Below are 57,671 nucleotides of genomic sequence, written 5' to 3'. Positions count from 1 at the left end.
TTTTAACTTTAACGCTTCATGAGCATACTTAAAATCTTCATAACCAGTCATAAATATAATATATGTGTCAGGACTTTTGCTCTTTACTTGCTTCGCTAATTCCAAACCATCCATAAATGGCATATTAATATCTGAAATGACGATTTGCGGCTGTTCCTTCTCAATAAGTTCTATTGCCGTCTCCCCATCAGAAGCTTCCCCGGTAAGCTTAAAACCATATTCCTGCCATGGAATTGCAGTAGACAACCATTGCCTGATAATTCGATCATCATCAACGATTATTACTTTTTGCATATGATCCAGCCACTCCTTTTATCTTCGGTAGTCGTACTGTAATTGTCGTCCCTCTTCCTTCTTCGCTATCAATCATCAAGCCATATTCCGTACCAAAGTGGATCTTTATCCGGCCATCCACACTCTTTAAACCAATTCCCACTGTTCCTTTTTCTTCAGATAAATGCTCGCCAATCTCCTTTTTTATTTCTTTCAATCTAGCCTCACTAATTCCGATACCATTATCTTTAATCGTAAATATTATATGTTGATCATGCTCATATCCTTTTACAGTAATAACACCTTGCCCTCGCCGTTGTTTAACCCCATGATATATCGCATTTTCAATGAGTGGCTGTAATGTAAGCTTTATGATGTTATAAGGGAGAATACGTGGGTCCACATCCATTTCATACGTAAATTCATCTCCGTATCTCATTTCCTGAATATACAAATAATTTTTGATATGCTCTAGTTCTTCTTCAATACTAATAATTTCTCTGCCTCTACTAATACTGATGCGGAAAAAGTTGGATAGTGCACTAATCATTGTACTCGCATCACGTGTTTGTCCCATATCACATAAACCCTTGATTGAATAAAGCGTATTATAGAGAAAATGGGGATTAATTTGCGCATGCATGATCGCAAATTCCAGCTGCCTTTTTTCTTCTTGATCTAGTTTATTTTGAAGAAGGAGTACATGAATCCGGGTCATTAAATCTTTAAAACCTGATTGTAGTATTTCGAATTCCTTAGGAGCGGCAATTTCATAGCTCAAATCAAGGTTATTTTCATCAATGTTTTTCATTTGTTTAACAAGTTTTGTTAACGGCTTAGTAATATACATGACCAAAAAATTTGCCACAAAAACAGCAATTAAAATTAATAGGATAATGACGGCAATGGTCACGAATTTAATATAGTTTGCTTTGTTTAATAGTTCAGCTTCAGGCAACACTGCCGCTACTTTCCATTTATTAACGCCTATTGTTTCATAGATTACAATCATCTTATTGCCATCTTCATTTACAAAAGAGAATTGGCCTTTTTCATTTTCAATCTTATTCATATAAGAAAGAGTCGCATCATCCAATCGGTATTCCGCTGACACTGTCTTTGAATTGAGCGCACCATCTGAACTAATTAATGTTAAGTAGCCATTCTCTCCTATCAACGATTTATTGAAAACCCTTTCAAAAAAATCGTATCGTAAATTAAAAATCAGTATTCCATTTGCTTTAGAATTGGCATGCCCTATTAATTTAAATACAGATACTACATCTCTTTTATTATTGAAAATTTCATCCTTGTGAAGGTTCTGCCAATAGAAATTTTCTTTACTTCCCGCGAATCTGTCGTAATACGTTTCATATGAAAAGTGGCTATTCGCCTTAGGATAGATACTACGATACATAAGAAATTCTCCGCCGTGCATATCCACAACTAGTGATTCAATAACGGTATCATAATGAGATTGAATCACCTGTAACTCTTTATCCAATTCGATATAAAGCTTAGGTGTAATATTAGCTGGGTCTGTAGAGATTAGTTCGTATATATGGGGATTATTTGATAACGCTACCAATTGTTCAAACACATCGGAAAGGTTATCCTCTAGATACCCCTTTGTTTGAAAGACTGTATCATTAATATTTTTATAGGCATTTTCTTCAATTTGGGCTGCTGCAAGTAAATAAGAAATCCAACCAGTCAAAGTAATAAACAATATAATAATAGGAACAAACAAAGCATTAATGGTCGATTTAAACGAATAGAGAAAATGCTTGCGAATCAATGATATTACCTTCCTACCTATCATTTGCGAATACTCCTTAGAAAAAATATGGATACTTTATTTTATCATATAAGGTCATTTGAATTGGTTACAAATCAATTAATTTACAATTTGCTAGCTATGGCAATCCTATTAATACGAAAAAAGCTGACGGAAATAAATCCGAAAGCTTTTTAGTCAAGCCGCTGAAAGCAAAACCTGCTAAACGCCCTTCTTGTTTAAAATAATTTCCCTGAACCCGCTTTTAGATTAACAAGGATAGGAACTGTCATAGTCGGGTGTATGTTGGTGTACCGCTCAGGTTTCCAACCTACCTCTTCATTAAACTGGACTTCATTTGCTTGATTAAAGGCTTGAATTAAATCTACTCGTTGAGCAGACTTCTTTACTTGGACTATGGAACCATCTTCATAGATAGATGTCCCCTTCCAATATTTTAATATTTTTGAAGGGTCGATGGCAAAATCAAACTTAAAATAGTTATTCTGCACATACAGTTTTGATTCTTGACCAACCCCAATGGCGTAATCAAACCCGTAAGTTGCATTTTGTTGAAATTCATAGAAATTGTTGTAAACGTGAACTTCGCCAAACCGAACTCGTGGAAGTCTCTGTGTAAGGTTTTGATAATGGTTATGATGCAGAGTTACTTTTAACGTCTCACGATCTGAAATTCTACTATCGCTCGAACCAATAAGAGAAACCTTATCATGATCTTTAAAGATATTATACGAAACTGTTACATAATTAGACCCATTCGTTATATCGAGAAGACCATCATGTTTTTGATATAACCGACCAAAGTAGGTCCCGAATGACTTGTCTGTATTTTCGCCATCACTAAAGGTGTTATGGTCAATCCAGACATGATGGGTGCCGTTTATGATCGAGATATTATCATATTCTGAATTCCATTCTCCGTACTCACCATCTGTCGGATCCCATTGCGGAAAAAAATCAACAGGTGCTTCGAATTCAATATTTCGGATAATAATATTTTCTACATTGTTTAGCATCAGGCTGCCGCCTTTGATTTTTGCATCCTTACCAACACCAACGATTGTGGTATTCGAACCTATATTTATCACCATTTCATTTTTCTGTTTTTTTTGAGATCGCGCTCTTGCCTCTTCAAAGGGACCATACACTTCTTCACTGTATCCCCATACCATAGGATCATAAGCATTTAAATACCCTGAAAAGTCATAGGCAGGGTCCGCATAATATTCTGCGCCTACTGGTTGATTGTTCAAATCGACATTCAGTTCAATTTTACCTTTTACATAGATGATTTTAGACGTTGCATTTTTACCATTGGTGGCGTTATTTCCACCTAATGCTTGAATCAAATCTCGTTTAGTAGAAACCGTATATATCTGGTTTTTGTCAGCTTTCGCTCCTCCCGTTGTCCCTTCACCATATGAAGCCCAACCATCATTCTTTGATAAAACTTCATTCCCTAAACTTCTTGATGATGCTTCACTAGTAAAATCCCCGGAAAATATCAACGCTAGCATAAGAACAAAACCAACTACTTTTTTCATGTATTCACCTCTTATTTTCATTTTTTTGAAGTCAATTATCCATGATTCGCCAAATCATAAATCGCCATACTCGCAAGAACAAAGGCTCCTACACCGTGTAAATCATTTTCAGAGGTAGGTCTAGACACATAATAATCATATAAGCCAGCAGAGGTCCCAATACAAATCCCCTTCAGATCTAAAGTTGATTCATGGATCGTTACCATATGTTCTAGCAGACCTGCGTACCCTTTTTGGATAGATTCTTTGTACGATTCACTGACATATCCTGCTTTAATCGCTTTTGCAATTGTATAAAGAAACAAGCTAGAACAAGAAGACTCAAGCCAATTATCAGGTCTTTCCCCTTTATCAACAATTTGATACCATAAACCAGTTTGATTATCTTGGTATTTGATCAATGCTGGAATTAAATGTTGTATGGATGCAATCCATTCATTTTGGACAACTGGTTTCCCCTGCAAAATTTCCAATAAATCTATCAGAGCTGTTCCATACCAGCCTACTGATCTTCCCCAAAATTCTGGTGAACATCCCGTTTCAGAATCTGCCCATGGTTGCACCTTTTTCTCATCCCAAGCATGAAACAAGAGCCCTGTGTTTTCATCCATCATATGCTTCCTCATCAATTGTTCTTGATAAAATGTGGTATGGATCAGCTCAGGTTCATCGAAGAATTGACTATATAGCAGCGAAAATGGACCTGCCATAAAAAGCCCATCTAACCACATTTGATATGGATATTTGTCTTTATGCCAATATCCGCCTTCTGTTGTTTTATTTATAGTTAATAATAGATTCCTTAGTTTCTTGGCAGCAATCATATATTTCGGATCATTTGTTTCTTTATACAACGGAAAAAGAAGAATACCAGCTTGGATGGAATCTAATTCATCTCTGGCAAAATATAAATTTCCTTCTTCATCAATCAAGCTGTCTATATAACTTTTCATATACTCGTAGTATTCTTGCTTCCCTGTTGCTTCCCATACTCTGAGCAAACCATATAAGAATACCCCTTGGTGATAATGAAAAGAGTTAGCCGGAGGTAATACCTCTGGTTTATAGGCATTCATCACAGCCCGGCAAGCTTTTTCAGCCATTTCTAAAGGATTGCCAATTTTGTTTAACTCCATAATCGATTCAGAATAGTTCATTTGATCGTTCTCCCTTCCGTCCTTCTTTGAGGTTGTTTATTTTAGAATGATTTTGTTTTTATATACAAAAACCTGCATGGCGTTAAAACGCCACCATTTACCATGAAGGATCAATCATGTAGCACGCTACACTCCCCTAATCACAATGGTGGCGGTGCGAAGCCGAATTTCGGAGTACTTTCTATAATAAAAATAAGTATACCTGCTAGGTAGAGGGCTTTTTAGTACGCCGCGAAGCCCCGCTCCCATGTCCTTAAACAGGGTGTTAGAAATCCACACCCCGTTTTACCCTTTATTTCTTAAAATGCTCATTGTATTGTTTTTCTGATTTTTCCATAGCTTCTGCCCACTCATCAAGAAATTCTTTTACTGTGCTCTTCCCACTCATGACAGCCTGAGTTCCAGCATCAACTTGATTATCAAGAATTGTACGATAATCAGGTAAATAGAATGGTGGTTTATATAATACAGTGTTCGGATCATTATATACTTCAAAAGCTATTTGAATATGTGGCGATTCTTGTATCCATTGCTCATTTAATACATCTGAGTTCGTTGGGATTTGGCCTACTTGCTGATTCCAATAACTTTGGCTTTCTGCAGAGTTTAGGAAACTAGCAAATTCCCATGCTGCCTCTGGATTCTTTGTTGTTTTGAAGATTGAAATACCAATCGTATTTCCACCTTCGGCCACAGAGTTACCTTCTTCTGTTTTTGGCAGAGGAATCGCCTGGAATTGATCTGCCGCTAACGCTTCACTATGTTCACCAAATGAGCCAATATTATGTTGCACCATCGCAACAGCTCCTGTATCAAAACCTGCAATCATTTCTTTATATCCATTGGTGATATCGCTTTGTGGTGTGAAATTCTTATATAGCGCTAAGTATTTTTCAACAAATTCAACATGTTTAGGATCATTTATTGTACTTTTTCCGCTTTCATCGATGTAATCTTCTAAACCAGAATAAGCAAACATTAGACGCTGTAGTTGGAACGATCCACCAGCTCCGCCCCGGATTGTGTATCCATAGCGATTTTTGCTTTTATCCGTCATCTTTTCAGCAGCTGTGAAAAACTCTTCCCATATTTCTGGAACTTTCACACCTGCTTCTTTAAACCAATCAGGACGGACCCAAAGAATATCTAGGTTTTGTGTATACGGAATCCCATAAAGTTTATTATCTTGTACGATATCTTTATTAAATTTAACCGCTCCTTCATTGATTTTGTCTTTCAAATCAGATTTTTCTAGATAATCATCAAGCGGCAATAATGCTTCGCGAATTGAAAATTCAGGCAGCCAGCTCGTCTGTACAGATGCTAGATCTGGCATATCATCAGATGCGATGGCAGCATCCATTTTTTTCTTTGCTGAATCTTTCGGTAAGCCTACATATTCCACATCAATATTAGGGTGCTTATCTTCAAATCTCTTAATCAACTCTTCCCATATCGGAGTTCGTTGTGGTCCAGCATTCTCATCCCAAAAAGTAATGGTGACTGGTTCGTCTTTTGTCCCCTTCGGTGTTTTTGGTGCTGTTGCAGTTTCATCACTACAGCCAGCAAGGAAAAGAGTTGCTGCCATTGATATTGCCATAAACGATCTGCTTACATGTTTATACATCTTGTACCCCCCTCAAAATTGGTCATTCATTTTTACTCCTATTAACCTTTTACTGCTCCGCCCATTCCATTTACTAGATGCTTTTGGGCATAAGAGAAAAGAATAACAGCTGGAATTAAAGCGATGATACTTCCTGCTGCAAGTGCACCATAGTTGACGTTAAATTCGCCCATCATGTAACTTAAACCGACTGGTAAAGTAAATTTACTTTGTTGGTTCGTTAGCATTAAGGCAATTAGGAATTCATTCCATGTATAGATGAAAGTGAATACCGCAGTCGCTACAATACCAGGCAACAACAGCGGAAACACGACAAACCTAATTGCTTGCAGACGATTGCAGCCATCCATCATTGCCGCTTCTTCCAGCTCTCTCGGTACGTTTGAGATGAACCCATTCATCAACACCGTTGTAAATGGAATTTCGATTGCCGCATATGTAATGATGAGTGATAATGGGTTGCTTATTAAGCCTAGATTTTTAAAAATGACGAATAATGGGATGATCATCATCGATCTAGGAATGAATTGAGTACATAATAGCATCAATAAAAATGAACGCTTCCCTTTAAATTTATATCGACTCAAAGCATATCCAGATAAGGTAGATAATACCACGACAATTAAAACCGTACTTACTCCAACAATTAGGCTGTTCTTAAAATAGGTAGCAAACCCAACGTTATTCCAAGCCATCACAAAATTTTCAAGAGTAGGAGCAAGCGGTACATATTCTAAAGGTCGTTTTAAAATATCACCTTCTGATTTCAATGCGGTCATCAATGTCCAATAGATTGGAAATACTGTAAAGCTAATCATTAAAGTCAACGGAAGATAGAAAAATAGAATCTTATCTTTATTCTTTTTTGAATTCTGCATGTTAATCACCCTCCCTTTCAAATCGCGATGCTTTTAGATAGATGATGGCAAACAAAAACAGAATCCCAAACGTTACAACAGTTAAAGCAGAACCGTATCCAAAATTACTCCCATGTACAGCTTGTTCAGCAATATACATCGTTAACGTAGTCGTTGAGTGGGCAGGTCCTCCCCCAGTTAAGTTAAAGAGTAAGTCTACATTGTTAAACTCCCATATTGTTCGAAGCAGAGTAGTCAAAACAATCGTATTTTTTAGCTGTGGCAAGGTGATATGAATGTAGGACTTCCAGCGTCCGGCTCCATCCACTCTTGCTGCTTCATAAAGTTCTTCTGGAATGCTTTGTAAGGCAGCTAATAGAGTAATGGCAAAAAACGGAATGCCGCGCCATACCTCTGCAATAACAACACCTATAAATGCCGTCGTTGTATCAGAAAGCCATGCTTGAGGAGTACTGATAATCCCCATTCGCATTAACAAATCATTGATGACCCCCATATGTTCGTTATACATTAACGACCACATGACAGAAGCTAGGACACCTGAAATGGCCCAAGGTATGAAAGCCACAGCTCTTACAAATCCCCTAAACTTGAACGTTTGATTTAATAGGAGAGCTAATATCATTCCTAAAATGAGCTGTAAGCCTACCTGAGAAACGACCCATTTAAAACTATTAAACAAACTAGGTAAGAACAAATCATCTTCTGTAAAAATTCTTTTAAAATGATCCAACCCTGCAAACTTATTATAATAAGGAGCAGAAATATCATAGTATTGCAAACTGTAGTAAAACACCGTTCCGATCGGATAAAATAAAAAGGATACAATGATTAAAAATGAAGGTAAAATAAATAGATAAGGAATCCATTTTTCCATTTTTCTTTTCTTCATCTTCTTCGTTTTTGATGGATTTTTTACTGGAAGATCTACATCTCCTTGTACGTGCATTCTTTGTCATCCTCCTTTCCTCTTACATGTATTTTAAATGAAAACGCTTACTTTAATAAGTGAAAATTTTAAGGTAAATGTATAGATTTTTAAGAATTTTCCCATTTCAAACTGAAAGGTTCACTAACCATGAGCGTTTGCTCCCACCCCTTCGATAAAAAAGAGGATGTCACTAGTAAAGGGTCAGACCCTTATTAGAACATCCTCTTTTTATATGAAATATGTTATTTTAAATCATTCATATTAACAGGGTCTTGGTCTGTAAATGTATAATTCTCTCCAGCCATCGCCCAGATAAATGTGTAATTATTTGTTCCAACGCCTGAGTGAATGGACCATGGTGGTGAAAGAACAGCTTGCTCATTCTTCACAACTAAATGTCTCGTTTCGCTGGGTTCTCCCATAAGGTGAAACACTCTTGCATCTTGGTCCAAATCAAAATAGAGGTAAACTTCCATCCTACGATCATGTAAATGAGCAGGCATCGTGTTCCACATATTGTTAGGCTCTAAGAGAGTCATTCCTAACATCAACTGACAGCTTTGGATGCCGTCATTATGGATGTACTGATAAATGGTTCTATTATTAGATTGGCTATCTGAACCAAGTTTGATCGGCGTAGCATCTTCAATAGGAATCTTCTTCGTTGGATAGTTCTTATGAGCCAACGAAGACACGAAATAAAACTTTGCAGGTTCAGAAGGATCTACACTGTGAAATGTAACTTCCTTATTCCCTAAACCAACATATAGACAATCCCTTTTAGCTAACGTGTATTCTTCACCATCCACCATTACTTTACCATTTGCACCAATATTAATAATGCCTACTTCTCGGCGTTCTAAAAAGTAGTCTGTTTTTAACGTTTCCTTATCTTCAAGTAGTACAGGTGACGAAGTCGGTATCGCTCCTCCAGTCACTACACGATCATAATGAGAATAAACCATATTCATTTCTCCAGCTACAAATAAAGATTCCATCAAAAATTCACTACGTAAACGTTCCGTTGTATATTGCCTCATGTCTGTAGGATTTGTTGTGTGTCTAATTTCCATTTTAAAATACCCCTTTCTAATTTGTCTTATATTTGTTTTTACGAACTAAGCCAACCGCCATCAACAGGCAAAACATGTCCATTAATATAGTTGGACGCATCTGAGGCGAGGAATACAACGACTCCTTTAAGATCATCTGGAGTACCCCAACGCCCTTGTGGAATTCTGCTTGTAATAGAAGCGTTACGCTCGACATTTTCTCTTATTTGAGTTGTATTATCCGTTTCCATATAGCCCGGCGCGATAGCGTTTACATTTATCCCTTTGCCTGCCCACTCATTGGCGAAAGATTTTGTAAGTCCTGCCACTGCATGTTTACTGGCCGTATAAGCAGGAACTCGTAATCCACCTTGAAAGGACAGCATGGAAGCAATATTTATAATTTTCCCAGAGCCATTAGCCAACATATGCTTTCCTACTTCTCTACATAAAAGAAAAACAGAATGTTGATTAACTTGGATTACATCGTACCAATCTTGGTCTTGATAATTTATTGCGTCTTCTCGTCGAATAATTCCTGCGTTATTTACTAAAATATCAATCTTCGATACTTTAGAAAGTGTTTCTTTGATTAAATCATCTACAACATTCATTTTTGATAGGTCTGTTTGAATGTCATAAAATGTTCCACCCACATCTTCAATCTTAGCTTTCGTTTCAGACATGTCACTCATACCAGCGCCTATTACAACAGCTCCAGCCTCAGCAAGGCCCACGGCCATTCCTTGGCCGAGTCCTCGGCTTGCACCAGTTACTAGCGCTGTTTTTCCGACTAAGGAAAATAGAGACTCCATCTTAACGCCCCCTCAATTGTTCGTCTTTGTTTGTTTTTGTTTTATTTGGTACGTTATTGTTCAAGTATACCATGTTTAATCAAGATAACAACTAATTTGGGAATCTTTTCTACCTTTCATTCATTTTGCGAGATGGAGTTTGATATTTTTTTGTTCAATTACTAGCTTAGTATCTTTATCTATATTGTTATCTGTAACAATTTCATGAACATCATCCATCGTTGCAAATTGTAACAAGGCTACTTTATTAAATTTTGTCGAATCAGCTAGAAGCGTAACCTGGTCAGCTGCTGTAATAATCTGTTTTTTCCAATCTGCATAAATACTATTAATCACGCTAAGGCCATGTTCAATAGACACACCTGTCGCACTTAAAAATAATCGATTCACTCGAATTTTTTCAAGCATCTGGATAGCTTGTGCACTTAATAAAGAGGAAGATTGATGGATCCTCTCTCCACCTAAGACGATCAGTGATACCTCATTTTTATTAAGGAGGGTATGAGCGATCTTGATATCATTTGTAATGACCGTCACTTTCCATTCCCCTAGCAAGCTTGCTAGCGCTTGTGTCGTACTTCCGCCATCCATTAAGATTGTATCGTTTGGGCGAATAAGCTTCAGTGCTTCCTTTGCAATTGCCTGCTTCGTTTCGCCCCTTCCAGATTGTCTTTCGTCAATTGGTAGGATTCGATCATCAGCTTCTGGCAATACAGCTCCACCGTGAATTCGTTTTAATAGCCCGCGCTTTTCAAGTACTTCCAAATCACCACGTATCGTCTTTTCAGTCACCCCTAATTTCAGGCTTAATTCGCCTACCCTCAATACATGAGATTCACCTAATTGATTTACTATTTTTTCATACCGTTCGACTGAAAGCATGCATGATCCCTCATATCTATAATAATTTTATGGTTATTATAGAACATATTCGAACAAAAACAAACCATTACTTCTAATAAAAAGCCATTCGTATCCATGAATGATGTTAAATGAGCTCTTTTATAGGAATAGATCTCTTCTCCAAAACTGAACGCCACACTCCTTCACCTACTGCAATGGAATAAGCCCCAGCTTCAGCACCTGCCTGTATGTCATAATCTCGTAATGGATCTGGTCCTAAAAAGATATCCTCTAATAGAATCGGATCTCCCCCTCCATGACCACCTGAACTTTTCACTAATTGAATCGTTTCCTTTGACCCAAACAATGGAAAGAAATCTATAGTCTGTTCAGGGTATTCAAATGGAATGCGGGAGGGCTCATGATATTCAGTCGTTTCGAGCCTGCCTTTTGTACCATTGATGCTAAGTCGATAGCCTTCATATGGTGCTGAGAAATTAATGGAATAGGATAATATTGTTCCCCGATCATATTTCACCGTGGCAACATATGTATCTTCAATGTCAATTTCAGAATCAAAGATACACGCATCAGGACGATAGTCCGTATAAGGTGGATCATTTTGAAAAACCCCAGATAAAAGATGGTCATCTTTTACTTGTATAGCACCACTTCTCGCATTCCAACGCACAAAATAATGACAGGAATCTTTAACATCGCATGTGGAACAATAGCGACCGTCTTCTTTTTTGGGATTTAATTCTCCTTCAGGCCCATAATAATGAAGGCCCCCAAATGCAAACACTTCTTCTGGCTTTTGATCAAGCCACCAATTGACTAAGTCAAAGTGATGGGTCGATTTGTGAACAGATAAGCCACCAGATAAATCCCTTTTCCGGTTCCACCTTCTAAAGTAACTTGACCCATGATACGTATCCATGTACCAATTTAGATCAATAGAGGTGATTCGACCTAACTTCCCTTCAAGAATCATTTCCTTTATTTTTCGATGAAAAGGATTGTACCGGTAATTAAAGGTAACGATAACCTTTCCAGTGCTCTTACTTTCTGCTTCTAATACTTTGTTAGCATCCCTAGCGTTTGTAACCATGGGCTTTTCTGTAATGACATGAATATTTTCCTTCAATGCAGCAAGGATATAATCCACATGTGTATCGTCCCTGCTTGCTACTATGACATAATCAGGCTTCGTCTCTTCAATCATTTTTTCAAATTGATCAGCTAAAAAGACTGGAACATGTTGCAATTCTTTGTACGCATCTTTACAAATTTGAAATCTTAAAGGATCATTGTCCAATAAACCAACAATCGTGCTCTCCTTGTGAAATTGCTGTAGCATTGGTTTAATAAACATGGTCATCGCTCGATTGCTTATTCCACAAATTACATATCTTTTCATAACAATGACTCCTTCTTATCTTCCATCCAAAGTTTAAGCGTAAATTTGGATCAAATGAAATAGTCAATCCTTATCCTTTACTAGTATCATCACACCCCTAATCCATGTGTGAAATCCTTTCTCCAATTCCCATAAATCAGCAAGTTGCAAGACGACTTCCTTAAGACGTTGGCCATTGTCTTCGATGAGCTCAAAAGGGATAATGATAAACCCTAGTTCTTCGCTTTTAGCCAATTCTAGAAAGTTCTCATAGTCATTTGCTAATACTATTCACAATCATATGCTCTTCTACTTCTTTACCATCTCTTATGCCTTGTAAGTAATCCGTCTTGATCGTTTAGCTGTTTAATTTTTTCTCATCCACGTGGCTGAACGACAACAACATTGCCATTTAAATCTGTTTCCTTATTTTAAATAGCAATTTGCCCATCTACGAAAGAACGTAAGAAGTCCCCTCCACCAAATTGCCGGATTTTTTATTAGTTTTCGGGTATATATCATTACTCAATCTCCTCATTCTATTTCTCCTCCCTCGATTGCACACGTTAACATTTTTGATAAAAAACTGACATCCCGTTAATCTTTTTTTGGGATGTGTTCTTTAAAAGACTAGTTTTTGTGTGGAATCCCGGATTTTCAATTCCGTTTTTACTAGTACGCATTCGACTGGTTGTTCGGGATTCTCCATTAGCATTAATAATTTCTCTGCACCTTGCATACTAATTTTTTCAATTGGCCTTTTTACCGTCGTTAATCTTGGATTTGTATACTGTGAAAACCCGATATCGTCGAAGCCCACCACTGAGACATCCTTTGGGATGGATAATCCATGAGCAAATGCCGCATTCATCGCCCCAATTGCCATATCGTCATTAGAACAAAACACGGCGCTAGGCGGTTTTTCTAATGAAAGCAAAGTCCCCATCGCTTCATATCCACTCGCCATATCATATTTCCCTTTCAAGATATACTCGTTTCGTATAGGAACCCGACTATCGATCATCGCTTGGACATATCCTTCTTTTCTTTCTTTTGTAGATTTAAATCCTTCTATACCTTCAATGATTGCAATATCACGATGCCCTTCGTTAATTAAATAGCAAACCGCCTCATAAGCTCCGATACGATCATCTGATAAGATGTTATAAATCAATTTTTCATTAATTTCACGATTTAAGACTACTAACGGTATTTTTTGATTCAATACATGATACATAAATACATGATCTACATCACTTTGACTCATGATGATAATACCGTCAAACCGATGATTTGTTATAGAAGAAAAATCCTCATAGTCGTCAATTCCACGCACAAACAAATTGTATTCACCACTAATCACACGATTTACGCCTCTGACTGTATCCGAGAAAAAACTTGGAGACGTCCCTTTTTCTATACTCGTGAAAAAAAGGCCAATCGTGTATGACTTTTGTAATACGAGACTTTTCGCATTGTAATTCGGTGTATAGTTTAATTGATTCGCCAGGTCAATAATTTTCTTCTTCGTCTTCTCTTTTATTAGGGGGCTGTTATTTAACGCCCGTGAAACTGTTGTATGAGATACATTTGCCAATTTTGCAATATCTTTAATCGTTACCATTTCAATCATCCTTTAAAACTAAATAATTTGTTTAGCTTAAGAATAACACGTTGGCCGATTAATCAAAACTCCGTCAGTACCCATTAATTTTCAAAACCAAAGTATTCCTGAGCATTATCTTACGCATTACCTTTGATAATTTTTTTCCACGCCACTAATTGTTAACGTTTTTTTTATACAAATAGTTATGAGTGCGTGTTAAAAAAGGAGGAGAAAAAGAGCCAAGAAGTTCGAGGAGCAACAAGTGCCCTTTTCTCCATTTAAAGCGTTACGCCTGTTTTAAATATTGCCAGCTCTCTGAAATCATTTTCTTCATTATTTACAAATTCTCCATTGGCCACTTTGATGATGTAGTCAATGAAATCGCGCAGAACTACTTCAGGTGAAAGATCCTCTTCTAACAGCAGTCCTGCATTAAAGTCAATCCAGTGTGGCTTACTTTCATAGAGTGATGTATTGGTAGAGACCTTCATCGTCGGCACGAACGTTCCGAATGGCGTTCCACGTCCCGTCGTGAATAACACCATTTGACAGCCAGCTGCAGCCAAAGCCGATGAAGCAATCAAGTCGTTTCCTGGCGCACTCAATAAATTTAGCCCTTTTTTCTGTAATACTTCCCCGTATTTTAAAACATCGACGACAGGTGATGTACCGGCTTTTTGCGTACATCCTAATGATTTATCTTCAAGAGTCGTAATGCCACCAGCTTTATTTCCAGGTGATGGGTTTTCATAGACTGGTTGTTCAAACTTAAGGAAGTACTCCTTAAAATCATTAATCAAATCTACAATCTTATGAAAAATCTCTTCATTTTCTGCTCGTTCCATTAATATCTCTTCAGCACCAAACATTTCCGGAACTTCTGTCAATACGGTCGTCCCACCTTGAGCAATTAGAAAATCTGAAAAACGGCCTAAAAGCGGATTTGCTGTAATTCCAGAGAAGCCATCAGAACCACCACATTTTAAGCCAATCTTCAATTCAGATAACGGCACATCTTCCCGCCTATCTCCTTGTGCATAAGCGTGAATCTCTTTTACAAGCTGGACCCCTGCTTCAATTTCATCTGTCACATCTTGTGAGACAAGAAACTTGATTCGGTTCTCATCAATATTGCCTAACCCTTCCTTAAAACGGACCATCTCATTGTTTTCACAACCGAGACCAAGAACTAAAACACCGCCAGCATTCGGATGGTTTACGGCATTCAGCAGAATTTGTTTTGTATTTTCATGATCATCACCTAATTGGGAGCAGCCATAATTATGTTTAAAGACAAGCATATTATCAAATGGAGCAAGATCGCCGACTTCCTTTTCAAATCGTTTAAGGATTTTTTCAGCAATGCCATTCACGCACCCAACCGTCGGGACAACCCAGAGCTCGTTTCTGATTCCGACTGTGCCATTTCCCCTGCGGTACCCTTTAAATGTAAGTTGTTCATTTTTGAATGGATTTTCCACAAGCTTTTGGCTATAGCTATATTCCTGTGTCCCGGATAAATTTGTTTTGGCATTATGCGTATGAACCCAATCGCCTATAGCTATATCTTCCAAAAGATGTCCAATTGGAAAACCGTATTTAATCAGATGTTCTCCCTTTTGAAGAGGCTGAATCGCTACTTTATGTCCTCTTTCAATGTCTTCTTTCAATTCTAGTTCAATACCCTTTACAGTAAATCGTTCACCTTTACGCAAATTTCTTAATGCCAAAGCAATATTGTCATTTTCATGGATTTGCAGAATATTCTTCATCTAAGGACCTCCTTATTTTATAGAACGTTCTTTTAACAGCGTTTCAAGTGCCTGTTTCATCCCTTTTTGATTCAATTGCTGTAAATATTCCGCCACCATACCCGTTAAACCAGCGATGTGATTTAAATTCATTCCCCATAATTTTTCATGACCAAGAACCTCTTTTGCAAATTGCTCGATTGTCTTGGTTCCTTCCGTAACATGTCCCCATAACTCTTTAAACAGCTGCAAAACGTCCGTATCATCCGCCAGTGGAATCACTTCCTCATTTCTCTTCCCTTGATAAAAATATAACAGGGAACTTAAAGCAAAGATCATCTTCCGTGGCAGTTCCTGCTTGGTCTCCACATAATCAAGCAATGCTGGTAAATTCCTCGTTTTGAATTTCGAAATGGAGTTCATACTGATGCTTATTAAATAATGTTTAATAAAAGGATTTCTAAAACGATTCAAGACATCGTTTGCAAAGATCCTCAATTCTCCTTGAGGAAAATCAAGAGTTGGCAAGATTTCATCAAAGATGAGTTCTTGAACAAACTCGCCTACCACCTCGTCGCAAGCGGCTTCTGCCACCGTATCTAAACCTGATAAATGAGCAACTGGCATCATCGCTGTATGAGCACCGTTGAGGATTCTCACTTTTTGGATCCGATAAGGATTTAGGTCTTCAACGAAAAATGTATTCAAGTTTACCTTGTCAATTGGAAATTCCTTTTCAATCCACTTTGGTCCTTCAATGACCCATTGATGATATTGCTCCCCTACTACCAATAACTCATCTTCATATCCAAGTTCCTCGGTGATTTCTTGAACAGAGTCTTTCGGAAATCCTGGAACGATTCGATCTACTAAACTATTACAGAATGTGTTAGCTTCACAAATCCAGTTGACAAACGCATCTCCTAGGTTCCATAGACTAGCAAATTGCAAAATGATTTCTTTAAGCTTTGTTCCATTTCCCTCAATTAATTCAGTAGGAATCATAATGCAGCCTTTTTGATAATCGCCATTGAAAGCCTTGAAACGGCGATAGAGAAAGGCAGCTAGCTTACCAGGGAAACTCTTCTGTGGTCGATCATCCAGCTTATCGGATTCTTCAAAATAAATACCCGCTTCAGTCGTATTTGAAATAACGAAACGTAAATCTTTACTTTCTGCTAGTTCTATATATTGATTGTAATGGTCAGCCAAATGAATGCCCCGGCTGATAGAGTTGATCACCATATGTTCACTAACTGCTTTGCCATCTTTCAAGCCTTGCAAATAAAGGGTGAACAGACCATCCTGATTATTTAATCTGGCAATCTTGTCAGAACCTCTTGGTTGAACAACGACTACACTACCATTAAAATCAGTTTCCTTATTCAAAATATCAATTTGCCAGTCAACAAATGCCCTTAAAAAGTTTCCTTCTCCAAATTGAAGAATTTTTTCTGGATATAAAATAAAATCATCGCTCATTTTCCTGTTCAATTTCTCCAAAGTAAACGCTCCCCCTTTATACTCAACTTTTCTTTCTTCGGCTGCTGATTCTGTGACTGGCTATCCATCTTCGTTACAACCGTCCTCATAATTCCCCTCCTAACATTGGAATGATCGTTCAAAAATTGCTGTACTTTATACGAATATTTTTTAAAAAGGGGTTCTCTATTCTAGTCTTGGCGACTGACGAATAGAGAACTCCTGTCTTTTATTCCTCGATGTTGAACCCAAAATATTCTTTGGAATTATAATAAGAAATTCCTTGGACGATACTTCCTAATAACTCCACATCATTTGGAACTTCTCCATCTTCAACCCATTCTCCGATTAAGTTACATACAAGCCTTCTAAAATATTCATGCCTTGTATATGACAAAAAGCTTCTTGAATCCGTAAGCATGCCAATAAATTTGCCGAACAGTCCTACATTGGCTAATGCCTTCATCTGGTCGATCATTCCGTCTTTATTATCGTTAAACCACCATGCCGTTCCGAATTGAATCTTCCCTGGAGTTTTTCCATCCTGGAAGCTATTAATGATTGTGGCAATCACATGGTTGTCGTTTGGATTTAGTGAATATAAAATCGTTTTTGGAAGCGAATCGTTTTTTTCCAGTTCATCCAACAGTTTCACTAACGGTTTTGCAATACCATCATCATTCATTGAATCGTACCCCGTATCTGGACCAAGACGATTGAACATTCTTGAATTCGTATTTCTTAGGGCATTAATATGGAACTGCATGGTCCAATTTAGCTCAGAGTATAGTCCTCCCAAAAACGTTAATGTAAACGCTTTATATTTCTGTTCTTCTTCCTGCGTAACTTCCTCTCCTGAAAGTGCTTTCAAAAAAATCTTAGCTGCTTCTTCCTTCGTTGCTTCCTTAAAAACAATGATGTCTAAAGCATGGTCGGACACCTTACACCCAACAGAATCAAAAAAGTGAACGCGTGTTTTAAGTGCCTTTAAGAAGTCCTCATAGTTATTAATTGGTTGCCCAGCTACAGTAGCCAATTTATCAACCCAATTCAGATACCCGTCCCGCTTGATCTCCAATCCCTTATCAGGTCGAAAACTGGGTAAAACGCTTACATTAAATGTGTCATCATCTTTCAAATATCGGTGATACTCAAGTGAATCTACGGGATCATCTGTTGTACAAATAACTTTTACATTGGATTTAGCAATTAAATCTCTTGCACCAAATCCTTCTCCACTCAAAAGACCGTTTACCTTTTCCCATATAACCGGTGCATTTTTTTCATTTAATAAATCATGTACATCAAAAAAGCGTTGTAATTCTAGATGGGTCCAATTATACAATGGATTGCCAATTGTCATCGGAACTGTCTTGGCCCAAGCTAAGAATTTATCGTAATCCTCTGCTTCGCCAGTTATGAAGTCTTCTGAAATTCCATTCGCCCTCATGACACGCCATTTATAATGGTCGCCATATAACCAAGCTTCCGTAATATTCTTGAACGTTTTGTTTTCGTAAATTTCTTGAGGACTTAAATGACAATGATAGTCAATGATTGGCATATTTTTTGCGTACTTCTCATACAACGTAATGGCTGTTTCATTCGTAAGCAAAAAATCTGCGCCCATAAATTCCTTCATCATTCCACCACTTTCTTGTTTTTTTACTTTCGTAGAACTTTAATTTAAAAATGTTATCGTTAACATTTTTATAAATGGTTATAATCTTTTTAATTTGGATTAAAGCTCTTCCTGGATTGTTCACGTTAACATTTATAAATATTATTATATACTGCATCTTTATATAATTCCAATATTTTTATTTCTTTGATAATACTATCCTATAATTCACATTTTATATTTCAAAAATAGATCTTTGTTCTATTTCTCAGGTGATGAATGTAGATTTTTCATTGCGTAGGTCCTCGAACATTAAAGTAAAATGGACTTTGAATTCGGATTTTATCAAGTTAAATAAGGGACCCAATAAGTCTATCTAGACCTATTGGGTCCCTTTCATGCTTCATTTTATGTAGTAGATGGCTTGAATTTCTTCACCGCTATTAAATAAAAAGCAAGGAAAATAATGACATCCATTATGAACGAAATGACCGGTTCATTGTTCACTACGGTAATAAGTGAAGGTATTCCTCCTCCCACAGATTGCGGATCACCGATAAACCAGAATAAGAACATATTATTGGCAGCATGCGCACCAATTGACAGCTCGGAGCTACCCATCTTCACAGCAAGGAATGTCAACATAAAGCCGATAAAGACATAATCAAGCCCAACCCAAATGGCTGAACGCTCCATTTCAGGATTAGAGAAATGCAACGATCCGAAAATCAATGCCATGATACCCCCTAATAAGACAGGTTTGGTCATAATCTTTCCGATCCATTGCAACAGAAATCCCCTGAAGATTAACTCTTCAACTGTCGTTTGAATAGGTGTTAACAATAAAACAACGAAAAACAGGAATAAAAATTTCTGTAAATCAAATTCATTCCACACGAAATGTTCAGGAAAGACTAAGAAATAAACAAACTCAACTATCCCCATAAGGCCAAAATAAAGGATGAAACTACCGAAGATTTGCTTCCACTTGATTCGTTTATTTGCAGTAATCAGTGTCTTCAGTTTCCGTTTATGTACAATTCGAAGTGAAAACCAAATTCCTAGTAGCCAAACGACATACACGAGATTCATGAATAGTAAGTTAAGCGTTGGCTCGACACCAACAAATCCGCCCGTTTCACTATCAAAAGCAACCCCACCTCCATTTAGAAAGCCTGAAATCATACTCAAAATGCCATACAATGCTCCCCCTGCAATAATGGCAAAAAAAATGATCACTGAAGATAGTATGTATCTTTTCCAACCGTTTTTACCTGGTATATCAAATAGATAATGTTTAATATAGATCCCTCCAACCGGATTATTTCAGACAATACATTTTCATACACTTAATGTACCACTTTATCTCAAGATGAAAGATTATTATTTTGTAAACATTGGTTGATCCATCCAAAAAGGCCCAATCGAATTATAATAAGGTTAACGATTGGCTATTTATCAAAATATGCGTCGAATTTAGGATTTATGCGTCGACTCCCCGATTCATGCGTCAAACTTGTTTAAGGCATGAAATTTTCCCGAAAACATAAAAAAAAGGAACACAAGGGCTCCTTTTTCCAACTAGAAAAAACGTTATCGTCTGTTTCCAAAATACATTTCAAGTCATCATTTTGGTCTATGCACACAGAACGATTCATCCTTCAAATTGTGTATTCGTTATTTGCCGATCAAAGTAGATAGGTTCGCCATTTCAATTGCAGAAACAGCTGAATCATAGCCTTTGTTTCCTGCTTTTGTACCTGCGCGTTCAATGGCTTGCTCGATATTTTCTGTAGTAAGTAAGCCGAAAATCACAGGCGTTCCAGATTCAAGTCCAACAGCGGCCATGCCTTTCGCTGCTTCATTACATACATAATCATAATGTGATGTTGCTCCTCGAATAACCGTACCTAATCCAATCACAGCGTCATATTGTTTCGTTTGAACTAATTTTTTGGCAATCATCGGAATTTCAAATGCACCTGGTACCCAAGCGATGTCAATATCATCCTCGCTAACCCCATGACGTTTAAGACCATCCAATGCACCAGAAAGTAATTTTCCTGTGATAAATTCATTGAACCTACCGACAACTATACCTACTTTTAACCCTGTTCCGATGACTTGTGCTTCAAAATTTTTACCCATTATAATTCCCCCTAAAAATTTAATTTAATTAAGCGTGCTCTGGTGTTCCTTTATGTTTTGACTCAATTTGGTTACGATAGCGAACTAATTCGGCAATCGTAATAAATGAAAGCTGATGTTCTTTGGCAATGATTTGGAGCTCTGGAACGCGTGCCATTGAACCGTCTTCATTCATAATTTCACATATAACAGAAGCAGGTTCAGCTCCGCATAACCGTGCAAGATCAACAGAGGCTTCTGTGTGTCCTATTCGTTCGAGCACTCCGCCTTGCTTTGCAATTATCGGAAAAACATGTCCAGGGCGTTTAAAGTCCTTCGCGGTAGAACGATTATCCAAAAGAGCAAGCATCGTTTTCGAACGTTCAAACGCACTGATTCCCGTAGTAGTACTTTCGTGATCAATGCTTACTGTAAATGCTGTTCCGTGGTAATCTGTATTGTTCTCAACCATTGGATGAAGGTCTAATTTCTCAGCGAGCTCATTTGTAATCGACGTACAAATTAAACCTCGACCATGTTTCGCCATAAAGTTAATGGCTTCAGGAGTTGCCTTTTCTGCCAATACGACAAAATCGCCTTCATTCTCTCGATCTTCATCATCTACAACAATGATAATTTTGCCAGCTTTCAAATCCTCTACTGCTTCTTCAATTGTTTGAAACATCCTATACACCGCCTTTATCAGAATCCATTTTCAGCAAGAAAGCTTGCTGTTAATCCAGTAGTTTGTCCATTATTTTTTATTTGCTGTACAATATATTTTCCAATCAAATCATTTTCAATATTCACGGCTTCTCCAACATTCTTTTGTCCAAGAATCGTGTCTTTATGTGTTAACGGAATAAGTGAAATGGTTATCTCATTCTTCTCAATCTGAAATATAGTTAAGCTCGTCCCGTCAATGGCAATAGAGCCCTTAGGGATGCAATATTGAGCTAATCCTTCTGCTAGTTTAATCGTGTAGTAGACTGCATTTTCTTTATGTTCTTTTTTCATGATCGTACCTGTTCCATCAATATGGCCTGAGACAAAATGACCGCCGAATCTTCCCTGAGCACTCATCGCCCGCTCTAGATTGACCTTTGCTCCCGGCTTTAGCAGCCTGATGGTTGACGCCTTTACGGTTTCTGGCATCACATCCACTGTAAACACACGATTCGTAAATTCAGTGACCGTTAGACAAACGCCATTCACGGAAATGCTATCGCCTAATTGAACATCTTCTACAATTTTAGGAGATTCAATCGTTAGCGCCATACTCTGTACGCCTCTTTTTAACGATTGGACCGTTCCTACATCTTCGATAATTCCAGTAAACATGTTTTCACCCTCTTTCTCATTTTGATGTTTCGACAAAGAAATGCACAAATAGCCCCATAGGTACGACCTAAGGAGCTAAAGGGAGATTATGGATTTATTATATAGCCAAATAAGCCTTTTACTTTGAAATTTTCAAAATAAAGGATTCACTAGTGCCATTTAACGAGTTCCATATGTCCTTCTCCCATCCAGACTATACTGTCGGCCTTGGAATTTCACCAAATCCTGCCTTTTTACAGGCTCGCGGGCTTAGAATTTCTTCATCACCGCCGGTTGGGATTTACACCCGACCCCGAAGGACAAACATATTTAGCGGAATAATACCGCCTTTTTCACAAGTGTAATTCTACACTTGTATTATATTATACAAGCTACTCGTAGATTTGTAAAAAAATCTGCTCTTTTTTTGATTTGCGCGATTTTTCACACTATATATAAATCCCTATTTCTTGAAATCATACAGATATCCTAGGATATTGATAACGATTATCTTCCGTTTCAGGTAGACTTTCTTCCCTCAGACTGGTCAATGCATACAGCTCAATCAGCGCACCAACCACCTCCAAATAACTGCCGATCACGGCCAAAGCATCCCCTTTTTTCTTTTTATCCTGTAAGATAAATAAATTCGCTATAGAATCAATCGAGGAGCCGAGAGCAATCACCCAGTTTCCCGTACTCTCCAACGGCCGATCCACTGGGGCACCAACAGCTTCTAAGGAGGCACCTACTGATTGCACGCCACTGCCAAGAGCATTCACTCTAAGCCCTTCCTCCTCTTCTGTCCCCTCAAGAATCACCTCATTTGCTACAGTATTGGTGAAGTTGCCCCCAGCCTGAAACCAGCAGCCCACGATACTCAAAATCTCTTCTTCCCTGCCTTCGATTTCATACACTTTCATTCTGCCGATTGCTTGTAGTACATTTCCAAATCCCTCGACCGCATTTCCTCTAGCTACGAGCTCTAATCCATTATCGGTACCTGTGATAATCACATTTGTTGCTCCAATAGCAGAAATGATTGTCCCAGCTACTAAAAATCCCGCTCCTGTAATAATCAGATCCTCGCCTTGTTTAACGATCTCCATAGTCAATATCCACCATTCATTTCAATTGATAGGTTAGTGTATTCAACACTTTCATGATATTGCACTGAATTAGCAATTTATAGCTTGAACAGATGGTGGTGTCTGATTCCTTTTGGTATCTTAGAAAGTAAGGGAACAAAGAGAGGGATTTATATGACCATTGTTAACAAACTAGCTTCCAAAATGAACAGAAATGATGAAACACCAAACATTGAATTAGCTCATGAATTGATAGCTGATCATACAAGCAAATGTTTAGCTAATCACTTTAAATTGTTTAATTCTGTAATGAAGAAGACTTTACATTTTAAAGTCAAGTCTTTAGTAATCGATTATTAATTAGGGGTCTCCTTATAGCTAATTTTAATGACCCTTTCAGTTTCATTGTTGTATTCACTATTGATAAATACACCGAATTCTCTTCTATTATCTCTTAGCCGTAATTTGAATTTTTCAATTGAGGACTGGGGTCCACTGATTCTCCCAATATGGAGATAATCAATAATTCGGGCATTCGGATACTTTTCTTGTGTTTTTTTGGTTGCAAAACACTCCCCACTTAGCATATGAAGGAATCGATTTCTGTTGGGCAGATACTATATTTAATAATTTCAGTGGAATTACACTGTTAGAGCAAAGAAGCAAAGTTACCAATAAACTAATCAGTAATTTTCTCACGTAGTTACTCTCTTTATTTTTTGTTATTATCATTACATTTCAAGCATTAGATTATGTAGCAATAGTGTGTTAAGTTTTATTCTTTTTTTCTCTGTAACTAGTAGTTAATATCAAGTCTTAGAAATTCGTTTTTTATTAGGATTAGCAGGAGCAGGTTTAATGCTTTCCGTTAAGATTCCTATTAAGAAAATTACAGAAACCTCCTTTACTGGCATCATTTTTGGATTTACTATGTCCGTATGGTATATAGGTGGACAAGTCACCGGTTAGTTTGGAATCAAATATGGATTTTTTTATTACTAATGCATTGTTGCGCTTACATGCAGGATGGGAATATTTTTAATTGTATAAAAATGAATAATACAATCTGCTTAAATTTATTGTAGATTAAGGGAGGTAAAACTTTATGAAGATCAAGCAAATTTCGAATCATATTTGGAGTCTGAAAACATGGATGATTATCCCTTTTCATGTATGGATTGTTGTAGATAAAGAAGGTGTGACATTAGTCGATACGGGTGTACCTTGGATGGCAAAAAGTATTTTGCAATTAATTGATAAGCTTCAAGTCGGACCTTTACAACGAATTTTGCTTACGCATGGCCATTCTGATCACATTGGCTCACTTAAGAAGATCCTTCTAGCCAAACCTGTCCCTGTTTTCGTTCATAGCAAAGAGATTCCTTTTGTTGAAGGGGATAAACCATATCCCCAAAAAAGAAAAGCGGTCGCCCAAGTCACCAATGGCTTTCTAAGACCCTTACCTGAAGATACATCCGGAGAACTTTCTCCATTTGGTGAGTTAACGCCATACTACACGCCTGGTCATTCACCAGGTCATGTCGTCTATTATCATAAACAAGACGATGTATTGCTTGCCGGAGACTTGTTCAACTCCAAAAATGGCAAGATCCTTAAGGCCCGGTTTACACCAGACCCTAAGGAAGCTTTGCATAGCAGTGAAATTATTAAACAGATTAATCCTACACGGATGGAAGTTTGTCATGGAGATTCCGTATTCAAACCTGCAGATCAATGGAGCGAATTAGTTAAACAATATCACTTATCGGAATGATAAGGAGTTTTGTTGGACAATACTTTTCTTTATTGAACTGAAGGAGGCAATTCTTCATTAAGAGGGATCGTTTTTCTTATGCTGCCAAAGGGGAAGCATTCCGGTACTGAGTGAACTGGGTATTAACATTGATATAAGGATTATCTTTTATCATTTTAAGCGAGAAGGCTCCCACTTCCAGCGTTAGCTAAGTGGTGGGTAGTTCAATCAGTAACTATCGGATAGAACTCTGCCGGAATAGCACCGAAGTGCCTCCGGTGATACAACATAGGATTTTTCTTTTCAATCTGTATATCTGTTACTTCCCCAATTAATATCGTATGATCTCCTGCTTCAACTGTTTTAAACGTCTTGCATTCCAAAACAGCGAATGCGCCTTGAATGATTGGTAATTGATTCGCAGAAAATTCCCACTCACATTGACTAAAACGATCCACATTTTTACTAGCAAAGGTTTTGCATAACTCCTGTTGCTCACCAGCTAAGATATGTATCGCAAACTTTCCACCTTCAGTGAAAGCTTTAATGGAAGAAACCTCATGATCTATAGACCATAATACTAGGGTAGGGTCGAGTGAAACAGATGCGAATGAATTTACAGTTAATCCAACTGGCTCATTGTTGGTAGTAGTCGCCGTCACAATGGTTACACCCGTTGGATAGTTACCCATCGCTTCTTTAAATAACGCTTGTTTCTCTTCTTTTGACATCATTCATTTCTCCTTTATCCATTAATCTATGGCGAGTAAATCCATGAGTAAGCATACTTAAGTCTTTTAATTATATGATTTGCCTCTCTATCCATAGGAGCTTCCTTGTATAAATCCCAACTTGATCATTACCCAGCTTAGATTTTTCCAATAACCATTATCTTTAATAGTATATTAAATTGGGATATTTTTGTATTAAGATGTCTGCTTTTTTATAAATAAATTACATACTAATAAGTCAAGATTGCCTTTACTCACCAACTCGTTTACAGAAGCAACCTCTTAATCAATGATTAAGAGGTTGCTTCCATTAAGCTCGTATCCTATTCAAGGCTTCATTCAAATCTTCCCATAAGTCTTCCCAATTCTCTAGCCCTACGGAAAGGCGAATTAGCTGATCTGTAATGCCCATACTCAAACGAGAATCAACAGGTACACTTGAATGAGTCATTGTGGCTGGATGTTGAATGAGCGTTTCCGCATCACCTAGGCTGACCGCAATTTTAATTAATTGTAATGAATTCAACATTTTTTGTGCGGCCTGCTTGTCACCTTTAATTTCAAATGAAATAAGACCCCCGCCAGCTTTCATTTGCTTTTGGGTAATATTGTACTCAGGATGCTCTGTATCTCCAGGATAATAGACCTCTGCAACGCTTGGATGTTGCTTCAGTTTTTTGAAAAGCTTTTCGGCATTGTAAGAGTGCCGGTCCATTCTGACAGGTAAGGTCTTCAAACCGCGTAGCAAAAGCCATGCATCAAAAGGTGATATGATACCACCGATATCCTTTTGCGTTGTCCTCGCCATTTTGCTGATAAATTCTTGTGTTCCCACAACAAGTCCTGCCACAACATCTCCATGGCCGCAAATATACTTGGTTGCACTATGAAGCACAATATCACAGCCTAAAGCGAGTGGCGTCTGCAAATAAGGCGATGAAAAGGTATTATCGACAACGACTTGAATATGATGCTTTTTCGCTACCTTAGCGACCATCTCCAAATCAATCATTTTCATCGTTGGATTGATCGGCGTTTCAACATAAATACACGTTGTTTCGGGACGAATCAATGTCTCTATTTGTCCCTCGGTCAGCATTTCTGAAAAGTCATGTGTAATATGATATTTTTCTTTCATTAAATGTAATAACCCGAATGTGCAGCCATACAAGCCTTGCGAACAGATAATATGATCATTAGCTTTCGTTAACGCAAGTAAAACAGCTGAAACAGCTGCCATCCCTGAACCGAATGCAAGACCTGCTTCTCCTCCTTCTAACATGGCAATGCGTTCCTCAAGAACCCTCACAGTTGGATTTCCAAGCCGGGAATATATATACCCCTCTTCTTCTCCTGCAAACCGTCTCTCACCTTGTTCAGCATTTTCAAAAACGAATGTCGATGTTTGAAAAATAGGAGCAGTCAGACTTCCCATATGCTGCTTTGAATCGTACCCTTCATGAATCACCTTTGTCTCAATATGCTTGTATTTCTCTTTCATCATTCTCCTCCTCCTCCCCCTACTTCTATAATATGTTATGACCACCAACATTGTAAACGTTATCAAATGATTATGACGCCTGATATGAACAAACTATTAACAATTCATCTAGTCTTGATTCAGAAAATGAGTTTACACAGCGCACAAAAAAGGAGGGAATTTGTCGTCCCCTCCTTCTTGGTTGCACTTCTTATTTACGCAAAGGTTTTAATGCGCCACTCCAAGCGATAACTTGATCCAACATTGCATTTACATTATCAAGATGTAATTCAGCTGGTTTGAAAACACTTCCGTTTTCAAAATCTGTAAATAAAGATAGTGTCGGATGCACACGAACATCAGCAATCATTAATTCGCCCATGATTCCACGCAAATGTTCAGCTGCACGAGCTCCACCAGTTGAACCATAACTTACGATACCTGCAGCTTTATTATTCCAAGCTTCACGAGCAAAATCAAGGGCATTTTTTAATGCTCCTGTAATACTGTGATTGTATTCTTGAACAATGAATACGAATCCATCTAAGTTAGCAAGTTTTTCATTCCAAGCTGCAATGCCTGGTTCTGTTCCATCAGTTGTTCCTAAAAACGGCAATTGAAAATCAGCAATATCAATGATTTCATATTCTGCATCTCCACGTTTATCAGCAATCCCTTTTACCCATTCTCCTACTTGTGGACTTACGCGTCCTTCACGTGTACTACCTAAAACAATCCCTATTTTCAACATTTCATTTCCTCCTCTTTCATTTGTATTATTATTTGTTTTTCCAAATAATTTATCGAAAAACCCCAATTCTTTCACCACCTGAATTTATTAGTACCTATTAGAATAAAACAATCATGTTTTGGCAGTTTTTTTTATTTTCCCCTTAATACGATTTCTTATTCTACTACCTACAAAACATTTCCTAATTTCTTCTAATTAAAATATCCATTTACAATATCTCAATTAGAAATATCTCTAATTAAAAGTATATATTCTCACTTACTTTTTGTCAACAAGTAACGTAATTATATTTCATACGTCTCGATTGTATATAAAAAAAGGATTTGAATATGAATTCATTTTCCCCATTCATCCTTGACTTGTGCACATCATTTTGGTAGATAAGCCTGATAAAACATATACTCAAAAAGAGCCTGGTGCGTGCATGTCTCATTGAACTCTAAAAAAATAGCTATTTTTGGGTATTAGCCCTGTTCCTTTACGAACTTCCACATAGAGTATAGGGTATTAACCCAGACTTCAAAAGGAGAGTGGCGTGAGATGAATCCATATGGTTACTATCCAGAATATATTCCACAACAACAGTTTGACTATGCTCCAGAACAATATGATTATGTTCCACAACAAGATGCCTATTATTCACAGTATCCGATCAATGCTGAATTTCAACAATACGAACAAGAGGATATTGATAGACAGAATCCACTGGAGAGAAGAGTTAGACAACTTGAAAGACAAAATGAACAGCAAGTTCAAGAACTAAACAGACTAAGTCAGGAGATTACTCGTTTGAACAGAGAAATAACGCGGGTTAACCAAGAAGTCGTTCGACTAAATCAAAATGATCAACGGCATACACGCCGCCTGAACAGATTAAACCAGCGACTTCGTGCAGTAGAAAATAGACTGAACATTCCGTTTGCAGCTTCTGAAGATGGGTTTTAAAAGGAAAGTAATTTTCTTGAGTTAATAAGAAGCAGCGAGAGTTCCTCATAATTCCGCTGCTTCTTATCCATGTTTTCGAAGTTAAAAATCATCTGAACGGTTTTATTAACACCCATTCATAGAACTAAATTTGAAACGAAAAAAGAGATAGCTGTAATCATAGCTATCTCTCCTTCCTTATCGTTGTGCGTCTACAATTTCTCCACCGTAAAATGTTTTCTTACTTAATGTGATATCAAGCTCACGGGCCAGCTTCTTCAACTCGCGCTCTTCGCGTTCTGTAACAATTGAAATGACTGTACCATCTGCTCCAGCTCGTCCTGTACGACCAGAACGGTGCACGTATTGGTCCACGTTTTCTGCCATGTCTGCATGTACAACGGTAGTAAGACCTTTAATATCTAAACCTCTTGCAGCAACATCTGTCGCTAATAATAAAGGCATTTTTCCAGAGCGTAAATGTCTTAGCGCTTTTTCACGATCCATTTTATTTGACTCGCCATGAAGCACACCAAGCTTAATACCTTTATAATCGAGTTTCTCTTTTAACACGGTAATTTCGGCGATATCATTTAAGAAAGCAAGTCCCTTTATTCCTTCTATACGAGTAATTTTTTCAAGTATTTTAGCTTTTTCGCGTCGTTCGACAACGAAATAGATATGATCCACCTTAGACTCCATTTTCTCGCTCTTATCGACGCGGACAACTTCAGGTTCGTTCGTTAAATCTCGGGCTAGTTTCTCAGTCTGTTCCGGAAGAGTAGCAGAAAACATCAGTACTTGGCGATCTTTCAGCGTTGTCTTGATTATGTTTTGGATTGTCCCCATATGCTCAGGCACTATCAATTGATCGCCTTCATCTAGTACAATCGTTTTCACTTCATGCATTTTCATTTTCTTTTGCATGATTAACTCATATACACGTCCCGGTGTTCCGACGATGATTTGCGGGTGCTTTTTTAACTTTTCGAGCTGGCGTTTTACATTTGCACCGCCGATGAACGAAGCTCCTGTAATTCCGCTACCTTCTGCCCAAATTCGAACTTCTTCGGCAATTTGCATCACAAGCTCTCGTGACGATGCCATAATGAGAACCTGTGCTGACTTATGCTCGGGATCTATTTTTTCAAGCACAGGTAGTAGATAAGCAAGGGTCTTCCCTGTACCAGTTGGTGATTCAGCAAGGATATCTTTTCCTGCTGTTATAACTGGAATAGCTTTACTTTGAATGGGAGTCGATCGGGAAAATCCAGATTTCTCCCAAGCTGTTTGGATGAATGGTTTCATTGTATTAATAAATGCAGGTGTATCAGTCATAGTACTCTCCTTTAATGTCTAAGCTATTTTTATAGTATCATTTGTTCCTCGTCATTTGCTAATGGAATCCTAACGGTTACGACAGTTCCTTCGCCTTTTTTACTTTCAAAACTCATTTCACCATTGTGGCGGTGAATGATTTTGTACGAAATAGAGAGGCCAAGACCTGTTCCTTTTTCTTTTGTTGAATAAAACGGCTGGGCAATGTATTTCAATCTTTCCTCATCAATACCCTTTCCATTATCCGATACAATGATGATTGCATCTGTTTCCGTTTCTCGGACTTCAACTTTTATTTTCCCATCCTTACCTACAGCTTCAATACTGTTCTTAATCAAGTTAATAAAAACCTGTTTCAATTGTACATCATCTGCAATAACTAGGATTGGCTGATCTGTAGGTTCAATCATTTCCAATTCAAGATTGTCTAGATTTGCCTGGGCTTTCATTAACCACACAACTTTCGTTACACATTCACGAACATCATGCAGCCGTAGTGAAATAGCTTGTTTTTTCCCAAGTATTAATAACTCACTTGAAATAATATTAATATGTTCGATCTCTTCTTCCATAATCTTGAGGTAGTGAGGGTCAACTTGCTTCTCCGTACGCATCAATTGTACAAATCCTTTTAGTGAAGTTAAAGGATTGCGTATTTCATGGGCAACTGCTGCTGCCAAATGACCAATCACCGTCATTTTTTCAGAAGCAATGAGCATCTCTTCATCATTCCGCTGTGACGTAATATCTCTTGCAAGTGCATATACACCTACAATCTCTTCGTTGACAATGATGGGAAAGAAGGAGCATCTTAGAATTTTCTTATGACCACCCAAATGAATAATTGCTTCAAAGTAGGACTTTACTCCCTCTAAAGTTAACCAATAATACTCTCGAACCTTTTCAACATTTTCTATAGAAATAGCCGAGGTCGGGCACTTTCCTCTAACTTCTTCTTCAGTAACTCCAAGGATTGTTTCACCCTCTGGATTGATCGAATTTATATTTCCTTCTAAATCCAACTCAATGACAGCATCTGGATTATGTTTAAAAAGTGAACGGTATTGAACATCCTTTCGTTTCAGCTTATTTTCTGAATGCAGTAATTTCTTTCCCCAATAATTGAGCGTTACATATAAAACAGACCCAGTCAAAAAAATATATACCCAGCCTGTTACTCGTTGAAAGATTGCATAGGAATGAAAATTATCTTTTGCCAATAGCATGGATATCGAATCCGTACCAGTAATCCAAACAACACCAATAAGGACATATATCAACGAAATCATCAGAGCAAATTTTTGAACTTGATTCATTTTATACCCCTTTTTACATGTCATACGTGTATGATTTCCCTTTTTAGAATTCCCATAATTATTAAGAACAAACAAAAAGGCCCTCAAGTTGTTAAACACGAGGGCTTTACGATTTATAAGTGTACCATAAATAACCATACTTTTCTAGATAAAGCAGTTCAATAGCACGTTATTTTTATATGCAAATCGATAAAATATGTATTACTAATCCATTTACGTCTCTCACTATGACGTAGTATGCGCTCAGCAATTATCTTACCGGAATGTTAACTCTACGATCAAAATAATATTGTAATTTCATTTAAAAAAGGAAAAAAATAGTATATAATTGAATAATTCTACTTATTCTAATTATTCAATTAATTATAATAGAAAATTCATATGAATTTGATCATAGCACTTTCACACGCAAACCTCTACCATTATCATCAGAGCATAATGATGAAGCCATCGCTAAAAACAAGTGGTATATGGAAAATCATTAGTACGAGCTATGATAATCGTAGGGAACCTTAATGGTTCTCTTTTTTTAGAAATAATTCCAAATAGCAGCGCTGCTTTATCAACAATCTTTAAATATAAGATAAAAAAGGAGTCAAAACGATGATCAAAGGCCTTTATGAAGCACATCTACCTGTAAGTAATCTTTTGAACTCAATAAAATTTTATAAAAAGCTAGATTTAGAACTTGCATATCAACATGAAAAATTAGCTTTCTTCTGGATTGAGAAGGGGCATAGCTGGTTAGGTTTGTGGGAAACAGATAAAGTTGACACGCCATATCACCCCTCTTTAAGACATATTGCATGGCATGTTGATATAAAAGATATCAGGAATGCAAAAGAGTGGCTTGAATCAAAAGGGATACAAATAACACCTGCTTTTGGATTCCCTCCAGAGAAACAACCACTCGTTTTATTAAATAAACTTAACGCTCACGCTGCCATTTATTTTCAAGACCCGGATGGCAATTCCCTTGAATTAATTGCTCCTTTAAGATTGGGTGTTGGGGAAGACTCTACAATGATGTCATTAGAAGATTGGGACGAGAAAAATAACTGAATGCTCTTTAAATTAGAGATACTATTTCAGAACTTAGGTAATAAATAATCATAAACAGTGAATGAAGGTTGGATATGAGTCTGGTAAAAGAATAGAATCCTGTAAAATATTGGGGTGTTGATGATGAGTCAAGAGCAAAGTATTTGGAAGTATGCCTTCGCGAGCGCTATGGTGACAATTAGTACTCTTGGCTTTGGTAGGATGTCTTATGGGATTCTAATGCCCTTTATGAAGGAAAGTTTATCGCTTACTTATGAACAGGCAGGTATGTTGGGCACATCAACTTCGATCGGGTATTTGGGGATGGTTCTCTTTGCTGGCATTTTCGCTGCGAAATGGGGCTCGAAACGGCTAGTAATCCTAGGTACATTACTTGTTACTTGTGGTTTGCTGTACATGCCTTGGGTCCAGAGTTACTTTCTCTGCTTAATAGGTATGGTACTTCTCGGTGTCGGTACAGCTTTTGCGTATACCCCATTGGTTAATATTGTTGTCGGTTGGTTTCCACGGCAAAGAGGTATGATGATCGGATTTCTCTTAAGTGGATTAGGGTTGGGAACATTGATTTCAAGCACGCTCATATCATTCTTTACAACTTGGTTTTCCAGCAATGGCTGGCGATACCTCTGGCTTTTATATGGGCTGCTTTCTTTATTATCTACCCTTGTCGCTCAGATAGTTCTTCGAGATCCACCAATAGCTTTACATAAAACTGTGCAAAAAGATGCTTCCCTACTTCGCGAGGTGTACTTACATAAAAGAGTCTTGTTAGTAGCAATCATCTATGGACTAATTGGATTTGCTTATTTACTTCCACAGAACTTCCTTTTTAGTTTTATTTTAGAAGCTCATATTGATCGCTATTCGGCTGGTCAAATTGTAGCTTTGGGTGGTTTTATGTCCATTTTTAGTGGGCCATTATGGGGAATTATTTCGGATAAGATCGGGCGGAAGAAGTCCTTGCTGATTACTCTTTTCCTTGGGACTATTGCGATGCTCCCTCCTATTATATTCCCAAAACTTATCGGGTTTGTAATCAGCCAGTTTCTCTGGGGGATTACGGTTGTCGGGATGCTTTCTCTCATCCTAGCTATCTCGACAGAACAAATTCATCAATCTTATGCGCCAATTGCATTGGGATATGTAACTGTTTATTTTGCTGCAGGACAATTAGTTGGACCGGGGCTTGGAGGCTGGATGATTGACCATCTTGGAGGAATCCCTTCGTCATTATTGCTTTGTTGCGGACTTCTGCTTACGGCTTTCATATTATCCACGCAATTACACAAAGAAGTAGTGGGAGAACAGTTGATTCTCCAAAAGGCGGATAAATCTATGGAAGGCTAAAGCGAAACTCCCATAAAATATTGAGGCAAGTATGCTCGTAAAACCCATCAGATTTAAACGCCTATATACTTGGATATTCTCCAAGTATATTGTGTAAGTCAAGAATTCTTCTCATACTAACTGTGCAAAAAGGCTTTTCATGACTATTTATATCAATGAAAAAAGGCACCAACATCTGATGAACTGACCTATTAATATAAGACATCGAAAAAGCACCAATTATGCTGCCTGTTCCCTAAACTCAATAGGGGATAGGTAGTTTAATTTTGCCTGAAGTCGTGTTTGATTATAATGATTAATGAAATTTTCCACTCTTTCTATTACAATAGAATTTGTTAAAAACTCTCTTCCCTGAGAGTAGAATTCTTCCGACTTTATGGTGGAGTGGAAGGATTCAATGACGGCATTATCTAAGCAATTGCCTTTCCGGGACATGCTTGTGGTAATGCCTTTTTCTTTTGCTATTCTCTGAAAAGAGCGGGCCGTGTATTGAGCTCCCTGATCGCTATGAAGAATTATGCCATTCGTTTCACGACCTTCTGTAGCGTCTTTTAATGTATCTATTACTAAAGATACTTCTTGGCTAGTACTAATTCGGTAAGCAATTATCTCATTGTTAAAGAGATCCATGATTGTGCTAAGATACAACATAGATTGTCCGAATGGAAGGTAGGTAATATCTGTCACCCATTTTACATTGGGTCTAGACGCTTTAAAATTTCGATTCAAATGATTAGGGACTACTACCTTCATTTCTCCAGCTATGTGATTCTTTCGTTTAGGCTTCACCCGGCATTGTAGATTATATTTTTGCATAATACGTTGTACGGTATTTCGATTAGCCTTCCTCTTATATTCACGTAACAACCAAGCTCTGACTGTCCGATGTCCAATCAGGAATTTATAACGTGTACAAATTTCAGTGATCTGTATTTCAAGTTCAGTTTTACCTTTGGGACCGTTACTTTTCCACCTATAGTAAATCGGTCTAGATACACCTATGCATTTACAAAGAAAGGTAATAGGATAACTATCTTTTAATTTTTCAATTAAAGTTACTACAACTTCTGGAACCAACTCCTCTCGATTCCTTGGTACTTTTTTAAGATTTCTAATTGTATCTTTAGACGTTCATTTTCTCTTTTTAATTGTTCAATATCTGATAATTCTTCAGGACCCTTTCCATAACAGTATTGCTTACCAATCCCTTGTGCTAAACGATATTGTTGGCCTTCACGATACCACCGCATCCATCTTTTGACCTGAGTAACATTTGTTATTCCGAATTTGTCCATAATTTCACGGTTTGAATAATCACCACTTAATTTCATTTCAATAACAGCCATTTTAACTTCTTCTGAATAATTATTTTTCTTTCCCATAAGGAAAACACCTCCTGAGTTACGTATTATTTAAATACGATTCAGGGGGTGCTTTTTCCTCTGTCTTATTTAACTAGGTCTCTCCACTGATATGCTGGTTCCCTTTACTCCATGATTTGCATTAAAATGACTGTTTCAAAATGCTCACTTGCTTAATTCGCGTCGGATAACCGGGGCTACTTCCGTTGCTAATCGTTCAATATTCTTGGCAACTTTAGCAAACGGGATCCCACCGATATCCATTTGGGCGATAAATCGTTGATGCCCGAATAACTCATGCTGATAGAGGATTTTTTCAATAATTTGTTGTGAGCTACCAACAAATAATGCCGTGTCTGGACTTGACATTTGTTCAAAATCAGCGCGGGACATACGTGTACTCATCCCTCGTTGACTATTAACATACTCCCAGTAATTTGAATAATAAGGATAGTACTCGTCCTTGGCTTGTTCCGTTGTTTCAGCAATAAATGTGTGCCCGGTAACGCCTACCTTTAAGTCATTCAAATTATGACCTGCTTCGATGCCCTCTTTGCGGTAGATATCAACGAGTGGTTTGAAACGATTTGGATCGCCACCGAGAATGGCCAGAGCCATTCCAACTCCAAACCTACCTGCTCTCTCTGCACTCTCAGGAGATCCACCAACACCAACCCAAAGTGGTAATTGCTTTTGAACAGGTCGTGGTGCAATCTCAGCATTCTGAAGCGCTGAACGGAATCGGCCATTCCATGAGATTTTCTCTTGTTCATTCAGTTTTAAAAATAAATCAATATTCTCTTCAAATAGATCATCATACTCGTTGACATCATAGCCAAAAAGCGGAAAAGATTCCACAAACGCTCCACGCCCCGCGATAACTTCAGCACGTCCATTTGATAGCAAATCCAACGTCGAAAAGTCTTCAAATAAGCGAACAGGATCGACCGTGCTTAATACAGTAGTCGCACTGGTCAATTTAATCTGTTTCGTTACTTGCGCAATCGCAGCAAGAACGACCGGAGTAGCTGAAACCGCATAGTCTAAACGATGATGTTCACCTAAACCAAAAATGTCTAGTCCTGCTTCATCAGCTAGTTTTGCTGCATCTACTATTTCTGTCAAACGCTGTTGGGCGCTAATTACTTTACCAGTATGAGGATCTGGAACGATATCACCAAGCGTATAGATCCCTATTTCAAAACTAGAGTGATTTAATACATTATCTTCTTTTATCATACGTTCCTCCAAAAAAAAGCTTTAAATAACTAAATGAATTTCATTTCCTGATGGATCAGCAGTCACATACATATCATTTTCTTGTTTCACTACAGCACCAATTTGTTGTAACTGTTCAATCACTTTATTTCGCGCTTCTTCATCTGCGTAAATAAGCGTATACCAATTAAGCCCAACACTGTTTTTCTTAGGAGTTGGGACACCAACACCATTCCATGTATTTAATCCGATATGATGATGGTATCCACCTGTCGAAGTAAAGAGAGCCCCTCCAAATCGATTCACCACTGTAAATCCGAGCCCTTTCATATAAAACTCATCTGTTTTTTGAAGATTCGCGACGTGTAAATGAATATGTCCCATCAGCGTATCAGCCGGCAATCCACTCCACTCGGCATGACTTTCGGCAAGTAAACTTTCCCCATCTAATGGTTCTGTTGCCATGGCCACTTCTCCATTCGTCCAAGTCCATTCAGAAGATGGGCGATCCCAGTATACTTCAATGCCATTCCCGTCCGGATCAGAAATGTATAACGCTTCACTTACATAATGATCAGACGCTCCAAACTGATATCCAGTCTGAAGCAAGTGGCGTAAGAAGACCGATAAATCAGCACGAGTTGGCAACAAAAGGGCAAAGTGATACAAGCCCGATGTTCGTCCTTCTTTTGGAATCACATCTGCTGGTTGCTCAAGCGTAAGCAACGGTGTTTTACCATCTGTTGTTAAAACCGCTTTACGTTCCGTTTGTTCCAATACTTGAAAACCGATAATTTCCTGATAGAACTTAATTGCATTTTCCAATTCCATTACATTGATACTAACTTCTCCAACAAATGTAATTGGTTTTTGATGAAATTTCTCCATTTTATTATTTCCCTTCTTTATTGAAAACTTTATTGTCTAATGAGAAAAGAGAGCGATTTGCAAATGCAAGAAAAATAGCCATAGCAAGCAATGCTAATTCCAGTTCATACCCCGCCATTTGACCATTACCGAGAAATCCGAGAGGTAACTTTACTGTAAATATGGCTCCTAGCATAATAATAGCAAACAACACAGAAACAATTCGTGTTCCAATACCTAGTATCAACGCAACCCCACCAATTAACTCTATACCGGCAACGACATAAGCCACAAACCCAGGAATGCCAATACTGTCGAAAAAGCCAGCCGTGTTACTGATTCCGCCTTGGAATTTAGAAAACCCGTGAATGAAAAAAGTAAGTCCTAAAATAATACGTAATATAACTGCGCCTGCTTCATTTTTAATCATGTTTTTATTCTCCTTTAGTTACTTTATGTAAGCTATTATATTTTCATAACATATTATTGTCAAGTAACTTTGTATATTTAAATTATATGATATTAAATTGTAATATGATATATTGTAATTAAAGGAGTGAAAGAGCATGAATCAATCCATTATTTGTCCGCGATTTGAAAAAGCTGTCTCCCTTTTAAGTCAACGCTGGACAACTTTGCTTATTTATCAATTATTGTCCGGTCCACAACGATTCGGCACCATCCAATCTTCTATAGCAATTAGCGGCAGAGTTTTATCAGAACGCTTAAAAGACCTTGAACAGCAGGGAGTTGTGAAGCGTGATGTCATACCAGAAACACCCGTTAGAATTGAGTACTCATTAACGGAAAAAGGTTTCTCATTAGAACCCATTTTGAAAGAAATTGAAAATTGGTCTCAGACGTGGGTGAAAAAAGAGGAATTAGATGACTAAAATTACATCTATGATCTTATGCAAAATGATACTCTTAACAACTTGAATTCTTCCGCCTTTAGCAGGAAGTGAAAGGCTTCAATAACGGCATTATCACGTAATTCCTCTTTTTTTGGGGACATGCTGATGGTAATGCTTTTTTCCTCTGTGGAAAAAGGGAGGGGCTTCGTAAATTCAGCTCCGCACTGCCACCTTCATAAGATGATACAGTTTATAGAATCTGAACCTTTATCATCGTCAGGTTTTAGAGCAGACGCTCATGGATGTTTCTTTAATTACATGTTATAACGACATTTTCAGTTCTGAATGTACGGTATTATAGAAGTAAGACAATACAAACTTTTACCTACTAAAGTAAGTTGATCTTTCACTTTTGATATCAGAAGAAGTGACACAAACACAAATGCTGAGATATGCTATATTAAATATAAACATTTTGTAACTACTTGAGTCTGTCGTCTATTTTCAAGATTTTTATCATCATTTCAAAATATAATAAAGAAGTTGTTTATTTTTCACAATACTACACGTAGGCTTAAATAGTTGCATCATTTCATAGTTTATTTTTCAGGGAGCGCGAGAAGATGCTGCAAAAATTAAATGCTTTTTTAGAAAGTAAAATGCCGTTTATTACACCAATAAGTGTGTTGCTTGGTGTGACGTTTGCAAGCTATGTCGATAGCTTTTCGTTTTTAGTTCCATGGTTGTTTGCATTTATGACGTTTTCCGGTAGTTTGGGGTCAAATATTAAGTCATTTAAAGAAGTGATGATCCATCCTCTACCGATCATTATTACGATGTGTATTTTACATGTGATCATGCCGCTTTGGGCTTTGGGTGTAGGTCATGTTGTCTTTCACGGGGATGTTTATACGATAACCGGATTAGTTCTTGGCATGATTATTCCGACCGGCATTACAAGTGTTCTGTGGGTATCCATCTATCGAGGGAACATTCCGCTTACACTTGCAGTGATTTTAATTGATACATTTTTATCGCCATTCATCGTTCCATATACGATGTCGCTTATGGTTGGCGAACAAGTAGAAATGGATATTCTCGGCATGATGGGCGGTTTACTATGGATGGTCGTTCTTCCTTCATTGGCTGGGATGTTGCTTAATCAAGTAACAAACGGAAAGGTAAAAACCGTATTAGGTCCACGCCTTTCGCCGATTTCAAAAATCTTTTTAGGAATCGTTGTGTTGTTAAATAGTTCGGTTATCGCTCCATATTTACGTCATATCGACACAAAATTGGTCTTCATCGCAATTGTCGTCTTTCTTATTGCTTTTTCTGGCTACTTGTTTTCTTTTCTTATCGGCAGGCTGTTAAAGATGGATAGAGAAGATGTCGTGTCGCTTACGTTTTTAGGCGGTATGCGCAACATTAGTACCGGTGCCGTTATCGCCATTTCCTATTTTCCCGCTCAAGTTGCCGTTCCTGTTGTCATCGGCATGCTTTTTCAGCAAGTACTTGCATCCAGTTTTGGTCGCTTTGTCAATCAATATTATAAAAAAAGAATCAAAGTAAAGACAAAAAGTGCCTAATTTCACAATTTAAAAGAAAATATTGAAATTCCAACACTTCTAATGATATGATGGTACTAATAAAATAAAGATTTGTACTTGGAGGAGCCTGTCACCAAGGGATTAGTATGTCCTTTGGTAACAGGCTCTTTTTGTATTTTTCAGACAAAAAAGGGGGGATGAAGATGTTAATACTTCAATTAGCGATTATTTTAGTTGCAGCCAAGATTGCCGGACATATAAGTGTAAGATTAGGGCAACCTTCCGTGTTAGGTAAACTCCTAATAGGTATTGTACTAGGTCCATCTGTATTAGGGCTAGTTACTGAGACTGAAACATTAGCAGCATTTAGTCAAATCGGTGTGATCTTGTTAATGTTTATAGCAGGTTTAGAAACCGATCTTGACGAATTTAAACGAACTGGAAAAGCGTCTACTTTTGTAGGTTTTGGTGGAATCATTGTTCCGCTTGCTGTAGGGTATTTTGCAGGAATGATGATGGATCTTACTTCTTTTCAATCATTGTTTCTAGGTCTATTGCTTTCTGCTACTAGTGTGAGTATCTCTGTTCAAGCACTAAAAGAGATGAAGCAATTAAAAACTCCTGAAGGAACTGCCATTTTAGGTGCAGCCGTGATTGATGATGTGGTCGTCATTATCGCTTTGGCTTTCTTAATGAGTTTTGCTGGTGGCGAAGTCAATCTATCAATCGTTATTTTAAAGAAAGTATTATTTTTTGCAGGTGCCATTCTTGTTGCTTGGAAAGTAGTTCCATGGTTCTTGGAAAAATTCGCTTCCTTAAAAGTGACGGAAACGGTTATTTCTGCCGCTCTAATTATTTGTTTTGTTTATGCCTACCTAGCAGAATATACAGGGGTAGCAGCGATAATTGGAGCCTATATAGCTGGTGTGGCTATTAGTGTAACGGGCTTTAAACATGAAGTTTTTGAAAAGGTTGAAACCATTGGTTATTCGATTTTTGTTCCCGTATTCTTTGCCTCAATCGGAATTACCGCACAATTTTCTGGGATTATGAATCATTTAGGTCTGATTGTTGTATTAAGTATAGTAGCTATTCTAACAAAATTAGTTGGTGCAGCTATCGGTGCTAAATTATCAGGATTTGGTTGGAATAGCTCGCTCGGGATTGGAGCTGCGATGGTGTCTCGTGGTGAGGTCGCTTTAATCTTAGCTGCAATCGGTCTAGAATCCAAACTACTTAACGAAGATTTATTCGCCGTTCTCGTTGTAGTCATTCTTGTAACAACCATCGTTACACCACCGATGATGAAGTGGTTTTTTACATCAAATAAGCAAACGAAATCTGCTACTTAACTAAAGTTTAACGACGATTATTCACATAATCAGCTACGACTTTCCCACTACAATTAACAGCTAAAAAGAATTTTGAGAATCTGGGCTGAGCTGCTAATATGTGACATCGAAGAAGCTCTAATAAGGCCGCCAGTTCCCTAAACTTAATTGGGGACAGGCCGTTTAATTTCGCATGAAGTCGTGTTTAATGCTATTACTTGATGTACTTGTCCAATTCTTTCTATTTAAATTGGTTTTGTAAGTAACACCTGAATAGGAATAATAAAGTCATTAAAATTCACTTATAAAAACGTAAAGGAGACACTACTTAAATTGTAGTATCTCCTTTTAAAGTTCTTTAAAAAGATTAAGTTCAGCTTTACTTCTGAAATTAAAACAGATAATAAAGTTGTTTAATTCCTTGTGGAACTAAAGCCTTCGAAAATGGAGGCACTTTTTTTACCTACAGGCAGTCGAACCCGAGATAAGAGATGGGAATCAATTATTTTTTAGTTGAAAATGGAATTGGTGCTAATCTGTTTTTCTATATTATTTGCTTGACAACGTAGTTATATATTTTTTAACTACTTCATAAACATATTCTTGATTTGCTGATGCTGTATCTGGGTTGTATTTACCATCATTGGTTTTATTATTAGACAATACTCTAATACCCAAGAATGCTACATCATAAGCTTGGGCCATTTGCGCTGCTGCGGCACCTTCCATTTCTTCTACAGATGTACCATACTTAGTATGGAACCATTTAATTCGATCAACTTCATTATTCCAAACGTCTGCTGAACCTATAATACCCTCGACAACCTTACCCTTAGTGTATTTATCTTTTACTGCATTAGCAGCTGCGAGTAAATCCTTGTCTCCCTCGTAGTACCGGATTTTTTCAGCATTAGGATCTTCTCCTGCACTTCCTTCAGAAGCCATTAAATCCACAGGTATCCATTTAGTTGGATCAATTCCTTGGTTTTCATTCATGTTTTCAGTTTTTAATGCACCTATGTTTGTAACTCTTTTTCCTAAAACAATATCAAATACGTTTAAATTCGGATCATGTCCACCAGATGTTCCTTGATTGATTATTGCTATAGGATTATATCTTTCAACGGCCACTGCTGTAGCAGCTGCTGTATTTTCCATTCCTTTACCTGTTTTAGCAACGATGACAGGATAATTGTCCAGTGTTCCTTTGTAAAATACAAAATTTCCTGATTTTTCCTCTTTAACATTTTCTAGCCTTTTTGCAAAATTTTCAGCTTCTATTGGCATTGGACCTTGAATGATAATAGGCTGTTGAGTATTTTTTTGTCCAGCTTCATTTTGTGGAGCTGAATTACATGCTGCTAGTATTGATAATAACAGTACAGTAATCGTTACTAATAAAGCGTATTTTGGTAACCTTTTGTTTTTCATAAATAATTTCTCCTTTTTCTCTTGTTGTATTTGTTACATTGGAAGATTTGGTCCAAAGAAAAAGGTCTAGAAAATGTAGAATGATTTCTACCTTCTAGCCCTACAAAGTCAAAGTATAGATAATTTAGCAAAAAATAATGTTTTTGCTAAATCATAAAATGGCAGCGGCCAAAAAGCCGAACAGCCGAATACTTTAACTCGTAGTCCAGTTCTTTCATTGGGAACCAGGTAGAAACGCTCAGACCATATTACCGAGTATATACGAGTAATGATATTTAAGATTATTGCTTTTTAAATATAGCAAATTTATAATAGATTTTCAACGAAAACATGAATATTTTTCTAAAAAAACAACTTAACGTTCGTCTTTTGTGGGGAATAGAGAAAAAAGGGGGATCATTATTGGTAAAAAATAAAGCACCCTTAACGATTAATACCATTCCACTTATTTTATCACCTTTTCGTGAATGACCCCTCCTTAACACCCTTTCGGGTTGTTTGAAGAAAGGGGCTTCCTGGTTCATCAACCATAGCATAGTGGGGTTTTCCAATATGTCTAACACAATCTCCACAGGCGTAGATTATACTGTTCGGACACAACCTTGCCCTACAGTTACAAGCAATTCTTCTATTGCTTTTTGCAGGATATTTTTTGCAGCGTTATAGTCTCGATCAAGGACCACTCCACATTTCTGACAAATATGAGTGCGAATAGAAAGGGATTTTTTTACTCGATTGTTACAGTAAGAACAATCTTGAGAAGTGAATTTTTGTTCTACCTTGATTAGCACGCCGCCATTTTTTTCACATTTATAAGCAAGCATGTTTCGAAACATCCCCCAACCAGCGTCAGAAATAGACTTAGATATCTTTCTATTCCTGATCATATTACGGATATTTAGATTTTCCACAGCGATAACCGAATAGTCTATCGCTAAGTTGTAGCTTAGTTTATGAAGAAAATCTTTTCGTTGATTTGCTACTTTCACATGTAATTGTCGAACTCGTTGTACTTGCCCAATGTAGTTAGCAGAACCTTTTTTCTTTTCAGAAATTTTTCGTTGTGCTTTCTTTAATTGTTTTTCTTTTTTACGAAGAAATCGAGGATTATCATACTCTGTGCCATTGGAAAGAACCGCATATTTATTAAGTCCCACATCCATGCCTACTGCATTATTTGCATTAATATTAGCTGGTATTACTTGCCTTTCGACACAAAAAATAGAATACCATCTTTTACCTTGACGCTTGATGATAAGTTGTTTGATTCTTCCTTCTAATGGTCTATGAAGCAGAATGTCTATTTCACCTAGCTTTGTATTGAATAACTTTCCGTTATCAGAAAAAGACATCGCCATTCTATTGCCTTTCGCATTCATCCCCTCCCTACCCTTGGGTTTCACCCTTCACAGGCTTGAGGATGGGGAATTCTTTCGGAAAGATGTTAAAAAAAAAGCATAGAATGAAAAAAGGACAAACTCTCCAAGGGGAGAAATTTGTCCTAAATCCAATAAAGCATACATCAACTATTTGGTTTTCTAGCCATAAATTTATTTGAACCAGAACCGAATTTATCCCGGTTTAACAGGCTGTAAAACCCCCACTGATGGAAGTTTCACTTTATTTTAATAAAGCGACTTTAATCCCTTTATTTAATATATTTTGATAATCAATGTATTCATATAGATCATCTTCAATCTTTGGAGATAAGCTTTTCAATTCTTCTAACGTTAAATCTTCAATGGCTTTATGATGGTCTTCACAATAAATGACAATTGAACCAACAATACTATGCGCATCTCTGAAAGCAACTCCTTTGCTAACTAAATAGTCAGCAACCTCTGTTGCATTAAGGAAGCCCTCTTTCACGGCTTTTTTCATGTTTTCACTATTCACTTTCATCGTAGAAATCATATGAGACATGATGTTTAAACAAGATAGTACCGTATCCAATGAGTCAAAAAATTGTTCTTTGTCTTCCTGCATATCTTTATTGTATGCCAAAGGCAAGCCTTTCATAGTGGTTAATAGCGAAGTAAGCGATCCGTATACTCTCCCTGTTTTTCCTCTGATAAGTTCAGCAGCATCAGGGTTTTTCTTTTGAGGCATGATACTGCTACCTGTAGAGTACGCGTCATCAATCGTAATAAATTTAAACTCTTGACTACTCCATAAAATTAATTCTTCACTTAATCTGCTTAAATGCATCATGATAATTGAGAAGTCGGACATTAATTCTAAAAGATAATCTCGATCACTTACTCCGTCCAAGAAGTTATCTACTGGTTTAGCGAATCCCAACTCTTCTGCTGTCATTGCGCGGTTTATCGTATGAGTAGTTCCTGCCAGAGCCCCACAACCAAGTGGACTTTCGTTCATAATATCAATGGCTTTAAGAACTCTTTTTCTATCGCGATCCAGCATGTTATAATATGCCATTAAATGATGTTGAAATGTGATGACTTGTGCACGTTGAAGATGAGTGTAACCTGGCATAATCACATTATTTTCTTTTGCTTTTTTTTCTAGGCTATTTTGTAGATCCTCAATGTATTCAATAACCTCTAAAGCTTTATTTTTTGCGTAAAGCCTCATATCTGTAGCTACTTGGTCATTTCTACTACGTGCCGTGTGAAGTTTTTTTCCTGTTTCACCAATTCGCTCCGTCAAATGTGCTTCAACAAAACTGTGGATATCTTCAAAACTTCCTTCGATACGTAATGTTCCGTTCTCAATATCCTCTAATATGGAAAGTAGAGACTTTACAATATCGTCTCCTTCTTTCTTTGTGAGTAAATCACATTGCACTAACATATTTACGTGTGCAATACTTCCCTTAATATCTTCAAAATAAAGCCTTTTATCAACTTTAAGTGAGCTATTAAAGTCTTCCATCAATTTATTTTCTTCTTTTCTAAAACGTCCGCCCCAAAGCTTCATAACATGTTCTCCTTTTAAAAAATTTATTACTTTAAGTTAGATATACTTTCTTGTAATTCTTCAATGTTTCCTTTTTTACGCATATACCAAACACCGTTATAAACGGCAAAGTTGTAAAAGATGAATCCAAGTATTGCCGTAACAATGGACATAAATGGCTCAGGAATAATACCATTACCACCAAAATCCCCTAAATATGACATCAAAACGAGCAATAAAATATAAATAACAAGATATATACCACCTAAGATTTCAATCGAGCTATATTTTTTGATAAAGTGGGTAATTAAATATGCAACAATCCCAATAATTAACCCCGTAATGGCAAGATGTACTCTACTCCAGTTTGTCCAATAAATAAGCAGCGTAGCAAAAACAAAGGCTGCCGGAGCAATAATATGCATACCTGGGAGACCTTTGTCTTTGGTCAAACCGACCTTACGGAAAACCATGACCGTTACACACGCTGAAGCATACTTAAAAATACCAATGGCTCCTACAATCGCAACAATTGCCGTCCAACTTTTTAAAGGGAATAAGAATAACAACCCGATAAAGAAATTGAGAGCAAGTGCTCGTGTAGGAACACCAAATCGTTTGTTGATTGTTCCGAAGAAAGCTGGTAAGAACCCGCTTTTCGCCATCCCAAACACATGTCTTGAAGTTCCAGCTGTATAAGTAAGCGCTGAACCTGTTGGGGAAACCATAGCATCAGCTGTAATAATCCACGATAACCAAACCATATTTGCCATAAGGGCTAGATTTGCAAATGGGGAATCGAACTTAATTCCACTCCAACCGTTAACTAACATCTCTGGTGGAACCGCTCCAATAAAAACAATTTGAAGTAATACATATAATATGGCAGCAACTACAAGAGACGTGATCAACGCTAGTGGAATGTTACGTCTAGGGTTCACGACTTCACCACTCATCATCACTACATTACCAAATCCTGTATAGGCAAAAAATATCCCACTAGTTAATATCGCGCTTAATCCAGCACCAATACCATATGGGGCAAATCCTTGACTTGTAAAGTTCTCTGCATGAAAACCTGTCATAAAGAAAGCGATGATCGTGAGCACCGGTACAACAAATTTAATAGTCGTAATAACTGTATTCGTAATAGCAAATAATTTTACTCCAAAATAGTTGAAAACAACAAAGAATACCATTAACACCGTTGAGGCTAGTATGCCAGTTGTAGTAAGTTGCTCCGTTGTTAGATCATACAATCCGGGCCAAAACTGATTCGCGTATTGAATCACTCCTGCCGATTCCACAGGTGCAGTAGCACAGTAACCAAGCCAGATCGAATAACTTGTCACTGTAGCAAGCATTTTTCCATTGGAATAGAGGGGATAACGGCCCAAGCCACCTGTTTCAGGCTTAACTCTTCCTAATTCAGCATAAATAAGGGCGATGAGTGTAATCGCAATTGCACCGAGTGCCCAGGACATAATAGCTGCGGGACCAGCTAATTTTGCCGCTGCCCAAGGTCCGAAAAGCCAACTTGACCCAATAATCCCCCCAAGAGATAATGCAGTAAGTGACCAAAACCCCATTCTCTTTTTCAAATATTGTTCTTGATTCATGAATTTCCCTCTTTCTTAAAATGTATAAATATGAGCTCCTTATTATATCATAATAATTTTGTGTAAATCTTCTCAATATTTCCTTTATATACTTTTAGAATTTCTAATTATTTCATAACGGTATCAAAAATAAAAGAATGCTTTAAGGGCGCGATATAAACCGCTTTCCGAATACGTTACAAGTACATTGTTAACAATATTCACCTCAAGGTCTTCATAGATGTATCAAGGATATTTCTATTTCGAAAGGTTACCTTTTATGCATTATTATTCCTTCTCAGTGTATTTCATTAAACTAACGTATTACCTCTAATTCTTACACTGAGAATCAAAGTTAACCTTTTGTAGAGTGGGGGGCAATTATTTATTACTTATTTAATAGGATTTCAATTTTGGACTGTTTCTCAAAATTGATTACCATTTCGCCTTTACTTTTATCTTAGTAATAGAGGAAAAATTTTTTCAATAGAAACAGGATTACAATCGGTACAACCGAATTTGTAACCCTTCTGTTTTTTGTTGTTTAACTAGTTGTTTCTCATTTATAGTACGGAGGTTCATTCCCTTCACTACCAGATGCGGTTAAAGATCCACGTTCTACCTCATACGAAAAGGACGAGAAACCCTTTACCTTTCCTGTATTCCATCTTTCAGTAAAAGTAATGAAATATTTTTCTTTTCCTGTTTCTTTTGTAGCTGTTTCCCTCTCAACACGGTAACCATCAATCTGCCCTTCCCATTTGTCAATATTCTTAGGGAAAACATCTGTAACAGTCCCATTATCATTGGTGGCAAATTCAACAGCGTCTTCCATTGTAAAGGGTGGTAAAGGTTCAGACATGATATGAAAATAGCCCCAAAGCAAACCGCATATTACGACTGGAAAAAGAAAAAACATCTTAAAACTTTTTTGAACCTTAGCTCTTACAAATAGCCATCTATCGATTAGAGCATAGAACAAAGCAACTATCATTCCGGATAACGCCAATGTAAATTCCTGAAAAAGCCAACCGAAACCAAATTCCCATAAATTAAAACAATTATGCCTATATACATACTATATACGGGTAACCAGCCTAAAAAATCCCCTCCTAAACCATGGGGATATTCCGAATTAACTCTATCTGCCATATATAAATAAGCTAAGATCATAGAAGAGATCATTGTCGTAACGAATGTGACTGTTATTTTCCTTTTAATCAGACTTTCGACTTCCATACACCCCCTCCCATAATACTAAATCCATAAATGATAACAAGGAATAAAGTGAAACTTCAATTAGTGGGGGGTTTTACTGCACGCTAATGCAGGATAAAAAGGAAGTTCCCATCAAACGTTACTTCATTTAGATAAATTCCTTTATTATTAGTCTCAATAATTGTTTCTTCTCTCCATTGGATCATTCGTTATCCTCCTTCCCTGATGTAAGTTAATCATCAATCTCTTCAACTTGAAGACAGAGCTCTTCTATTTGCAACTCTATTTTTCACGTCAAAACAACAGTATCATTTAACATTGTCTAAAAAGATTCACAGAAACGTCACTTATGTAAAAAAATCTAGTCATATATAATTACATTTATTCTCTATAAGAAAGGATGTTTTTATTTGCCTAGTAATAAAAAAGAAGGTATTATTTTTGGACTATTTATGTGTTTTGGAATGGTTCTTATTATGTCAGCTTACAACACAGCTTTACACGGATTTTCATCGTTTACAGTAGGGAGTGCAGTAATTCAATTTGTCATAACATTTATCGTTGCTTTTATTGCAGAGTCACTCGTTGAACCGAAAACGCGTAAATTTGCATTATCACTACCTTATGATAAATCCAAAGAAATCAACTTTATTGTGGCGATTGCTTTTTGTATGGTCCCTGTCATGGTTCTTATTATGTCAGTATACGGACTTATTTTAACGGCGGTAATGACAGGTATTGAAGGTTCAATTTTCACAGCTTACCTTAAAACAGTTGGTCTAAACTTTATCGTGGCGCTTCCGTCCCAGTTACTAATTGTTGGACCAATCTCACGTAGGCTATTAGCTAAATACATTAAACCATCAACACCAAAGCCAGAATTAAACGTGTAAAAACAAGCAAGCTACTTTTGGGTAGCTTGCTTGTTCTAGGTAGAACCTCCAAAATGGGTTTCAATGTCCTTCCCTGTTATTTAAGCATCATCCAAATGTCAGTATTACTGTCTGTTATTCAACAAAACCGCCTCGTTAGCTTCATTACAATCCTTCACAATTTGCATTTTTTGTATAGGATGAGACCAAATTTCTAGTTAAAGTACCTTCCAAGTATTACGCCTTTCTTCTTCACAAAATTGAGGTGTACGTTTTTCATAGAAAGATACCTATAGATTCCTCTCAAACAATATCCCTATTTGTTCTTCCATGACATGAGGTGGATAAGGCATTCCATTCTTAAACCACCATTCCACTGCCCCTATGTAAGCTGTTCCAAAAAATTGAAGAATAACCTCTTCGCTTAAACCGCAATTTTTTCCTTCGGTTATATTCCATCCATTCTTTACGTTCTTTATATCCTCGATGACAAACGCAAGGAACCGGTTGCGAAAGTAAGGGGCACCTTTACTGGCTAGCATAGACGAAAAGAATAAATAATTACTTTCAAAGTAATCGAACCAAGTCACACTTCCATCTATAGAATCCGTTTCAGTTTCCCGTTCGCAGATTTCCCGTAGATCGTTAATATGTTCTTCAATGAGCTTATCTAGCAAATCATATTTATCCATGTAATGAAGATAAATGGTTCTTCGGCTAACATTTGCCCTATCAGAAATATCTTGTATCGTGATGTCATCAAATTTTTTTTCAGACATCAGTTCAATAACAGCTTTTTTTATCGCTTCTCGAGATTTGAGTATTCTTCTATCCACTTTAGACATTGTGAGGATCACCAAACTTTCTTTAAAGTAATTCACAATTTCAATCGATTTGTGCACTAATGTACGAATCGTAGTCATTTGATAATTGCAAACATCCCGTGTCTATTTATAATTATACACACATGTAACTTAATACACTAACATGCATTAATGTATTTTTAGGATATCTAATTTAGCTAAATTAATAGAATTTATGAGGAGACGTTGGACATGATCGAACAAGTAACATTCAAAAACAACAATCTGAAAATGACTGGGAATATGCCAGATAAAATGGAACAGTATGTATGACATTCCTGAATATGTAGGGCAGCACCTAAACAAACTGACAGCGTTTTTGGTAAGAATTTTTGTTAGAACTATAAAATCGAAAGATAAGAATGAGTGGTTGTAATAGCGGAGAATCGATTGAAACATCAGTAAACAAGATCAGATGAAATGATAGTTAACAAAGACAGTCGGCTGTCTCAAAAGAGCTAAATTAACTAGATACATGTTTTTTAATTATGATGCAACAGTAACTACACCAATAATAAAACATATGAAGAAGATATTGTGTTTCAAATCGCTATCCTTGACTGTATCGTTCTCATTAGTAGAATACGGAAAGATTAAAGCAAGCGAGATCTTCTTAAATGAAACAGGTGGTGTATCTGTTCATGTTATTTATAGTCATACATTACGCAAAGTTTAAGATTTATTCTTAATGAAGATAGGAGATAAAAATTTATGGCTAAAGAACACAATTTACTTATATTTATATTGACTATAGGAGTTTTCGGCATCTTAACTACTGAAATGGGGGTTATTGGTATATTACCTTTAATCGCTGACCACTTTCATATTAGTGTATCCAAAGCAGGGCTGCTAGTGAGTCTCTTTGCACTTGCTGTTGCAATATCTGGTCCCATTTTGCCGTTATTGTTTTCAGGTATAAATCGTAAGATGGTAATGTTATTTGTACTTGGCATTTTCGTTCTGGGAAACATTATCTCCATATTTGCAGCAAACTTTACTATTGTACTAATTGCTCGTACCATTCCAGCCTTTTTTCATCCAGTTTATTGTTCATTAGCTTTGACAGTAGCTGCTACCTCAGTTAGCAAGGAAGAATCCCCAAAGGCTGTTTCTAAAGTAATGTTGGGAGTGACCGCAGGTATGGTACTTGGTATACCAATCTCTAATTATATTGCTAGTGAAACTTCCTTAGAAATGGCGATGTTATTCTTTACTATCGTTAACGCTATGGCATTCATAGCTACATTACTATTTGTACCATCTATGCCTGTTAAGGAAAGAGTTTCTTATGGAACTCAATTAAGCGTACTAAAAAAGTCAGTTACTTGGTTAGCTATTTTTACAATCATATTTATAGGTTCTGCAATATCCAGTGTTAATAGTTACATTGCAGTGTACCTTGAAACCATTACTAATATATCGGGGAAAACATTAAGTTTGGCGTTATTATTATTAGGTTTAGCAAGTCTGATTGGAACCCTCGCAGGAGGAAAGTTACTTACTAAAAATGCCTTGAAAACTGTAATATCTTTACCAATCGTATTAGGAATCGTTTATCTATTATCATTGCTAACGGGGAAGTCCACTGGACCTATGATGATAACTATTTTGTTATTTGGAATATTATTTGCTATAGGACACATAGTTAGCCAATATTGGATTACATCTGCGGCTCCAGATGCTCCTGATTTCGCGAATGGGTTGTTTCTATCGGGCGGTAATTTAGGGATAACAATTGGTACTGCGATAGGTGGATTATTTATATCGGGTATGGGCACACAATACATCGTATTAGGGGGATTACTATTCTTGATATTGAGTTTAGCATCTATTTTACTGAGTAACTACATGTATAATCCGAAAAAACAACTTTCTAGCATAGAAGAAAAAGCCGATCTTCCTACTTAGGAAAATCGGCTTTTTCTATAACATTGTAAAGTATTGTACTTTATCTAATCTGCTTACGTTAGTTTACGTACATTTCTTCACTATAAATGAACAATAATAGAAAAGTCTTTCTAGTAAAAGTATCTTCCAAATGATTAGACCCCCGTTGAGCAGGGTTCATGAGTTGATCCTTTGGTCGTATTTCTTCCTCAGACGATTTATATCTTCTCTAGGTGGAAAACCAAACATGCGGGAATATTCACGACTGAATTGTGATGGACTTTCGTAGCCTACCCGGAATGCGACATCAGCGGCATCTGTTGACTCGGATAATAACAGGCGCCTAGCTTCCTGCAGCCTCAATTGTTTTTGAAACTGAATCGGGCTCATAGCAGTTATCTCTTTAAAGTGCCTATGAAGTGAAGGAACACTCATATTCGCTCTTTCCGCAAGTTCCTCAATTCGAAAAGACCTATCATAGTTATTTATGATATATTCTATAACGTCTCTGATTCGATAGGCATAGCTACCTTCTATTGCCATTTGTTCAAGCGCATCCCCATGGGGACCTTGTAGAACCCTATAGAGAATTTCCTTCGTGAATAATGGAGCAAGTACCGGAATATCTTTCGGGTTGTCTAGCAAACAGGCTAACTTAACTACTGCGTCTAACAGAGAAGACTCTACTTCGCTGACAAACATCGCTCGTTTCGCATTTTTTTTCGGTCCAACTCGAATTTCAGAATCACTTAAAACCTCTAAGATTTGACTCGGTGTAAATTCAAGTTTGAGAGACAAATACGGAGCGTCAGCAGAGGCTTTTATAACCTGCCCGGTAACCGGCAAGTCAACGGATGCAACAATGTAATTAGAAGGACCGTACCTAAAGCGCTCCTGTGCCAAGAATACCTCCTTCTCACCTTGAACGATAATGCAAAAGGATGGCTGGTTAACTCTATAAATGGGTTCGGTAACAATTGATTCACGGATGAAAAATAAAGACGGAATAGCAGTCGGGTGAACACCATCCTGCCCTGAATAACGCTCAATGAGTTTTCCAAGTTCATGCTGCTGTTTGTATATTCGCTCAGACATATGTGATTCTCCTTATTCCCTTCATCTTAGATAGTTTCATTTTATCGCATATTCGTCGATTGCGTAAGTCGTTGTGAGAGGATCAGGCAATCATTTGATACGAATAGGATAACGGTTACTTTTTCATTTGTTGCATAATTAGGAGTACATACGTCACGATAAACAATAACTGAAAGTGAAGCGGTTAATAAAAGAAAGTAAGGAGTAATCAAATGGAATATGTAAAACTCGGAAGTACAGGCTTAGATGTATCCAGGCTTTGTCTAGGCTGTATGAGCTTTGGTGTAGCAGAGAGGTGGATTCATCAATGGGTACTCGATGAAGAGCCCAGTCGTCCTATTATTAAAAAAGCCCTTGAGCTTGGTATCAATTTTTTTGATACGGCGAATGTATATTCAGACGGAACAAGCGAGGAAATTGTTGGACGAGCTCTAAAGGATTATGCCAATCGTGATGAAATTGTACTTGCAACGAAGGTTCATGGTCGTATGCATGAAGGTCCAAATGGTGCCGGTCTTTCCCGAAAGGCAATCATGAGTGAAATTGATAAGAGTCTGAAAAGACTTGGAACCGATTATGTAGACCTTTATCAAATCCACCGCTGGGATTACAATACGCCCATCGAAGAAACGATGGAAGCATTGCATGATGTAGTGAAGGCGGGGAAGGCAAGATATGTTGGTGCTTCTGCCATGTACGCATGGCAGTTCCAAAAGGCACTACATGTAGTGGAGAAAAATGGATGGACTCGCTTTGTGTCGATGCAGAATCATTTAAACCTCATTTATCGTGAAGAGGAACGGGAAATGCTGCCTCTTTGTAAGGAAGAAAAAATCGGCGTGATCCCTTATAGCCCGCTTGCATCAGGAAGATTGACTCGTGATTGGGCGGAAACAACTTATCGTTCAGAAACCGATCAAATTCAAAAATCTAAATATGATGCGACTGCTGATGCAGATCGATTGGTCGTAGAGCGGGCTGCTGCAATCGCAGAAAAACGTGGCGTTCCCCGTATTCATATCGCACTTGCCTGGTTGCTACAGAAAGAACCAATAACAGCTCCTATTATCGGTGCTACGAAAATGTCTCATCTCGAAGATGCCGTAGGTGCTCTATCAATTAAGTTAACACCTGAAGAAATTGCGTCCCTAGAAGAACCGTATGTACCTCACCCAATAATTGGTTTTAGTTAATTATGGTGTGACAACATATTTAACATTTTTCAACAGAATTAAAGCCAAATTTCCTAAGTAGGAATTTCGGCTTTTTCTATACCTTTGTGACGTATTGTATTTGAACTATCCTGCAAAGATATAACACTGAATCTTTCACCCAAGGAGGAATGAAATGTGGAACGCTTATGGACGAAGTCGTTTATTCTCATGATCATAGGGATGTTTTTCCTATTCACTGCATTTTATATGCTGTATCCAACGCTTCCTCTGTTTATCAAACAGATGGGCGGCAACGAAGCGCAGATCGGTCTCGCGATGGGGGCTTTTATGCTGTCTTCCGTAATTTTCCGCCCATTCGTCGGCTGGTTGCTAGATCAGTTCGGCAGGCGTCCATTTATCGTCTGGGGGCTGTTCCTCTTTGCCGTGGCGATGTATATGTATAACTGGATGGGCGGAATCGTCGTTTTGATGGGGCTCAGAATATTGCACGGGATGACCTGGGCCGTTTCCACAACCGCCGTTCTCACTGCGATTACGGATATGATTCCGTCCACCCGCCGCGGAGAAGGCCTGGGGTGGTCTGGGATGGCTATGACTCTAGCTATGGCAATCGGTCCAATGTTCGGTCTATGGGTTACACAGAACCTCTCGTACCATTCTCTATTTCTATTTGCAGCCGTCCTCTCTGTCGCAGCGCTGTTCTTAACGTCCGGTGCCAAAATGCCTTTTAATCCTCAAACGGGTGTAAGGAGAATTGAACTTTTCGAAAAATCGATCTTACCCGTTATGGCATCAATCTTTTTGCTGTTTATCGCTTATGGTGGCATTACCACCTTTGTACCGCTGTTTGCCGACTCGATCAAGGTCAATTCCGGTACATTCTTTCTGGTTTATGCAGCCACGCTTGTCCTAATCCGTCCCATTGCGGGGAAACTTTCAGACCGGTACAGTGAGACGGTTGTCATTATTCCTGCACTAGTGATTACGATTTCGGCTTTGGTTGTCTTGAGTTTCTCGATCAATTTGTTCGGCGTGATCATTTCGGCGGTTATGTACGGTATTGGTTTCGGTTCCGCGCAACCTGCTCTTCAAGCGGCAACGATACGTCTTGTCAGTCCAGAACGTACAGGTGCAGCCAATGCTTCTTTTTCGACTGCTACCGACCTCGGTATCGGATTAGGTGCAATCTTGCTAGGCTGGGTTTCTCAGTACACGAGTTACCAGGTATTGTTCACGGTTAGCGCCGTGTCAGTCGCGTTTTCCTTGTTGTTGTTCACTTTTTTTGTGAAACGTTTGTTGAAATACAAAGGGCTTCGCCTTCCGAAACAGGTTGACGCAGACTCAGCTTCACTAAACAGTTAGCCCATTGGAATGTAAATAATTCCCCTGATTTAAATACCTATTTTTGAAGCAACCCTTAAAGACAATTTTCAATTGTTTTGTTCAATAATCAACAAATGGTGTTCTATTAACCATTACACTCATACTGTTTTTGTTTATATAATAAACGATGGTTAGCTATATTACATCTATTGAGAAGTAGGGAAAAATCAAATGGAATATGTGAAACTTGGAAATACAGGCTTGGATGTATCCTGACTTTATGAGCTTTAGTGTAGCAGAACGATGGATTCAGCAATAAGTACTTGATGAAGAGCATAGTCGTCCTATTATTAAAAAAGCCCTTGAGCTTGGTATCAATTTTTTTGATAGGGCGAATGTGTATTTAGACGGAACAAAGGTTTATAACTGCATGCAGAAAGGTCCAGATGGTGCTAATCCTTCCCGAAAAGCAATCATAAGTGAAATCGATATGAACCCATAAGGTTTGGAACCGATTATGTAGATTTTTATCAAATCCACTGCTGGGAAGGCAAGATACATTGGTGCTTCTGCATGTATGCATGGCAGTTTCAAAAGGCATTACATGTAGCTGAAAAAAATGGGCGGACCAGGTTTGTATCGATGCAGAATCATTTAAACCTCTTATACTGTGAAGTGGAGAGGGAGATGTTGCCACTTTATAAGGAAGAAAAAATCAGTGTGATTCCATATTGCCCTCTCGCATCAAGAAGATTGACACGTGATTAGTCAGATGTTGTATGAAAAATTAGTTCTTTACTCAAGGTATATAAAAATCCTATAAAATCCATAACTTGTAACTAAAAATAATGAAGAAAGTCCTTTACTAGTTGTACTATTTGTAAAAAAACTGAACGCCTGCATAATAAAAATGTTCTTTACTATTTGTTACACAAATGCCCCCGTTAATGGAATAACTAAAACATGAAACGCGTTCTAAAATCACTTTATTTTTACTCAACTAATGCACCTGTTAGTTCAATAAGAAATATAGTTGTTATTTTTAATTAAAATTTGGTTGTTAATATGATGTTCCATATGTTCCAGGTAGTCCTGTATAAGCCACTCTAATGGTTTTTGTTGATTATTACCAATATCACAAAGATAAGATAATTTCTCTGCAGGAATATTTATAAATATATTTATGACTTGAGTATTTAGTGTTTGAAAAAGTGTAATTATTTCATCAAGTGGTCTTTCTTGATAATTCTGGACTATCACCCATTGTTCTTGATTATACGACTGGATAACATAAGGTTGTTCTACATATTGAATTTTTATAAACCTCTCAATATTATTTATTGCAGAGTCACATAGATGTCCTAATATCTCTTTTTTTGACCATTTATTTGGTGATGGTCGATTAGATAATTCTGGTTCTGACATCAAGTTGTATTCTTTTGGTAATGATTGTATCCAGTGGTTTATTCCATAAATTACATTTTCCATACTCCCACTCCCCTTCAAGATTTATCTAACAATATTCGTCTAAAAACATTGATATACCTTCTTCAACTAGTCGAGTAGAAGGGAACCTTTCTACCTTTCGGTAGATTGTGTTCCTCCCCCCTCACAGAACCGTGCTTGCGCTATTCACGCACACGGCTCCTCCTAGTTATCATTCACAAAATGTAGCTAATCTCTTTTCTTAAGTCATATATATTGACCTTAACTCTTGGTGAAGGTAGTGGATATTTATCAAGAAATAGTCTGAATTTATCCCATGTAAAGGATTTCCTTTGACTTCTTCTGTTGAGCCATTTATACAGTATGTATCCGATTTTGTCTTTGAATTTGTTTACACTTTGGATGTTATCTGTGATGCAGTAATAGTTGTAATAACCTATTAGTGAGCGTTTAAATCTATCCATAATCATATGAATATCTTTATTTCTATTATTCTTCAACCATTCTTTTGATTCCTTAAGTTTGCCTTGGACTTTCTTCCTGCTTGATTTCCTTTTCACTCGAAAATTTCCCTGTTTACTCTTCCCACAATAGTGTGTAAAACCTAGGAAATCAAAGGTTGCTGGTTTTCTATTTCCCTTTTGTTTCG

At 37.4% G+C, this 57,671-nt stretch carries 52 protein-coding genes, 2 pseudogenes and 2 riboswitches (1 of these 56 cut by a window edge); of the genes and pseudogenes, 13 read left to right on the top strand and 41 right to left on the bottom strand.

The window, feature by feature from the left end; all coding sequences use genetic code 11:
• The 21 genes and pseudogenes from AC625_RS02890 to AC625_RS02795 form a co-directional block, all read right to left on the bottom strand.
• On the bottom strand, window positions 1–294 hold the beginning of the coding sequence (locus AC625_RS02890; RefSeq protein WP_049679913.1) for a response regulator transcription factor. It extends 1,272 nt beyond the left edge of the window; 294 of the gene's 1,566 nt are visible here — the first part of the coding sequence; its start codon is at window positions 292–294; the stop codon falls past the left edge of the window.
• Window positions 272–2,095, bottom strand: coding sequence for a sensor histidine kinase (locus AC625_RS02885; RefSeq protein WP_245644918.1), 1,824 nt, complete (start codon window positions 2,093–2,095; stop codon window positions 272–274). Before AC625_RS02885 ends, AC625_RS02890 begins: the two co-directional genes overlap by 23 nt.
• A 194-nt stretch (window positions 2,096–2,289) precedes the next feature.
• Window positions 2,290–3,615 (bottom strand): pectate lyase family protein, encoded by a 1,326-nt coding sequence (locus AC625_RS02880; protein ID WP_053177988.1) that lies wholly within the window; start codon window positions 3,613–3,615, stop codon window positions 2,290–2,292.
• A 35-nt stretch (window positions 3,616–3,650) separates the two neighbouring features.
• Window positions 3,651–4,772, bottom strand: a complete 1,122-nt coding sequence (locus tag AC625_RS02875) for a glycoside hydrolase family 88/105 protein (protein ID WP_425415429.1) — start codon at window positions 4,770–4,772, stop codon at window positions 3,651–3,653.
• Between the two features lie 292 nt (window positions 4,773–5,064).
• A complete protein-coding gene (locus tag AC625_RS02870; RefSeq protein WP_049679912.1) occupies window positions 5,065–6,399 on the bottom strand; it encodes an ABC transporter substrate-binding protein in 1,335 nt (444 codons plus the stop codon).
• 41 nt (window positions 6,400–6,440) lie between these two features.
• Window positions 6,441–7,277: a carbohydrate ABC transporter permease gene (locus AC625_RS02865; protein ID WP_049679911.1), complete on the bottom strand. Its 837-nt coding sequence runs from the start codon at window positions 7,275–7,277 to the stop codon at window positions 6,441–6,443.
• A 1-nt stretch (window position 7,278) separates the two neighbouring features.
• Window positions 7,279–8,226: a carbohydrate ABC transporter permease gene (locus AC625_RS02860; protein ID WP_049679910.1), complete on the bottom strand. Its 948-nt coding sequence runs from the start codon at window positions 8,224–8,226 to the stop codon at window positions 7,279–7,281.
• Window positions 8,227–8,450: 224 nt separating this feature from the next.
• Window positions 8,451–9,281, bottom strand: coding sequence for a 5-dehydro-4-deoxy-D-glucuronate isomerase (gene kduI / locus AC625_RS02855; RefSeq protein WP_049679909.1), 831 nt, complete (start codon window positions 9,279–9,281; stop codon window positions 8,451–8,453).
• A 38-nt stretch (window positions 9,282–9,319) separates the two neighbouring features.
• A complete protein-coding gene (gene kduD, locus AC625_RS02850) occupies window positions 9,320–10,075 on the bottom strand; it encodes a 2-dehydro-3-deoxy-D-gluconate 5-dehydrogenase KduD (RefSeq protein WP_049679908.1) in 756 nt (251 codons plus the stop codon).
• Window positions 10,076–10,195: 120 nt separating this feature from the next.
• Window positions 10,196–10,957, bottom strand: a complete 762-nt coding sequence (locus AC625_RS02845) for a DeoR/GlpR family DNA-binding transcription regulator (protein WP_049679907.1) — start codon at window positions 10,955–10,957, stop codon at window positions 10,196–10,198.
• A gap of 106 nt (window positions 10,958–11,063) precedes the next feature.
• Window positions 11,064–12,338 (bottom strand): Gfo/Idh/MocA family protein, encoded by a 1,275-nt coding sequence (locus AC625_RS02840; protein ID WP_049679906.1) that lies wholly within the window; start codon window positions 12,336–12,338, stop codon window positions 11,064–11,066.
• 63 nt (window positions 12,339–12,401) lie between these two features.
• Complete coding sequence (locus AC625_RS28715; protein WP_156187397.1) at window positions 12,402–12,572, bottom strand: hypothetical protein; 171 nt, start codon at window positions 12,570–12,572, stop codon at window positions 12,402–12,404.
• Between the two features lie 367 nt (window positions 12,573–12,939).
• Window positions 12,940–13,941, bottom strand: a complete 1,002-nt coding sequence (locus AC625_RS02835) for a LacI family DNA-binding transcriptional regulator (RefSeq protein WP_049679905.1) — start codon at window positions 13,939–13,941, stop codon at window positions 12,940–12,942.
• A gap of 260 nt (window positions 13,942–14,201) precedes the next feature.
• A complete protein-coding gene (locus AC625_RS02830; RefSeq protein ID WP_049679904.1) occupies window positions 14,202–15,695 on the bottom strand; it encodes a UxaA family hydrolase in 1,494 nt (497 codons plus the stop codon).
• A gap of 12 nt (window positions 15,696–15,707) precedes the next feature.
• On the bottom strand, window positions 15,708–17,177 hold the full coding sequence (locus tag AC625_RS02825; protein ID WP_082190921.1) for a tagaturonate reductase: 1,470 nt from the start codon (window positions 17,175–17,177) through the stop codon (window positions 15,708–15,710).
• Between the two features lie 208 nt (window positions 17,178–17,385).
• A complete protein-coding gene (gene uxaC, locus AC625_RS02820) occupies window positions 17,386–18,798 on the bottom strand; it encodes a glucuronate isomerase (RefSeq protein ID WP_049679903.1) in 1,413 nt (470 codons plus the stop codon).
• A 387-nt stretch (window positions 18,799–19,185) separates the two neighbouring features.
• The gene (locus tag AC625_RS02815) at window positions 19,186–19,980 is read right to left on the bottom strand and encodes a CPBP family intramembrane glutamic endopeptidase (protein ID WP_049679902.1); all 795 of its coding nucleotides are present in this window, start codon (window positions 19,978–19,980) and stop codon (window positions 19,186–19,188) included.
• A 474-nt stretch (window positions 19,981–20,454) separates the two neighbouring features.
• The gene (gene ribH / locus AC625_RS02810; protein ID WP_049679901.1) at window positions 20,455–20,925 is read right to left on the bottom strand and encodes a 6,7-dimethyl-8-ribityllumazine synthase; all 471 of its coding nucleotides are present in this window, start codon (window positions 20,923–20,925) and stop codon (window positions 20,455–20,457) included.
• Window positions 20,926–20,998: 73 nt separating this feature from the next.
• Window positions 20,999–21,589, bottom strand: a pseudogene (gene ribB, locus AC625_RS02805) (3,4-dihydroxy-2-butanone-4-phosphate synthase); the annotation flags it as partial.
• A 17-nt stretch (window positions 21,590–21,606) separates the two neighbouring features.
• The gene (gene ribE, locus AC625_RS02800) at window positions 21,607–22,245 is read right to left on the bottom strand and encodes a riboflavin synthase (protein WP_049679900.1); all 639 of its coding nucleotides are present in this window, start codon (window positions 22,243–22,245) and stop codon (window positions 21,607–21,609) included.
• 172 nt (window positions 22,246–22,417) lie between these two features.
• Window positions 22,418–22,549: riboswitch (FMN riboswitch) on the bottom strand.
• Window positions 22,550–22,700: 151 nt separating this feature from the next.
• Entirely contained in the window at window positions 22,701–23,333 is a 633-nt protein-coding gene (locus AC625_RS02795; RefSeq protein WP_049679899.1) for a DUF6944 family repetitive protein, read from the bottom strand.
• Window positions 23,334–23,486: 153 nt separating this feature from the next.
• On the opposite strand from AC625_RS02795, the gene AC625_RS02790 reads away from it, so the two are divergent.
• On the top strand, window positions 23,487–23,672 hold the full coding sequence (locus AC625_RS02790; RefSeq protein WP_049679898.1) for a hypothetical protein: 186 nt from the start codon (window positions 23,487–23,489) through the stop codon (window positions 23,670–23,672).
• On the opposite strand, the gene AC625_RS27505 is transcribed toward AC625_RS02790, so the two are convergent.
• Window positions 23,669–23,899, bottom strand: a complete 231-nt coding sequence (locus AC625_RS27505) for a DUF3889 domain-containing protein (RefSeq protein WP_245644916.1) — start codon at window positions 23,897–23,899, stop codon at window positions 23,669–23,671. The genes AC625_RS02790 and AC625_RS27505 overlap by 4 nt on opposite strands.
• Window positions 23,900–24,417: 518 nt before the next feature.
• On the opposite strand from AC625_RS27505, the gene AC625_RS02785 reads away from it, so the two are divergent.
• A complete protein-coding gene (locus AC625_RS02785) occupies window positions 24,418–25,086 on the top strand; it encodes an MBL fold metallo-hydrolase (protein ID WP_049679897.1) in 669 nt (222 codons plus the stop codon).
• Between the two features lie 203 nt (window positions 25,087–25,289).
• On the opposite strand, the gene AC625_RS02780 is transcribed toward AC625_RS02785, so the two are convergent.
• The 3 genes from AC625_RS02780 to AC625_RS02770 form a co-directional block, all read right to left on the bottom strand.
• Window positions 25,290–25,796 carry a flavin reductase family protein gene (locus AC625_RS02780; protein WP_049679896.1) on the bottom strand — a complete coding sequence of 169 codons (507 nt, stop codon included), beginning with the start codon at window positions 25,794–25,796 and terminating at the stop codon, window positions 25,290–25,292.
• A gap of 310 nt (window positions 25,797–26,106) precedes the next feature.
• Window positions 26,107–27,297, bottom strand: coding sequence for a methionine gamma-lyase (gene megL / locus AC625_RS02775; RefSeq protein WP_049683558.1), 1,191 nt, complete (start codon window positions 27,295–27,297; stop codon window positions 26,107–26,109).
• Between the two features lie 190 nt (window positions 27,298–27,487).
• Entirely contained in the window at window positions 27,488–28,093 is a 606-nt protein-coding gene (locus AC625_RS02770; protein WP_049679895.1) for an NADPH-dependent FMN reductase, read from the bottom strand.
• 474 nt (window positions 28,094–28,567) lie between these two features.
• Between AC625_RS02770 and AC625_RS02765 the strand changes: the two genes are divergently transcribed.
• Window positions 28,568–28,972, top strand: coding sequence for a hypothetical protein (locus AC625_RS02765; protein WP_049679894.1), 405 nt, complete (start codon window positions 28,568–28,570; stop codon window positions 28,970–28,972).
• Window positions 28,973–29,149: 177 nt separating this feature from the next.
• Here AC625_RS02765 and AC625_RS02760 read toward each other — a convergent pair whose 3' ends face one another.
• Window positions 29,150–30,289 (bottom strand): DEAD/DEAH box helicase, encoded by a 1,140-nt coding sequence (locus AC625_RS02760; RefSeq protein ID WP_049679893.1) that lies wholly within the window; start codon window positions 30,287–30,289, stop codon window positions 29,150–29,152.
• A gap of 29 nt (window positions 30,290–30,318) precedes the next feature.
• The gene (locus AC625_RS02755) at window positions 30,319–31,605 is read right to left on the bottom strand and encodes an ATP-binding protein (protein WP_049679892.1); all 1,287 of its coding nucleotides are present in this window, start codon (window positions 31,603–31,605) and stop codon (window positions 30,319–30,321) included.
• Window positions 31,606–32,208: 603 nt separating this feature from the next.
• Here AC625_RS02755 and AC625_RS02750 point away from each other — a divergent pair.
• The gene (locus AC625_RS02750) at window positions 32,209–32,667 is read left to right on the top strand and encodes a VOC family protein (RefSeq protein ID WP_049679891.1); all 459 of its coding nucleotides are present in this window, start codon (window positions 32,209–32,211) and stop codon (window positions 32,665–32,667) included.
• A 123-nt stretch (window positions 32,668–32,790) separates the two neighbouring features.
• Window positions 32,791–34,014 (top strand): YbfB/YjiJ family MFS transporter, encoded by a 1,224-nt coding sequence (locus AC625_RS02745; RefSeq protein WP_049679890.1) that lies wholly within the window; start codon window positions 32,791–32,793, stop codon window positions 34,012–34,014.
• Between the two features lie 219 nt (window positions 34,015–34,233).
• Here the strand turns inward: AC625_RS02745 and AC625_RS02740 are convergent.
• From AC625_RS02740 to AC625_RS02720, 4 genes are all read right to left on the bottom strand, one after another.
• Window positions 34,234–35,396, bottom strand: a protein-coding gene (locus AC625_RS02740; RefSeq protein WP_156187393.1) for an IS3 family transposase whose coding sequence is annotated in 2 segments (ribosomal slippage) — window positions 34,234–35,117 and window positions 35,117–35,396 — 1,164 coding nt in all. Because the reading frame shifts where the segments join, the coding sequence is not laid out codon by codon here.
• A gap of 144 nt (window positions 35,397–35,540) precedes the next feature.
• On the bottom strand, window positions 35,541–36,614 hold the full coding sequence (locus AC625_RS02730) for an LLM class flavin-dependent oxidoreductase (RefSeq protein ID WP_049679887.1): 1,074 nt from the start codon (window positions 36,612–36,614) through the stop codon (window positions 35,541–35,543).
• Between the two features lie 21 nt (window positions 36,615–36,635).
• Window positions 36,636–37,481: a VOC family protein gene (locus AC625_RS02725; protein ID WP_049679886.1), complete on the bottom strand. Its 846-nt coding sequence runs from the start codon at window positions 37,479–37,481 to the stop codon at window positions 36,636–36,638.
• A gap of 4 nt (window positions 37,482–37,485) precedes the next feature.
• A complete protein-coding gene (locus tag AC625_RS02720) occupies window positions 37,486–37,890 on the bottom strand; it encodes a DoxX family protein (RefSeq protein WP_049679885.1) in 405 nt (134 codons plus the stop codon).
• A gap of 136 nt (window positions 37,891–38,026) precedes the next feature.
• Between AC625_RS02720 and AC625_RS02715 the strand changes: the two genes are divergently transcribed.
• The 3 genes from AC625_RS02715 to AC625_RS02705 all read left to right on the top strand — a co-directional run bounded on the left by AC625_RS02715 (window position 38,027) and on the right by AC625_RS02705 (window position 41,216).
• A complete protein-coding gene (locus AC625_RS02715; protein WP_049679884.1) occupies window positions 38,027–38,353 on the top strand; it encodes a winged helix-turn-helix transcriptional regulator in 327 nt (108 codons plus the stop codon).
• A gap of 584 nt (window positions 38,354–38,937) precedes the next feature.
• Window positions 38,938–39,903: a bile acid:sodium symporter family protein gene (locus AC625_RS02710; protein ID WP_049679883.1), complete on the top strand. Its 966-nt coding sequence runs from the start codon at window positions 38,938–38,940 to the stop codon at window positions 39,901–39,903.
• A gap of 164 nt (window positions 39,904–40,067) precedes the next feature.
• Window positions 40,068–41,216, top strand: a complete 1,149-nt coding sequence (locus AC625_RS02705) for a cation:proton antiporter (protein WP_049679882.1) — start codon at window positions 40,068–40,070, stop codon at window positions 41,214–41,216.
• Window positions 41,217–41,744: 528 nt separating this feature from the next.
• Here the strand turns inward: AC625_RS02705 and AC625_RS02700 are convergent.
• The 6 genes from AC625_RS02700 to AC625_RS02670 all read right to left on the bottom strand — a co-directional run bounded on the left by AC625_RS02700 (window position 41,745) and on the right by AC625_RS02670 (window position 48,382).
• Window positions 41,745–42,626 carry a 5'-methylthioadenosine/S-adenosylhomocysteine nucleosidase gene (locus AC625_RS02700; protein WP_049679881.1) on the bottom strand — a complete coding sequence of 294 codons (882 nt, stop codon included), beginning with the start codon at window positions 42,624–42,626 and terminating at the stop codon, window positions 41,745–41,747.
• A 181-nt stretch (window positions 42,627–42,807) separates the two neighbouring features.
• A riboswitch (purine riboswitch) is annotated at window positions 42,808–42,911 on the bottom strand.
• Window positions 42,912–43,207: 296 nt separating this feature from the next.
• Complete coding sequence (locus tag AC625_RS02690; RefSeq protein ID WP_245644914.1) at window positions 43,208–44,005, bottom strand: RNA-guided endonuclease InsQ/TnpB family protein; 798 nt, start codon at window positions 44,003–44,005, stop codon at window positions 43,208–43,210.
• Between the two features lie 241 nt (window positions 44,006–44,246).
• Entirely contained in the window at window positions 44,247–45,566 is a 1,320-nt protein-coding gene (argH, locus tag AC625_RS02685) for an argininosuccinate lyase (protein ID WP_049679879.1), read from the bottom strand.
• A 26-nt stretch (window positions 45,567–45,592) separates the two neighbouring features.
• Complete coding sequence (locus AC625_RS02680) at window positions 45,593–47,164, bottom strand: APC family permease (RefSeq protein ID WP_049679878.1); 1,572 nt, start codon at window positions 47,162–47,164, stop codon at window positions 45,593–45,595.
• A 538-nt stretch (window positions 47,165–47,702) separates the two neighbouring features.
• On the bottom strand, window positions 47,703–48,005 hold the full coding sequence (locus AC625_RS02675; RefSeq protein WP_156187392.1) for a hypothetical protein: 303 nt from the start codon (window positions 48,003–48,005) through the stop codon (window positions 47,703–47,705).
• 128 nt (window positions 48,006–48,133) lie between these two features.
• Window positions 48,134–48,382 (bottom strand): hypothetical protein, encoded by a 249-nt coding sequence (locus AC625_RS02670; RefSeq protein ID WP_049679876.1) that lies wholly within the window; start codon window positions 48,380–48,382, stop codon window positions 48,134–48,136.
• A 389-nt stretch (window positions 48,383–48,771) separates the two neighbouring features.
• Between AC625_RS02670 and AC625_RS02665 the strand changes: the two genes are divergently transcribed.
• Complete coding sequence (locus tag AC625_RS02665; RefSeq protein WP_049679875.1) at window positions 48,772–49,254, top strand: DUF2798 domain-containing protein; 483 nt, start codon at window positions 48,772–48,774, stop codon at window positions 49,252–49,254.
• A gap of 269 nt (window positions 49,255–49,523) precedes the next feature.
• On the opposite strand, the gene AC625_RS02660 is transcribed toward AC625_RS02665, so the two are convergent.
• Complete coding sequence (locus AC625_RS02660) at window positions 49,524–50,078, bottom strand: TetR/AcrR family transcriptional regulator (protein ID WP_049679874.1); 555 nt, start codon at window positions 50,076–50,078, stop codon at window positions 49,524–49,526.
• 729 nt (window positions 50,079–50,807) lie between these two features.
• Between AC625_RS02660 and AC625_RS02655 the strand changes: the two genes are divergently transcribed.
• Complete coding sequence (locus AC625_RS02655; protein ID WP_049679873.1) at window positions 50,808–52,004, top strand: MFS transporter; 1,197 nt, start codon at window positions 50,808–50,810, stop codon at window positions 52,002–52,004.
• Between the two features lie 156 nt (window positions 52,005–52,160).
• Here the strand turns inward: AC625_RS02655 and AC625_RS02650 are convergent, their stop codons facing one another.
• Window positions 52,161–53,078 carry an AraC family transcriptional regulator gene (locus tag AC625_RS02650; protein WP_049679872.1) on the bottom strand — a complete coding sequence of 306 codons (918 nt, stop codon included), beginning with the start codon at window positions 53,076–53,078 and terminating at the stop codon, window positions 52,161–52,163.
• Between the two features lie 212 nt (window positions 53,079–53,290).
• On the opposite strand from AC625_RS02650, the gene AC625_RS02645 reads away from it, so the two are divergent.
• The 3 genes and pseudogenes from AC625_RS02645 to AC625_RS25325 all read left to right on the top strand — a co-directional run.
• Window positions 53,291–54,271 (top strand): aldo/keto reductase, encoded by a 981-nt coding sequence (locus tag AC625_RS02645; protein ID WP_049679871.1) that lies wholly within the window; start codon window positions 53,291–53,293, stop codon window positions 54,269–54,271.
• 156 nt (window positions 54,272–54,427) lie between these two features.
• The gene (locus AC625_RS02640) at window positions 54,428–55,615 is read left to right on the top strand and encodes an MFS transporter (RefSeq protein WP_049679870.1); all 1,188 of its coding nucleotides are present in this window, start codon (window positions 54,428–54,430) and stop codon (window positions 55,613–55,615) included.
• 192 nt (window positions 55,616–55,807) lie between these two features.
• Window positions 55,808–56,341 (top strand): annotated as a pseudogene (locus AC625_RS25325) (aldo-keto reductase family protein); the annotation flags it as partial.
• A gap of 252 nt (window positions 56,342–56,593) precedes the next feature.
• Here AC625_RS25325 and AC625_RS02635 read toward each other — a convergent pair.
• Both AC625_RS02635 and AC625_RS02630 read right to left on the bottom strand, forming a co-directional pair.
• Window positions 56,594–57,064 (bottom strand): DinB family protein, encoded by a 471-nt coding sequence (locus tag AC625_RS02635; protein ID WP_049679869.1) that lies wholly within the window; start codon window positions 57,062–57,064, stop codon window positions 56,594–56,596.
• Window positions 57,065–57,237: 173 nt separating this feature from the next.
• On the bottom strand, window positions 57,238–57,671 hold a 434-nt coding region (locus AC625_RS02630), incomplete at its 5' end, for a group II intron maturase-specific domain-containing protein (protein WP_281177211.1).

Source organism: Peribacillus loiseleuriae (assembly GCF_001183985.1).
GTDB classification, from domain to species: domain Bacteria; phylum Bacillota; class Bacilli; order Bacillales; family DSM-1321; genus Peribacillus; species Peribacillus loiseleuriae.
This window is presented reverse-complemented; position numbering and strand designations above follow the sequence as displayed.

Bases quoted from the DNA above. Each gene is read 5' to 3' on its own strand.
- AC625_RS02705 (WP_049679882.1), top strand. From the start codon at position 40,068: ATGTTAATACTTCAATTAGCGATTATTTTAGTTGCAGCCAAGATTGCC.
- megL (WP_049683558.1), bottom strand. From the start codon at position 27,297: ATGAAAGAGAAATACAAGCATATTGAGACAAAGGTGATTCATGAAGGG.
- AC625_RS02700 (WP_049679881.1), bottom strand. From the start codon at position 42,626: ATGAAAAACAAAAGGTTACCAAAATACGCTTTATTAGTAACGATTACT.
- AC625_RS02785 (WP_049679897.1), top strand. From the start codon at position 24,418: ATGAAGATCAAGCAAATTTCGAATCATATTTGGAGTCTGAAAACATGG.
- AC625_RS02795 (WP_049679899.1), bottom strand. From the start codon at position 23,333: ATGGAGATCGTTAAACAAGGCGAGGATCTGATTATTACAGGAGCGGGA.
- AC625_RS02690 (WP_245644914.1), bottom strand. From the start codon at position 44,005: ATGAATGCGAAAGGCAATAGAATGGCGATGTCTTTTTCTGATAACGGA.
- AC625_RS02750 (WP_049679891.1), top strand. From the start codon at position 32,209: ATGATCAAAGGCCTTTATGAAGCACATCTACCTGTAAGTAATCTTTTG.
- AC625_RS02650 (WP_049679872.1), bottom strand. From the start codon at position 53,078: ATGTCTGAGCGAATATACAAACAGCAGCATGAACTTGGAAAACTCATT.
- AC625_RS02730 (WP_049679887.1), bottom strand. From the start codon at position 36,614: ATGATAAAAGAAGATAATGTATTAAATCACTCTAGTTTTGAAATAGGG.
- AC625_RS02845 (WP_049679907.1), bottom strand. From the start codon at position 10,957: ATGCTTTCAGTCGAACGGTATGAAAAAATAGTAAATCAATTAGGTGAA.
- ribE (WP_049679900.1), bottom strand. From the start codon at position 22,245: ATGTTTACTGGAATTATCGAAGATGTAGGAACGGTCCAATCGTTAAAA.
- kduD (WP_049679908.1), bottom strand. From the start codon at position 10,075: ATGGAGTCTCTATTTTCCTTAGTCGGAAAAACAGCGCTAGTAACTGGT.
- AC625_RS02790 (WP_049679898.1), top strand. From the start codon at position 23,487: ATGACCATTGTTAACAAACTAGCTTCCAAAATGAACAGAAATGATGAA.
- AC625_RS02675 (WP_156187392.1), bottom strand. From the start codon at position 48,005: ATGTCTGAACCTTTACCACCCTTTACAATGGAAGACGCTGTTGAATTT.
- ribH (WP_049679901.1), bottom strand. From the start codon at position 20,925: ATGGGTAAAAATTTTGAAGCACAAGTCATCGGAACAGGGTTAAAAGTA.
- AC625_RS02860 (WP_049679910.1), bottom strand. From the start codon at position 8,226: ATGCACGTACAAGGAGATGTAGATCTTCCAGTAAAAAATCCATCAAAA.
- AC625_RS02725 (WP_049679886.1), bottom strand. From the start codon at position 37,481: ATGGAGAAATTTCATCAAAAACCAATTACATTTGTTGGAGAAGTTAGT.
- AC625_RS02660 (WP_049679874.1), bottom strand. From the start codon at position 50,078: ATGTCTAAAGTGGATAGAAGAATACTCAAATCTCGAGAAGCGATAAAA.
- AC625_RS27505 (WP_245644916.1), bottom strand. From the start codon at position 23,899: ATGCTAAGTGGGGAGTGTTTTGCAACCAAAAAAACACAAGAAAAGTAT.
- AC625_RS02755 (WP_049679892.1), bottom strand. From the start codon at position 31,605: ATGAATCAAGTTCAAAAATTTGCTCTGATGATTTCGTTGATATATGTC.
- AC625_RS02715 (WP_049679884.1), top strand. From the start codon at position 38,027: ATGAATCAATCCATTATTTGTCCGCGATTTGAAAAAGCTGTCTCCCTT.
- uxaC (WP_049679903.1), bottom strand. From the start codon at position 18,798: ATGAAGGAATTTATGGGCGCAGATTTTTTGCTTACGAATGAAACAGCC.
- AC625_RS02680 (WP_049679878.1), bottom strand. From the start codon at position 47,164: ATGAATCAAGAACAATATTTGAAAAAGAGAATGGGGTTTTGGTCACTT.
- AC625_RS02830 (WP_049679904.1), bottom strand. From the start codon at position 15,695: ATGAAGAATATTCTGCAAATCCATGAAAATGACAATATTGCTTTGGCA.
- AC625_RS02720 (WP_049679885.1), bottom strand. From the start codon at position 37,890: ATGATTAAAAATGAAGCAGGCGCAGTTATATTACGTATTATTTTAGGA.
- AC625_RS02670 (WP_049679876.1), bottom strand. From the start codon at position 48,382: ATGGAAGTCGAAAGTCTGATTAAAAGGAAAATAACAGTCACATTCGTT.
- AC625_RS02870 (WP_049679912.1), bottom strand. From the start codon at position 6,399: ATGTATAAACATGTAAGCAGATCGTTTATGGCAATATCAATGGCAGCA.
- AC625_RS02780 (WP_049679896.1), bottom strand. From the start codon at position 25,796: ATGTCAAAAGAAGAGAAACAAGCGTTATTTAAAGAAGCGATGGGTAAC.
- AC625_RS02655 (WP_049679873.1), top strand. From the start codon at position 50,808: ATGGCTAAAGAACACAATTTACTTATATTTATATTGACTATAGGAGTT.
- argH (WP_049679879.1), bottom strand. From the start codon at position 45,566: ATGAAGCTTTGGGGCGGACGTTTTAGAAAAGAAGAAAATAAATTGATG.
- AC625_RS02645 (WP_049679871.1), top strand. From the start codon at position 53,291: ATGGAATATGTAAAACTCGGAAGTACAGGCTTAGATGTATCCAGGCTT.
- AC625_RS02865 (WP_049679911.1), bottom strand. From the start codon at position 7,277: ATGCAGAATTCAAAAAAGAATAAAGATAAGATTCTATTTTTCTATCTT.
- AC625_RS02760 (WP_049679893.1), bottom strand. From the start codon at position 30,289: ATGACTGATACACCTGCATTTATTAATACAATGAAACCATTCATCCAA.
- AC625_RS02635 (WP_049679869.1), bottom strand. From the start codon at position 57,064: ATGGAAAATGTAATTTATGGAATAAACCACTGGATACAATCATTACCA.
- AC625_RS02880 (WP_053177988.1), bottom strand. From the start codon at position 3,615: ATGAAAAAAGTAGTTGGTTTTGTTCTTATGCTAGCGTTGATATTTTCC.
- AC625_RS02745 (WP_049679890.1), top strand. From the start codon at position 32,791: ATGAGTCAAGAGCAAAGTATTTGGAAGTATGCCTTCGCGAGCGCTATG.
- AC625_RS02875 (WP_425415429.1), bottom strand. From the start codon at position 4,772: ATGAACTATTCTGAATCGATTATGGAGTTAAACAAAATTGGCAATCCT.
- AC625_RS02710 (WP_049679883.1), top strand. From the start codon at position 38,938: ATGCTGCAAAAATTAAATGCTTTTTTAGAAAGTAAAATGCCGTTTATT.
- AC625_RS02885 (WP_245644918.1), bottom strand. From the start codon at position 2,095: ATGATAGGTAGGAAGGTAATATCATTGATTCGCAAGCATTTTCTCTAT.
- kduI (WP_049679909.1), bottom strand. From the start codon at position 9,281: ATGGAAATTAGACACACAACAAATCCTACAGACATGAGGCAATATACA.
- AC625_RS02835 (WP_049679905.1), bottom strand. From the start codon at position 13,941: ATGGTAACGATTAAAGATATTGCAAAATTGGCAAATGTATCTCATACA.
- AC625_RS02765 (WP_049679894.1), top strand. From the start codon at position 28,568: ATGAATCCATATGGTTACTATCCAGAATATATTCCACAACAACAGTTT.
- AC625_RS02840 (WP_049679906.1), bottom strand. From the start codon at position 12,338: ATGAAAAGATATGTAATTTGTGGAATAAGCAATCGAGCGATGACCATG.